This is a genomic window from Pseudoalteromonas luteoviolacea S2607 (genome assembly GCF_001625575.1).
GTDB lineage: Bacteria > Pseudomonadota > Gammaproteobacteria > Enterobacterales > Alteromonadaceae > Pseudoalteromonas > Pseudoalteromonas luteoviolacea_E.
The window spans coordinates 1-57,671 of record NZ_AUXV01000008.1 but is presented as its reverse complement, the minus strand read 5'-3'; the positions used below and the strand labels follow the sequence as shown (position 1 = coordinate 57,671).

Genomic DNA, 57,671 nt, shown 5'->3' with positions numbered 1-57,671 from the left:
CCCATATTTTTCCATAGGGTTCAGGACTTTTTCATCTTTAGCAGTAGGTTGTTCGCCCACAAGACCGAGCAACGAAGGGATTGATGGCCCATAAATATCCGCGTCTAACACACCAACTCTCGCTCCTTCTGATTTTAGCGCCAAGGCCAAATTTACCGCAGTAGTAGACTTTCCTACGCCGCCTTTACCAGATGCGACCAAAATAATATGCCTAATCTTTTTAAACTTATAGTGAGGAGCCAGCTGAGCATTGATAGAGACTGTGATCTCGTGATTTAAGCTGTCTTGCAAGTGTGCTTTCAAAATGGATTGTTGTGATTTAGCCGCAAATGGCAAATCAATACGAACTCGCCACTCGTTATTTTCTTTTTTAATTTGATCTATCCACTCTGACTGGATCCCCATCGGAAAAATCGCACTTCGATAATTATTTAAAAGCTCAATGATTTTCTTTTCAACAGGATCTTCTTTACTGAACAAACTCTTGATACCAAACATACAAATAAAACGCCATCAGGTGGTGAAAATAACGCTGGAATTATGTAACATTCAGTTCATTAAGACCAGTCAAAATCGCGTTAAGAGGGCATATTCCAGTTAAAGGTTAAATCTGTACTAAATTCAATCGTTAAAATTAGCACAGTACTTCAATTGGTATTAGTCAATGCGGCTAAAAATCCATGGGAAAACTATGACAAAGAGAAAAATTCTCATTACCAGTGCATTACCGTATGCAAATGGCCCAACTCATTTAGGGCACTTATTAGAATATATTCAAACCGATGTTTGGTCTCGTTTCCAAAAAATGCGTGGCCACGAAGCATATTATGTATGTGCAGATGATGCTCATGGTACTCCGATCATGCTTAATGCCCAGAAGCAGGGCATTACACCTGAAGAAATGGTGAAAAACGTCAGTATTGAAAGACAGCGAGATTTTGCTGACTTCAATATTGTGTTTGACAACTACCACAGTACACATAGTGAAGAGAATAAGGCGCTTAGTGAGCTTATCTATACTCGCCTAAACGATAAAGGTCACATCAAAAAACGTACTATATCGCAACTGTTCGACCCTGAAAAAAGTATCTTCTTACCCGATCGTTTTGTTACTGGCACTTGCCCAACCTGTAACGCAGATGACCAAAATGGTGATAGCTGTGATGCGTGTGGCGCAACATATAGCCCAACAGAGCTCAAAAATCCAAAGTCTGCGATGTCTGGTGCTACGCCTATCCTGAAAGACTCTGAACACTTCTTCTTTGACTTGCCTGCTTTCGAAGGCATGTTAAAAGAATGGTTGCATTCAGGTAGCCTACAGGCAGAAATGGCCAATAAACTTGAAGAGTGGTTTGCAGAAGGCCTACAGCAATGGGATATCAGCCGAGATGCACCTTATTTTGGTTTCGAGATCCCAGGCGCCCCAGGTAAGTACTTTTATGTCTGGCTTGATGCACCTATTGGTTATATGGCTAGCTTTAAAAACCTATGCGACAAGAGTGGCATAGACTTTGACAGCTTTTGGGGTAAAGATTCTGACGCAGAACTATATCACTTCATTGGTAAAGACATTATTTACTTCCACAGTTTATTCTGGCCTGCAATGCTTGAAGGTGCAGAGTTTAGAAAGCCGACCAATGTTTTCGCACACGGCTTTGTTACAGTAAATGGCGCTAAAATGTCTAAGTCAAAAGGTACGTTCATCAAAGCGAGAACCTACTTAGAACACCTAGACCCAGAGTACTTGCGCTATTATTACGCTGCTAAGCTAAATAGTGGCATTACCGATTTAGACCTAAACCTAGAAGATTTTGCGCAGCGTGTAAACTCTGACCTAGTAGGTAAAGTGGTTAATATTGCCAGCCGATGTGCAGGCTTTATCACTAAAAAGTTCTCTGGCAAGCTTAGTGACGTAATTATGGATGAAGCGCTTTTAGCAGAGTTCACGGCTGCTTCAGAAACAATTGCCACCCATTATGAAAACCGCGAATATAGCCGAGCTATTCGTGAAATTATGACGCTTGCAGATAAAGCAAACCAGTTTATTGATGCTGAAGCTCCATGGGTACTAATTAAAGATGAAGCAACACAAGAGCGCGCGCACCAAGTGTGCTCACTTGGCCTGAATATGTTCAAGGTTATCCTCACGTACTTAAAACCTGTCCTACCAGGTATGAGTGCGAATGTTGAACAGTTCTTGGCGACTGAATTACATTGGGACACAGTCGCTGAACCTTTGAAAGGTCATGAGATCAATAAGTTTAAAGCACTCATGCAACGTGTAGATTTAGATAAGGTAAACGCTATGGTGGAAGCATCCAAAGAAAGCTTAGAAGCAGCAAAGCCAGCTATAGATCCAAACAGCCCGCTGGCAAAAGAGCCTATTGCAGATGAAATTGAGTTCAACGATTTCGCTAAAGTAGACCTACGCGTAGCAAAGATTGCTAAAGCAGAGCACGTAGAAGGAGCTGAAAAGCTTTTAAAACTTACACTTGATCTAGGCGGAGAAACTCGTCAAGTGTTTGCAGGTATTAAGTCGGCATACGCGCCAGAGGACATCGAAGGTAAGTTAACCGTTATGGTTGCAAACCTTAAGCCACGTAAAATGCGTTTTGGTATGTCTGAAGGGATGGTACTGGCAGCAGGTCCTGGTGGAAAAGAGATCTATATTTTGAGCCCTGATGAAGGGTCTGAACCAGGAATGCGAGTAATGTAATTTACTTCCATCTGCAAAAAGCCACCTTCTCGGTGGCTTTTTTAATTGGAGAACCTGACTAGGCCTCTTTCACGTCAATCGGGCTTGTTACTTTTACGTAGGGAACCTTAATCCTTACCTCAAGACCTTTTTCAGGTTTTGACCAAGCTGATATTTCGCCTTTTAGCAGTTGAGTTACCAAATTATAAACAATATGCATACCCAGTCCACATCCCCCCTGACTGCGCTTTGTGGTGACAAATGGGTCGAATAAAGTAGTTAGACTGCTATCACTCATGCCGATTCCATTATCCTTGTACGTCAGCGACCAAGCGCCCTCAAGTAGCTGCACGTTAACTTGAACACAACCTTCGTCTTGATGCTCAAACCCATGGATCATCGAGTTGTTGTAAAGGTTGGTTAATATTTGATAGATGGCTCCAGGATAGGTATTTACATCGATTCGCTCTTCCCCATCAATTTTTAAGACAACGTTTTTACCTTTTGCCAGAGGCGCAAGTGAACTAAAAACATCCTCTACGTATTCTTTTACATTTATATCGCGCTGGACTTCACTTGAATGATCAACAGCGACTTGCTTAAAGTTGCTAATCAGTTCCCTTGCCCTGTCCAGGTTGCGATTCATCAATTGGTACCCTTCCCTTTGCTCTTTGATTGACTGCTCAAGCTCTGATTGCTTAAGTGTTTGATTTTCTAATTTCATCGAAATTTGTTTAAGGCTTTCTTCATTGTATGAAATCGCTGTGATTGAAATACCTAAAGGCGTATTGATTTCATGTGCGATACCCGCAACAACATTGCCTAGTGAGGCCATTTTTTCACTTTCGATCAGTTCTTGCTGCGTGCGTTTGAGCTCAATCATCGCTTGCTCAAGTTTTTGATTTTTGCGATACAGCTCATCCGTACGCACTGCCACTTTTATCTCGAGTTCTTCATTTAACGACTGCAAGGCATTTTGGTGGGCTTTTAATTCAGCAATGTCCTTGAGTGCGCCAGCTACACGCATCACCTTTCCGTGACTGTCACGGCTTACCACTTTTCCTCGCTCAAGTACCCAAGTCCAATCACCGTCAACCGTTTTTACTCGAATCGCGATTTCATAAGTATCTTCATCCCCTTCTAAGCAAGCTTCTAGCTTTTCCTCCCACGCAACGCAGTCTTTAGGATGAATAAAGTGAACAGCATCGCTCACTGCCATCCAAGATCTGCAGTCACCGTAGTCAATCCTAGGTTTAACGCTATGACGATAGATCTTTCCTGTTTCAATGTGCCAATCCCATAATTCATCTTGACTCGCCCATAGCGACAGTTCCAATCGCTCCTGCAATTCGTTCATTGTTTGGTTGTCACTAACGACTTGCTGGAAACGTTTCTGCCTTTGCCTTACCCATAAATAGAAAGCCAAAGTTAACGTTAGAATATACGCCGCTTTTGTATAATTATTCCACCACCAAGGCGCTTGTATTTCTATATCAAACAAATGGGTTGGCGAGACTTGATTGAATCGATTTATGGTATAAGTTTGAACTTGGTATTTACCGGGATTCAGTTTTAGTAGGTTAATTTGTCTGACGCCGTCGGCTAACTTCAACCATTTTTCACTCAGCCCAATAATGCGGTAGTAAAAGCGCAGTCCTTCCGAACCATAATCCAAACTAGAATAGTGAAGCGATAAAATATCTTGATTGTGATTGAGGTCAATCCTTGTCGTTAGCTCTGGTGCGAGCTTTAACTCATCATCAGTAGAGGGATGCAATTCATTTCCCAACAACTCAATGCTCGACACTAACAACGGCCTGCTAGTTGGGGCAATCCTAATTTGTTTCGGATAAAACTGGTTAAACCCTTTAGATCCCCCAATAAAAACTCGGCCATCAGGAGACAGCCAACTGGCATTGTAATTAAACTCGTTTCCTTGTACGCCATCCACAGGGAGAAAGTTATCGATTTTAAAATCATGAATATTAACTCTCGATAACCCTCCACTGGTGCCAAGCCACACATGATCCTGCTCATCATATATGAGCGCCCAAACAGCACCGTTTGTCAGTCCATCCGATTTTTTTATTACTTTTGTGACTGTAAAGTTGCTATTTACAATGGACACGCCTGATTCACTGCCAGCCCAAATACGACCATAGCTGTCCTCTTGGAGCATAAATACGATATCAGACACAAGCGACTCAGCAATCGTTAACTGCTCCAATACGCCTTCTTCGTACTTGAACAATCCATCCCCAATGCTGCCGAAAATAAGCCCATCACCAAAAGGTAAAATAGAGGACACATGGTTCGGAGCATTGTCTAATTTGATAAATGATTCAAGCTGTTTTGAGGTTTCATTAAAATACAACAACCCCATAGTCCGAGAACTGACCAAAATTTTGCCTTTATAAGATACGATATCATTGAAGCTTAGCTCAGGCCCTTTACCTACATCAGGAGCTAAATTCAATAACTCGCCACTTTCAAAGTCCAATCTGAATACACCTAGCCCTCTTGTTGCCAACCACATGTGATCATTTTCAATATGTAGTTTGGTAATGAACGCATTCGAAAGTAGTGAAAGCTGCTTGTATTCTCTGTAAGCGGCTTTAAACCCAGAGCCATCAAAAAAGTACAACCCTGATGATGTTGCGAGCCAAAGCCTGTCTTGTCTATCAAGCGCAAAGTTGCGAATGTCGGGCTCTTGCATGGGGCTATCTGGAAAGTTGTATTCACTCACATGTCCAAAATTTTCACTCAATCGACTGATAAAATGAAGGCCTCCCGTTTCCGTGCCAAACCATAAATCACTATTGCTGTCTTTTAATACCGACATAATACTATTATCTTGCAGCCCCAACCCCTGCCCTTCGTGCTTAAACCAATGCTTCTTTAGGTTTCCTTTGAGGTCATATAGATAGACTCCATAGTTGGTGCCTAAAAATAAACTATTAGATGAAATATGAATATTGTTGAGTTCGAGACCTCTGCGCTCACTCACTTTGCTGCGCCAAAGAATACGCTCATAGAGGGTATCATAACTGACGAGTTCGTTACTTTTGGACAGTAAGAATACTCTTTCGCCATTTAGGCGCATATGTTTATAATCACCGTTTAAGAGCTGGCTGCCTTGGCCTGACTGAGTATTAAAGGCCATCAAACCTTCTTCTGACAAGTAATAGATAAGATTCTTGTTCGTGACAACATGACTAATAAATCGTCCACTGAGCTCAAGGGAGCTGGGGGCAAGCGTCACTTTATCAATCAAATAAAACTTATTATTCTCTGTAGACACAGCAATGTGGCTACCACTGCAACTCAGGGTTTTGACTCGATCAGAAGTGATAACATCATAGTGCTCTTTTAAAAAGCTCTGGAATCGGCCTGTTACGGTGTGATAGGCGCTTAACCCCGTGCTTGTACCGATCCATACGGTTTCTCCACTGTGGCAAAGGCCTGTTATAAACGCTCCTGCTAGCTCATTCGGATCTTGTTGTTTGCTGGTAAACTGTTTGAATTCATGACCATCAAAGCGGTTTAGCCCGGCTTGCGTTCCAATCCAGATGTAGCCGAGTTGATCTTCAGCGAGTGCCATAATAGTGACTTGGCTTAGTCCAGACTCGTAGTCAAACCTACGCATTACTTGAGAAGTATCAGTAAAAAGAGGACCCGCAATAGAAGCGCCAGATAGCACTGTCAGCAAGAAAGCCAACAACACCAGCCTATATGTAACTCTATTAGCAAGTGATTTTATCATTATCAGTAAGTGCAACTTAAACAGCATAAAATGCCACTTAGTATCGAAACTTACCAATAACTATAGCAAAAGCTACGTTTGACGCTGTAAAGCGATGAGTTTTAATTCAAATCGAAGCTGCTGACTTCCCCAGTGCCATGAAGCAGCGCGTAATGCTTTAGCTTTCCCTCTTCCAATTCAACTAAGCTAATCGCAGAGTCCGACACGAGATATCGCCCCTTACCATAGTCTGATCTATGTTTGGATACCGCCAATTGCCAGCGTTTTGTAAATAAATTAAATGGGCTCCACGTCGCAAATAGCCATGTATCGAGCTTCTCTAATATGTTCAACAAACCTTTAGGAAATTCATTTTTAATACCTGATGCCGTCAATTGCCATATTCGATTGTGATGACGGCCAAAGCGAGCTTGGACAGAGAAACAAAAAGAATAATGCACATCCCCAGACAATATAATTGTCTCTTTGGGTGTGTCTTCACGTTTAAAGATATCTATGAGTTTTTTGGCTGCCCCCTCATGTGCCATCCAATTCTCAACATCGACGACAAGGGGTTGCCCACAACTATTAAAAACCGCTTGAATCGTCTCAATGACTTTCACACCAAAAACTGGGGCGGGACTGACAAGCAATACACTCTCATGGTTGATAAGAACATCTTGCAGTTCCATTAAACTTTCCCAGTCCATTAAACCGCTGGGCTCATTAAAGTCTTGTTCACTGCGCCATCGATGCGTCCTAGTATCCAGCACGACCACCTTTGGGTAAGTATCTAGACAATAGTGCCATTGACCAAAGCGGTTGATCGTTTTGTCGAATATAGAGAAGCACCACTTTTCATCTTTTAATGACTGCTTAAACTCGCCTAGCAGTGTTCCGGACTGAGCTAACGCATCATTTCCGAGCCCTTGAAACAACCAATACGCTATCAATCCATTGTTTACAATTCGCTTACTCTCATTAGAGTTAGCTATATTTTGCTCCCACTTTGGAGTGAGATTCCAATCATCAGTGATATCATGATCATCGAACATCATCAGAGTTGAGATATTCGCCATCAACCTCTCGACACTGGGCAAAGTATCAATAAAATCCCTGAGCGCACGCTCTTCAGCCTCAAATTGTAGTGCATGAGGTTTACTTAATTGCGCCTGTTCGAATTCAAATGGGCTGACAAGCGTCCATGCTGTTGCGCTAAAATTTAAAACATAAAATGCGACAAACTCTTCAAAACTTATTAGATGATTACCAGCTTTGACACTAGAAAAGTGCGGCTCATCTTTTCTAGTCCAGTATCCCAGCGAAAATTTACTGCGCTTTTCCCAAGATTCCTTTGGCAGAAACTTATCTCTTTTGTAGAGCTGTGCTTCTAGGGTATCAGGCAATGGCAAATTTAATGGCTGCTCTTCGTAAATTCCAAGTATGGGGATCAATTGATGTATTGCTTTTAACATAGGCCCCGCCACATCATCCGCATAAACTTGGTCGCCGGACATTAACAGTAAGCTCGCACGTTGTTCACTCGCCATAGCGCCTTGGCGTAAGTATTCATCTGCAGCTACCAAGCTATCTTTACTGGGGTGATGAGGGTTTCTACATGAGCCGTGTAATACACCTGATAGGTTTTTAGGCACAATCAAAGTGGGTGTAGTGCCATAACTCAAATGATCATGTTTTTGAGTAGAACCATCTACCGACACTTGATATGACAAAGCCTTGTCGAGTGGAAAGCCGCCTTGTTTTGGCGTTATGCTCAAAAAAATTAAGTACAAACGCTCACCAAGACCAATCGTAGTTTGCTTGCTGTCCGTGCTTATTCCATCAATAGACCCCGTCAACTGAGATGGCGTAGTCAGGATAAATTGCAAACAAATACTGTTGGGCTCTGCTCTGCGGACCATAGGCCCGCTTAATATATTTGGTAGACTAACCTGAGGTAATGCCATTGGTTCTGTTAGCTAAGCTAAATAGCTGATAAAAGTTGTTTGTTGTTGCTTGCGCAAGCTCTTTATAAGACAAGCCTTTCAGATCTGCTATAAAATACGCGACATCTTGAACATATGCAGGCTGATTTGTTTTACCCCTGTGGGGTACCGGCGCAAGATAAGGTGAATCGGTTTCGATCAGTAATCTGTCCAAAGGCAGTTTTTTTACCACCTCTTGAAGGTCTACTGCATTTTTAAATGTAACTATGCCAGAAATGGAAATATAAAAGCCCATATCTATGGCTTTTTTTGCCATCTCCCAATTTTCCGTAAAACAATGCAAAACACCGCCACATTGCTCAGCACCATGCGCTTTCATAATATCAAGCGTGTCTTTTCGCGCATCTCGAGTATGGATGATTAAAGGTTTTTTGAGTTCATTCGCTACATCTATGTGCCCAGCAAAACTGTCTTGTTGTACTTTATGCGTGTCCTTAGAGTAGTAATAATCAAGCCCTGTCTCACCGATAGCTACCACACGTTCATGTTGTCCAAGCTCTAGCAACTTTGCTCTATCGAGCGCGTCTTCTTGATTTAATGGATGAACACCGCACGATGCCGATACATCGCGAAACCCTTCGATGGCTTTGAGCATATCTGGAAATTGTTCAAGCGTGACACTTACGCATAAAAAGTGCTCCACTTGTTTGTCGCGAGCAGCTTGTAATATTTCTGGCAACTCGCTTTTTAGCTTTGCAAAATCTAAACGGTCTAAATGGCAGTGTGAATCTACAATCATTACTACTTCTTACATTGTATAGGTTGGTTTATCGTGGTTGAGCGCTGTGCCTAAAAGCTTAGCGATTTTATCATTTAATAATTCGAACTCGGGATCAAAACTAACACCAATTCCGGGAGGGTTTGAGTTCTGAGCACCTTGAGGGGTTATCCAAACCACCTTGCCAGTAACTTCCTCTTCTTCTAATGCATCGGGCAACATTACGCGCAGCGAAACGGCGACACCCATATCAAAACGTGTATTTGTTTTAATGAAAATACCACCATTTTTTAAAAACGGCATATAACTTCGGTACAGTTCATCTTGATCTTCAATATCAACTAATAGTTCTTGCACTATATTTAATCCTGTTTCATTGCACTTTGAAGCCCAAAAACTAAGTTTGATAGGCTTAAATTCCTGTTCAACCCCAATACACTGCGATGGTCAGACAAAAACTTTTCGATACTTGCTGCACAGTGCTGGTATTCTACATAGTTTAGTTGACCAGTCATCAACTGTTGTTTAGTGGCATTCATCAAAAAGCGACTAAAAACATTCAAAAGACTTGGATCTTTGTTTAACTCACCGTCAAGTGCGGCGATATCTGAGATCCTAACAATATCATGCGCTACTTTCCATAAACTATCTACGCTATCCAAAATGCCGAGAGTCAACCAGCGTTGTAAAAGCAGTGGCTGGTCACAAAAACCCTCTATCCATGGATACAATGACGTATTGATACCCTGCTGTTCTAACCACATTTGGATTTGATGATTATCATCAATATTTACTTTTACTTTATTACAGCGGCTTAAAATAGTCGCTTTAATTTTAGATAAGTCATCACATGTCATTAAAATATAGCGTTTCAGCGCAGGCTCTTCGAGTGTCTTAAGCAGTGCATTGGTCGCTGATTCAGTCATTTTCTCAATTTGCTCAATAACAACGACTTTGTTACCACCTTGCTGAGCGGAATGGAATATAAACTCATTTAACGCTCTGACCTCATCGACACCAATACTACTTTGCTCAGCAGATAGTATGAATAAATCTGGATGATTCTGAGCATTAAACAAATTGCAGCTTTTACAGTTGCCACACTGCGTAAGTGTATCTTGCGTATTCGCACATAAAAGTGCGTTGGCCAAGTTTGTTGCCAATGCGCCCTTTCCAACGCCTTCTAACCCATGAAATAACTGAGCATGATGAAAACGTTGCTGGGCAAAACTCACATTCAATTGACTTTGAAAGACCTGCAACCAAGGATACATAATACTAAACGGCCCTATCTAAAAAACGGAAAGTCATACTTTTTCTAATAAGTTATCTACGCTCTCGATACAGCGCTTTAATACTTCTTCTTTGGAGAAGCTTGCATCAATCACAGCAAAAATCTCTGGCTCTGCAGCAGCTTGTGCCAAATATCCATCTCTCGCCCGGCTAAGAAAATCAAGCTTTTCTACTTCTAACCGATCCATCCCTTCACCACGCTGCTGGACTCTTTCTAAACCTACTTGAGGATCTAGATCTAGGATGATGTTCAAATCAGGCTTAAAGCCACCCAATGCAAGATCGTTAATAGTTTTAATGGTCTCTAAGTCGATTCCTCGCGCATAATGTTGAAAGCTAAACGTAGCGGCGTCAAATCTATCTGAAATCACAACTTTACCAGCCGCCAGAGCAGGTTTAATTTTTTCTATAACATGCTGCGCTCGTGCCGCGCCAAAAAGCATTAACTCAGTAGTATCAGACATCTGGGGCGTTGAAGGATCTAAAATTACTTCTCTGATTTTTTCACCAATTTCTGTGCCCCCTGGTTCACGTGTCAAAACAACTTCGTACCCCTTTGATAACAAGTGGGCTTCAATGCCCTTAATTACGGTGGTTTTACCTGCTCCATTGCTACCATCACAAACCAACATGAACCCTTTGCTCATTTTACATTCAAGCCTTCTTCTAATGCATGATATGCCCGTATCTTAACGCCTTTTGTGTAATTTATCAGTACTGCAAGGCGCCTTTGGATATTAATCGTGCAATTCATTCATTATAGCGACGTTATCACTATGCCAGTTGAACAGAAAGCCACCAACTGTGATGCCAAATGCCTTTTTCCTCTATTTGCAATATCTTATGACAACGCAATCAGTTTGATTTAGGTCTTTATTTTGGCTATTTGTCATTGAATTGTGTACGGATAGACCTTAGTATTGTTCAAAATAATAATACGAAATATTTAGTTTTGAGTACTTTTAGTCGATTTTTCTTGCTTGAAGAAGAACAAAGACCCACGGTTAAAGTCCCAGCCTGGAGACTAAGTGCGTTAAGAATTATCTTAACCACTGGGTTAATATTATGCTTTGGCATTTTTCTTAACAGTTTACCTGCAGCCATCGACTATGATTTAAACTATGTGATTGCATTGACCGCAGGTTACACCATTAGCTTAGGTGGTTTACTTTTCCTAAGTAGACGCGCATTTTTTCTTACCGCACATTTGCTGTTACTGAGCATCGTTCTGGCTGGTATTTTTATTAACCTATATATACCAAATGTAGAGCTTTCTCACCTTGGCTCCATATTTATGTATATCACGCCGATTATTGCTCTCATATTAATTGGTAAAAAAACAGCCACCCTATACGCTGTCATTAATATCCTGCCTTTCTTAGTCATTATAAACAATGTCGATATTTCCCTCATCCCCAAAGGCCAACGGATGTTGGTGGACGCCCCACTGCATATTCAACTTCTGCTGTTTTTCTTTTTGAATTGTTGTATCCCTTTGGCGGTTTGGAGAACCAGTCTCGCAGCAAACCGCTTGAACCAACATATGCTCGAAAATAATACTTTGCTGAGATCGCAAAAACAGATTTATCAGCGGTTTTTCCAAAAGTCATACAATGCCATCATTCTTGTTGATCCTACTTTTAATATTGTTGAAGCAAACGACAAAGCAAAAAGGTTACTAGGCATTCAAACGGCTTCCTTACCACTCAACTTAAGCCGCATAACCGATGATGAGATAACCTACCTTACATCCGATAGCGACTTATTGATGGATGTTGCTAAGACCTTTTCGGTGAATGAGCGATGCATTGAAGTCGCTGCACAAGAACAGCATTCAGACAGGATTAAAGCTTGGTACTTGGAAGATGTGTCAGATCAACAGCAAATGCAACACGATTTACTCGCTTTAGATGTCGCACACCAACAAGCTAAGTACTTCGACAAAACCACTAATTTGCCAAATAAAACTTGGCTACTAGAACAGTTACAAGTGCATATAGACAGAGGTATTCCTTTCGCACTACTTATCGCTGACAATCTCAATAAGCACGTCCTAGATTATATGATTGATGGCGAGCAACACCGCACCCTCTATGCGCGAATTAATCAACTTGTCGAACAAGAGGCTGATCTACTGGATCAAATTGCTTATATCGGTGCTGGTCGCATAGCAATACTCGTTGAGACTCAAAGTTCACTGAGTGAGACGGCCAACAGGTGGCATAAAAATTTAGATTTCTGGCTTAAACTCGGCCAGCACCAGTTTCACTCTAAGTATGCAATTGGCATAGCCACCTACCCTGAGCATGGATACGTAGCGGAAAGGCTTCTGAAGAATGCACTTCAAGCTTGTGAGCTAAGAGCACCAGAGCAAATGGTCACCATATTTGATCAACTCACTCGCAGACAAACACTCGCACGGCATGAAATGGCATTGCTTTTAGAGAAATCCATAGAGCTGGGTGAACTTAAGCTTTATTTGCAAAGTAAGCATGATGTGAACAAGAACATCATTGGTTACGAGTCTTTGGCTAGATGGCGCAGTAACCTCTTAGGCTGGGTGCCTCCGTCACAATTCATTCCTATTGCCGAGGAATTTGGACTAGTGAGTAACGTTACTCGCAGTATGCTCACCATGGTATGCGAGTTTTTAACAAAGAACACCTACATTGATGTCCCTATCGCCATCAATATTAGCTCTCGAGATATCGCAGACCCTGAGTTTGTTAGTGACATTCAGAGAATTACTCAGTCATATGGTATTTCTCCCGAATCAATAGAGCTTGAACTCACGGAATATAGCTTTGCAGATGACCACAATCAGACGATGGAAAAGCTCGAGGCACTTGGGTTTGTTTTAAGTATTGATGACTTTGGAACCGGATATTCTAACATCGCCCGTGTATTAGAGTGCCCTATAAAAAGACTCAAGCTAGACAGAAGCTTACTGACAGATATCACTGATGCAAAGAAACAACAAGCGTTACTGCTGGGCTTAATTACGATTTGCGACAACATGCAAATCGCATTACTGGCAGAAGGTGTCGAAACTTATAGTGACTTCAAAATGTTAAATGAGTTAGGAATTAAAGAGTTTCAGGGTTATTGGTTCAGCAAACCCTGTCCCGCTGAAGAATTGGTCAAAGCAAACGCAAAACCCGAAATTGGCACAGCCACATTGTCATAATTTGGTCACAATAATAGTATTTAATAGCACCGTCCAAATTAATTAGTTTGGCATTTGAATTACCCCTGATTACTTGGCGCCTTATTTAGGCGCATTTTTTCGCATTAAAAAACCCAGCATGAAGCTGGGCTTTATTGTTAAAATGCATTTTCAGCAATTAACCTAGTAGTTCACCAAGTTTTTGGCTCACACTTTCAACTGCTTGCGTACCGTCTAATTTATGGTACTGCGTATTACCTTCTTGTGCTTCTTTTTGGTAGTAATCAACAAGCGGCCTAGTCTGGTCGTGGTAAATACTTAGACGCTTACGAACTGTTTCTTCAGTGTCATCCGCACGAATAATTAAGTCTTCACCCGTCTCGTCATCTTTACCTTCAACTTTAGGCGGGTTGTAAACAACGTGGTATACACGTCCAGAACCAGGGTGTACACGACGTCCACCCATACGCTCAACAATGATTTCGTCAGCAACATCAAACTCGATTACATGATCGATATTGATGGCATTTTCTTTCATCGCGTCTGCTTGAGGAATAGTACGTGGGAAACCATCTAAAAGGAAACCTTTCTCACAATCAGGCTTTGCAATGCGCTCTTTTACTAAACCAATGATAATTTCATCAGAAACTAACTGGCCTGCATCCATTACTTTCTTTGCCTCTAGACCTAGCGGCGTACCTTCACTGATCGCTGCGCGTAGCATGTCACCAGTTGAGATTTGTGGGATACCAAATTTTTCCATTAGAAATTGAGCTTGAGTGCCTTTACCAGCACCAGGCGCGCCTAAAAGGATAATGCGCATATTATGTTCCTCGATTCGGAGTTTACTGTATTTTATTTGTTTGGAATTTTTTCATATTGTGCATGGATTCTCAAGTGACTTATACCAATTGATGATAGGTTTTCGACCAAGTTGTACCTTTTCTAAGGTGACTGCAAAGTCTTTGCTCAAGAATCAAACTGAGTGCTCAGAGCCAAAAAAGCATCCACTACAAATTCGTATATTACAACAGTGTAAAAACAAAAAACCCCGCTAACGCGGGGCTTTATCACAAAATTCATTCAATTATAAGAATGCACCCAGTGCTTTAACTTGGTCTAACATTCTGTTTGAGAAACCCCACTCATTGTCATACCAAGCCATCACTTTAACCAGCTTTCCTTCAACCTTTGTCTGTGTTGCATCAAACACAGAAGATGCAGGGTTATGGTTAAAATCAATAGACACCAGCGGCAGCGTGTTGTATTCCAATACACCTGCCATCGCACCTTCGGCTGCTGCTTTTACAATTTCGTTCACTTCTTCAGCAGTAGTTTCACGCTTAGCAACAAAGGTTAAATCAACAAGAGAAACGTTTACAGTAGGCACGCGTACAGCCATACCATCAAGTTTACCAGCAAGCTCAGGTAGCACTAAACCAACAGCTTTTGCAGCACCTGTTTTAGTCGGGATCATTGACTGAGTCGCGCTACGTGCACGATACAGGTCTTTGTGATAAACATCACATAGGTTTTGGTCGTTAGTAAACGCATGAATGGTCGTCATACTACCCTGTTCAATACCCACCACGTCATTCAGCGCTTTAGCAACTGGTGCTAAACAGTTCGTTGTGCATGAAGCGTTAGAAATGATGTTGCTGTCAGCATTCAACACTTCGCTATTAACACCGTGAACCACGGTTGCATCTAAGTCAGTGCCTGGTGCTGAAACGATAACTTTCTTTGCACCTGCTTCAATATGCTTAGCTGCTGCGTCGCGTGAAGTAAAAATACCTGTACACTCTAGTACGATATCTACATTCAGCGCTTTCCAAGGAAGGTTTGCCGGATCACGCTCTTGCGTTAATGTAATCTCATCGTTGCCAATAACCAGTGTATTGCCAGCCAAAGTAAGCTTTTCATTAAAACGACCGTGAACAGAGTCAAACTGCGTTAAGTGAGCATTAGTTTCAGCTGGAGCCAAGTCGTTAATTGCAACAATTTTAATTTGTTCATTTTGACCTGATTCGTAAAGTGCGCGTAATACGTTGCGACCGATGCGGCCATAGCCATTAATTGCGATGTTAATCATGATTACATTCCCCTAATTATTTAACTTCACTTGCTTGTTTCGCAAGCGCTTCGATGGCTTGCCAATCTTTGTTTGCAATTAGCGCTTTATCCAGCATCCAAGTACCACCAACGCAAATTACATTTTTTAGCGCCAAATACTTAGGCGCACTTTCTAGTGAGATCCCACCAGTCGGACAAAATGTCACTTGTGGAAGAGGTCCGCCAATAGACTTCAACATTGGCGCACCACCTGCAGCTTCTGCAGGGAAAAACTTCAAAAACTTGAACCCATGAGCCGCGAGTTCCATCGCTTCGCTAGGCGTTGCGGCACCTGGCAGAAACGGAATATCTGTGCTTTTAGCAAGTTCTAAAAGCTCAGAGCTCACACCCGGACTTACCATAAAATCAGCACCAGCGTTAACCGACGCTTCAAAAGATGCTTTATCGACTACTGTGCCAGTACCCACATAAGCTTCTGGCAGTGCTTCTTTGATTTGTTTTACTGCTTCTGCTGCTACAGGCGTTCTAAGTGTCACTTCAAGTGCGCGAAGTCCGCCGTTATACAGAGCTTTTGCTAGTGGAATTGCATCTTCAAGCTCTTCGATAACAATGACAGGTACCACTGGTGCTGCCGATAAAATTTCCTGTATTCTCATAATTACCCCATTCCCAATGATGTTAATCGTCGATACCAAAGGCGCTTGCGCCCATATCTGCGCTGCTTACCATGTTTCTAAAACCTGTAAATAGCTCACGACCTGTGCCAAATGTAAATTCAGGCTGAGTCAGCTCTAACTCGCGCGTTGCTAGCTCTTCGTCAGAAACGTGCAGAACTAGGTCTCCGTTTGGCGCGTCAAGTGTTACTAAGTCACCTTCACGAATTTTAGCAATGACTCCACCCTCAACTGCCTCAGGCGCAAGATGAATCGCAGCTGGAACTTTACCTGATGCACCAGACATACGACCGTCGGTTACAATCGCTACCTTGTAGCCTTGATCTTGTAGCGTCGCCATAACCGGCGTCAGTTTATGAAGCTCAGGCATGCCTTTAGCTTTGGGCCCTTGCTCTTTGATTACGGCTATAAAATCTTGATTTAATTCGCCATTGGCAAAAGCATCCTGAAGCGCAGCTTGCGAACTAAATACTTTTGCAGGTGCAGACACAAATTGATGCTTTTCATCAACCGCCGATACTTTAATAACAGCTTTTCCTAGATTACCGGTTAATAGCTGCAGTCCACCCTGCTTGCTGAACGGATTCGAAACAGGCCTCAATACTTCCTCATCTAAAGAGTTTTCAGGACAAGGTACCCATTTCACTTTGCTCGGCCCTTCACTGTTTGTCATGATCACATTAGTATCAACATCCAGCACTGGTTCCATTGTGTAATCGTCTAGCCCTTCACCCACAATCGTTTTGACATCATTGTGTAGGAAGCCAGCATCACGCAGCTCACGCATTAAGAAGCCCATACCACCAGCTGCTTGGAAGTGATTTACATCAGCCGAACCATTTGGATAGATGCGTGTTAACAATGGAACAACCTCTGATAGTTCCGCCATGTCTTTCCAAGTAATTTGAACGCCCGCGGCCTTGGCCATCGCGACTAAATGAATTGCATGGTTTGTAGAACCACCGGTTGCTAGTAAGCCAACTAAGCCGTTAATTACCGTTTTTTCGCTGACCACTTCACCAATTGGGTTTGCTGTCTTAGTATTGATAAGTTGCTCAAGCATCATTTTAACGGCACTTGCCGTTAGTCCGTCTCGCAACTCAGTATATGGATTGATGAACGAGCTACCCGGAAGGTGTAATCCCATAATTTCCATCAACATTTGATTTGAATTCGCTGTACCATAAAAAGTACATGTACCTGCACTATGGTATGAGGCACTCTCAGCTTCTAAAAGCTCTTCGCGACTGACTAGACCTTGTGCAAAGCTTTGTCTAACACGCGCTTTCTCTTTGTTAGGAATACCAGACTCCATTGGACCAGCTGGTAAGAAGAAAATTGGTAAATGACCAAAAGACAGTGAGCCAATCAGTAATCCCGGTACAATTTTGTCGCACACGCCCAAGCAAAACACACCGTCAAAAACATCATGAGATAATGCAACAGCAGTCGACATCGCGATCACATCGCGAGAAAACAAAGATAGCTCCATACCGTCACGGCCCTGTGTAACGCCATCACACATTGCCGGCACGCCACCTGCAACCTGAGCTGTCGCATCGTACTGGGTAGCTATCTTTTTAATTAAGTCTGGGTATTCGATATACGGAACATGAGCAGAGAGCATGTCATTATATGAGTTAATGATCGCAAGGTTTGGTTGATCATCCGCCTTTAGCCTTGCTTTGTCACTGCTTGAACACGCAGCCATTACGTGTGCTAAGTTACCACAACCTAACCCAGCTCTAACGCGCGTTTGTTTTTTTGCTTCTTGAATACGCTTTAGGTAGGCACTTCGAGTCTGTTGGCTGCGTTTCACAACTCTTTCAGTAACTTCTTGAATTCGAGGATGCAACATAATCTGCCTCTCTGCATGTTTAGAGGAAAAAGGCTCAGCACACCTATATGTACTGAGCTGCTTTGATTTACCCGTTCAAAGGTACGCTATCAGGTTGTCTCTCACCTCAACCTGACACCGGTGTCACTGTATTAACTCACATTCCTGACACCGGTGTCAACAGTTGAATATGAAAATTAAATTAAATAACGCGTATATCTAAATTATGGACAAAAAAAGCCCAATCGCTAGGATTGGGCTTTGGGCAAGTAAATGTAAAAATAACGTAATTAACGCGACGCTGTAGACTCGCGTGTAATAAGTTTTGCTTCTAGTACTTTTTGATAAACTTCTGTTGAAGGATCAGATATTTGCATTATCAATTGCTCTACAGCCTGTCGTGTCATTTCTTCCACAGGTTGCGCAATTGTAGTCAACCCTGGCCATATATGACGGGCAATTGGCGCATTATCAAACCCGGCAATTGAAATATCTTCCGGCACTTTGAGCTGCCTTTGCGTGGCAAGTTTTAACACCGCCGCAGCCATGTAGTCATTAGACGCAAAAACGGCTGTTGGCATTGGATCCAAATCTAGGATCTCTTTAGCGCTGTCAGCACCAGAATGGTAACTGAAATTACCTTCTGCCACTAAATGAGAATTGAAATCGATACCATGTTTTGAGAGTGCATTTCGATAGCCACTGAATCGCTTTTCCGTCGCACTGTGATCAGGGTGCCCTTTAATAAAAGCAATTTCTTTGTGCCCTAGTGAAATCAAATGCTCAGTTAGCTCAAACGCCCCTTGCTCATCATTACTTCTGACAGAAATGGAAGAGTCATCTTGAATAGCAGAAGCAACCCGCGCGTAAGGAATGTCTTGCGTTTTCAAGTAATCAATGAGTTCTTGAGAGTCTGAAAACGGAGGCGTTAATACTAATCCATCGAGTCTAGAGGTTGTCAGTAATTGCCCAACATTCTCTATCAATTCAGTTCCCCTTAGCTCACAAGGGTGGATCAGCAAATTATAATTGAACTTATGACACGCCTCCAAAGCGCCGCTTTGTACACGTGTTATGTAGCTTTTACTCGGGTTGTCATATAGGCAGCCAATGATAAAGCTCTTATTACGGGCAAGTCCCCTTGCAATTGGATTAGGTTTGTAATCTAGCTCTTTGAATACTTTGAGCACCTTTTCACGCGTTGCGGGACTGACATTAGGTTCATTATTTAGCACGCGAGATACGGTCTTTTTAGACACTCCCGCATACTCAGCAACACTGTTTATGGTAACTTTCTTCATATTTATTCCAATTTACGAAAACTGGTCTCGGTCATGTAAACACGCCGCAGCACCAATCAGAGGAATATTGTCCTGCACGACCAACGTCACTGGAATTTGCCCAGCGTACTGAGACATTATCCCCTTTTCCGTAAACCTTTCAACAAATCGACTAGAAATAAGTCGTTCAGTCATGCGAGGCAAGATCCCTCCGCCAATAAATACGCCACCCAACGCCCCAAAGGTTAACGCGATATCTCCTGCAACACTGCCTATCCAGTCACAAAACTGATTAAGTGTTGCGTCGCATACATCACATTCATGCGCTTTTGCGCTGATTTGTGCTGCATTTAAATCTTCGGCAGGCACTCCTTTTACTTGTGCCATTGCCTTATAAAGTCTCGCCAGACCAGGTCCTGAGAATACCGTTTCAACTGAAACATGCTGTGTACTCTCTTTAAGTACTTGCAATAGTTGTCTATCTAGTTCAGTGACCGCTGCAAGGCTAATGTGCCCGGCTTCGCAACTCATTACCGCACTGCCATGAATATCTTTGACATGACATGCCGCGCCAAAACCTGTGCCAGGTCCCAACACAGCAATATTGGCATTCGGATCTGCTTGACCGGTTTTAATTTGAATATTGTCATCTTTACTTAGATGCGGCGCTGCATAAGCAAATGCGGCGAAATCATTGATTACGGATAATTCATTGAAATCGAAATGTTTTTTGATATCTTGCGTATTAAAATTCCAGCCTAAATTGGTCAAGTAAACGTGTTGACCCTTTATCGGTCCTGCAACAGCAAAACATGCTCTGGAAGGCTTTTTAATAGTTAAAGTTGCAAGAAATGCAGCAAGGGCAGATTCAAAGGACTGAAATTCCGCACTAGGGAAAGTGAATTGATGGTCTATAGCGAACTGGTTTGTGTCTAAATTAAATTCTGTCACGACAGCAAATCGCGCATTAGTCCCACCAATATCAGCAACGATGATTGGTTCGAACGCACGGTCATGACCATTTAAACTTTTAAGTGTTGTCTGGCTCATGTTGTTTTTTCTCTGTTGTAGTGGTGTTCCAACCACCTTTTCAGGGTTACCCCTGCTAATTATCCAAATTAATACTCAGCCGAAACTTTGCACGCTGGCTGAAAAAATGCTGCCCTGAAATTAGGGCAGCCAAATATGTTTTGACAACAAAATGATAAAACAGTGACATTATGACACCGGTGTCAAATATCATCAATAAAAATTTGCACCTTTTATGAAATTGGTTGCAAAAAAAATAGAATCACAGACAATGTCCAAGACATCATTAAAACTACATAGAAAATGAAAACAAAAGGAAAAGCAACGTCTTTTGACATCGCGCACTACGCAGGTGTTTCTCAATCGACTGTTTCTAGAGCACTTCGAAACAGTCCGCTTGTGAATGAAGAAACGCGCAAGAAAGTGTGGGAGATTGCCAAGAAACTAAATTATAAAGTCGACAAAAACGCCAGTAATTTGCGCACCCAACAAAGCGCGACTCTGGCAATTTTGCTATTTGAAGACCCTACTGGCGATGAATCCCAAATTAACCCTTTCTTTTTAAATATGTTGGGGAGTATAACTCGAGCTTGTGCGAAAGAAGGCTACGACCTTTTGGTTTCATTCCAATCTATCAGTCAAGATTGGCGCGCTGAGTATGAAGACAGCCACAGGGCCGATGGTATTATCTTGCTTGGTTATGGCGACTACATGGACTACCAGTCTAGGCTGCAAAACCTACTTGCTCAAGATACAAAGTTTGTCTGTTGGGGAGCGAAAGTCGAAGGACGGCCGGACTTAACAGTGAGCTGTGATAATTATGGCGGAGGGCAACTTGCTGCACAAAATTTTATTTCCGCCAATCGAACCAACTGTGTATTTATCGGCGATGCTTCAGAGCATAGCCCCGAATTCCTCACTCGTTTTAAAGGCTTTAAAGACAAATTAGAACAACACAATATTACCCTTGGCGAACGATGTGTTGCCAATGCAATATCAACTGAAGAATCCGGTTATCACGCGACCCACTCACTACTCGCCAATAACGTCTCGTTTGATGCGTTATTTGCGGCAAGTGATTTAATAGCTATAGGTGCAATAAAAGCACTGAAAGAGGCAGGACTGAGTGTACCTGAAGACGTTAATGTCATAGGGTTTGATAATATTGCCGCGGCAAACTACATCACCCCCTCTCTTACGACTGTTCAACAAAATACTACTCTCGCTGGTCAAATGCTTGTGCAAAACTTGTTGGCCCTAATAAAGGGTGAGCAAATTACCGACACTTTATTGCCTCCAAAATTAATTCGCCGTCAGTCAACTTCTTAACGAGTGGAAGTTGGTAATGTCACTTTACATTCTGAGAATAATTGCTCCCAACGCACGCGATGGTCTTTTACCCAGCGTTGGGCAACTTGTTTTGGGCTAAGGCGCTCTCTATTTACTTGAGCAGATAGCTGCTCTATTTCCTCATTCGTTAAATCGAAGCTTGAAATGCTTTTCGCTAAGCACGGAAAGAGCTTAACAAAGCGGCGACTCGATACTTTTTTAAGCCAGCCTGATTTAGGGTTTCCACAATCGTACTCTAACCTTGAGTTAACGCCCCAAGTAGGATCAGTCTCACACGCTAAAGAGTGTTCAGGAAACTCAACAAACTCACCGGGGTATACTGCCCCTACCCAATTGGGCGTCCAGTTAAAAATAAGAATTGGTCGCCTTTGTTCTACTGCGTGATTAAGTCGTACCCATAACGCGTTGTCATCGTCTACTTGCTCTACAATAAAATTGAGTTCCAGCGCCTTGATTCTGGCACGATCAGGCTTTTCCCACGGCCCGGCAATATAAACGCCCTTACCTCTTGAGCTTGGATTAGCAAATACGCCCTCGCACTGTTTTAGCGCTTTCCAATCCGGTAAACCTGGACACAAACTTTTCACGTATAGTGGGTACCACCAATCTTCTCTGGTGGTGACGGAGTAATTACCTAAATCTATGATTTCGCCGGCTTTATGCAATTGTGAATATTTATCTTCCATGGTGCCTTCCCACACTTCAAGCTGCAAGTCAACGCGATTGGTTTTAAGTAGGTACCATTGAACATCAACAGTTATATTTATTAATTCTACTTCATACCCCAGTCGGATAAATATTTGACTCGCTATATTCGCAAGAATTCGTTGACTCGACCAATCATTTACCACCACCCTGACAGGTTCCGATAAGGCCGAAAAGTGGCTTCCGGCCAACATGGTAAACGCAATAAGTCGCTTGTTCATATTTTTCTTAAGATCAATGATTGAATCATTAAATTATAGATACTAAAAAGAAACCTGTTGCTCTAACAATCTCTTTCAAAATGCTAAGGCTGTAAAAATGACTTTGTCCACACTCCGTCGTTTAATGTAAATAACTCACGTAAATGCAGCCTATCCTCTTTAAATGTTAAAAATTCAATGCTGTGAGCGACAACTCTGTAACCTCCCCAGTTAACAGGCCTTATCGAGGGATTAAGCGAATTATCTCGATTAATTGCTGCAACTTTATCGGCCAATTCATTTGGATTGGCCAATGACTGACTTTGCTCACACACATGCGTCGTGATCTGGGCATCGGTTGTGCGAGTTTTCCAATACCTGTCCGCTTCTTCATCTGGTAATGGCGCAGCTCGCCCTGTTACTCTAATTTGGTAACCGATATGGTCCCACCAAGCTGTCAATGCAACTTTGTTACAAACACTAATTTCTTTTCCTTTAGCAGAATCTAAATATGTACAAAACACGATGCCATCGTTTGACACTGACTTTAAATCAACAAACCTTGCAGCAGGAAACCCTTCACTATCAATCGTCGACACGCAAACTGCACTTTTTTGCTTTAAAGGCGAGTCCTTTATGGCTCGCTCCCACCAAATTAGAAACTGCTGTATTGGGTGCTCCATACACCTTACTCCTTGTATTAATGGTTTATCATGTACTCGATGAACTTTTTGAGCTATTTCGAAAGTGCATAAATATAGGCTTCATAGACTTTGCCACTTTCGGTAACAACCTGACAGATTACTCTTTCGTACCCTGCGCCTTCAAAATCGTCAAGCGTCTGCCAATGACGCTCTAGATTTGGTGACTTAAATACAAACCCTTCGACAACGCTACCTTCACTATCAAGTTTTATACCTGGGTAACCTTGAGCTGCGCCCCACCCCTCTTGGTACAAGTTCCCCCTAACAGAGGCCTTTTCAAAAGATCCACCAATACCTTCGAGAATATGCGAATTAACCCGGTTTGGCGCTAAAGTGCCGTATACAAATAACCTGATGCTGTTATCAGTCATTGATTCTTCTCCAAAATATTGATTCATACTAAACCTATTCTTAAACGCTTTATTACATGATTCCGCTCAACCGTAAAGCTATAGAGAACAAAATAACTACACTGCAAAATAACTGACGTTTGCTAAGCTGTAGGTTAGACATGCCAATATGGAACCATATGATTGGTTTATAAAAGTTTTTATTACTGTCCCTTAATAACAAAGCAATGGGGTTGAGCAATAAGTGCAAGTTCATGATTTAACATTAATGCTCTCGTTATTTATTGCATCTTTGACAGGCTCTATAGTCTTGATGTCAATGGCCAGAATGAGCCAGAAAGTAGAAGGCGCTAGATATTGGGCCGCTGCACTTGGCGTTTTGTCTCTGGCCTACCTGTCGCAAATATCTATGCAGAATGCGCCACGTACTCTCCTCGTAACAACATTTAATACCTGCCTAATACTCGGCCACTCTCTTTGGCTCATTGGCGCATGGCATTTTGTTTATGTCAAACCATCTCTAACCCGTATTGCTATCCTTATTGTGCCAGTGTTTATTCTTGCGCTGATATTTACAGTGATTTGGCCCGACAGAGAATGCCGATTAGCTGTCATCGGTGTATGGCTTATATGTGTTCGAGGCCACTATGGTTGGGTACTGTGGCAGCACGCAAAACATGATAAAAATGAATATTTAGCAACTCAAATTACCGTGGTTGTCGTTTTACTTGAGATAGCTTTGAGCGCGCTTTACACACTGTACGGTACATTTGGCTCTCTACCTAATATTGGTTCAACCTTCAGTTGGGTTGGTGGCTACACATGGTTAGTCGCTCTGATCGGAATCGTTGCTGGCACACCACTTTTGATGCTACTCAGTGCAGGTCGGTTTGTAAGAAAGCTCGAATATGCAGCCCATCACGATGAGTTGACCGATATCCTTAATCGCCATGGTTTAAGCAAGTGCTTAGAAAACATAATGCCATTATCTAAAAGAAAATGTGACTCACTCGCAGTGATCATGCTTGACGTTGATCATTTTAAACATGTAAACGATACGTATGGGCACACTATGGGCGACGCAATTTTGGCCGAATTGGGAGCCACACTAAAAACACAAGTACGCAGCTCTGATCTTGTCGTTCGCTGGGGCGGCGAAGAGTTTTGTATTTTATTGTTCGACATCACACCAACTCATACACTTCAGCTGTCAGAAAAAATCAGAGACACTTTTTCGAAAAATGTTCTTAATTTATCTCCTCAATTCATCACTAACCCGATCACTTTAAGCGCAGGCTTAGCGTTTAGTGATACGGTGTCGAGAAAACACATCGAATCGACGCAGGCGCTGGCTGATCGCGCACTTTATGTCGCGAAAAAGAATGGTCGTAATCGTAGCGAGTTATACAGCAATGAAGAAGTATAGCTTCAATCTACCCTATCAAAAATAACCTTTTGACCAAGCTTGTTACGAATTAAAGCACAGATTCGGTTATACGAGTTTCAGCGGAAATTAAGTGCATGAATTGTGCATCAATAAAATGCTAATTTTCGAAGCGAAATGAATTCAGGCTGCTTCCACCCTTGCTCAATTTTATCCCAAAAGCTACTTTTCAACATGGGTGGAAACACCTCATTTGTATTCAAAAATGCTTTATCCATGAATCCGGCCCCCACAATATATTCGGCAACGGCTTCTTCAGCCGAGCAATTCAGTTCACCGTCAATAAGTTCACAATGATACCAAAACTTAATTGAGCGTTCTTCAGGGGTATACATTTCTTCTACATACATAAGCTTAACGACAGAAACATTTAGTCCAGTTTCCTCTTTCACTTCACGTACAGTCGCTTCTTCTAATGATTCGGTTCCCTTGACACCTCCTCCGGGTGCGACCCAAAAGTCATAGCGCCCTTCTCTTTTATGATTCACCAACAATAATTTGTCATTATTAATTACGAGTGCTCCGACGCAGATTCTCTGTTTCATCAACATACGCTCCTTTGAGTTTCCACATAAACAGTGGTGGCTTTTAACAATTTTAGATTTTCAGTAATAATTACAAACACCTACTCAGAAATTAAATCCGTTTGTTTGATTTATCCAATATTGTCAACACACTTCGTTGACGCTAGCTGGTACGCACCGCTTTTGCGATTTTTTAACCTAAAGCAGAACAGCCTTAATAGGTATTGTGAGTGCAGGTATAAAGAAACTTGCATCGATTGAGGTGCAGTCCCCCAGCAGATACGACATTGCTTAGCTTGTAATGTGGACAAGCCATGAGACCTTCAACATATTAACCAATATAGTCTTTCAACTTGTTAAGTCGATTTCTACTAAAATGACCGCTTGATAAAACCTGATGGTGGTAAATAAAAATCGCACCGTTCGGAAACTTTTAACGGTTTTTGAAATCCACTTTTCGTATATGGCTAAGCAAAATCACACTAAATGCGATTAGAGGAATATTGGTTGTAACAGGATTAAAAGCCTCAATTAACAACTGCGGCTGCAATACAGCTACAGATGCTAATAGTCCTGTAAGCCCAATTATATTAAGAGCATTAGTAATATAGGTTTTGTAAAAGATAAAAAAGAAAACACCAAATACAATCTCTCCAATACCAGCTGCTTTTGTAATAAAAGTAGATATATCACTGGAAAAACCAAAGCTAGATATTATCAGCGCTTCAAGCGGCGCAATGTGTACAATCTTTGGGAATATACCGTGGTAAAGCCAAGTGAAACTAATGATACATCTCGCAACCTGAACTGAAGACACAACATTCTCTTTTATCTTATTAAACTACAATCAATTATACCCATTTTAAGAACATTATGAACAGGTATTAAACACGATACTTCAAGGTAGCTGGGTAAGAGAGTCTATCCGTTGCTCGAAGTATTGCGCACTAGGGATATCACCAATTGATGTATAGTATTTTGCTAAAAGTACATAGCAATCTCTGATTCTGTTTGTAAGTTCTAATTCCGAGAAATGTGCTATGGCATTTTTGGTCGCATCAATCGCAGACGGTTCGAGCTTATCAACACGCCAAAGTGCATTCTGGTACAAAATAAAAGAAAGCACCTCTATATTTTCGAGTTTTGCGCTGTGCTTTAGGGTTAATAGAAACTCAACATCTTTGTCTAAAATAGCAAAATCAACAGGACCAGTCGAGTATTTAGCAGCAAGCCATTGATAATAAATCGATTTTTCTAGGTTTTCACTGTGGTTGATTACTAATTCATTTGCATATGCCGCCGCTTTTAAACTGTCGCCTGCAACATATGCTTTTTTAGCTAATACGGCTTTGATAGACAAGTTAAAATTAATATTCTCGAAACGTTGCATCGTATTTACACGTCTAATGTACTCATCAGCTGCTATAAACTCTTTTTTGTCTAAGTAAACCGAAGCCAATTTCAGTAGAGACAACCCCATTAGTTCGATGTCGTTGCGAAGGTTCGCATACTTATATGCCGTTTCATAATTTAAAACAGCCTGCTCCAATCGCTGCTCTTGCCGTTTTCTATCTCCCCTAGCCATCCAAGTCATTGATAGGTCTTTGTATCTAGTGATACTGTAGTTTTTCTCTGGGGCACTGGAACAGCCCATTTGTAAAAGCCCAAAACATAAAATACATATACCCAATAAAAACTTAATCATGCATTTCAATTCCTGTGCTTTGAGGTGGCTTTTCGATACCATCTTTCAAAATTGGATGATTATTTAACGCCTGTAGGGTTTTATCCATTTTATCCAAAACCTGTTGCATGCTATGGATTGCAATCGCAAACTGCTCTCGCTCACTATGTACTTCTTTGAGCATCAGCTGCATCACGGTTAAGCTTTCGTTGAGGTTGTTTAATACAATGGGTAACTGCCTATCGGTTACTTCTCCTATGATTGCTGCGGGCTCATTATAGTTGTCTAGTGTCGACTCAGCTTGATTCATTAGTCGCTCTGTCGTTAACAGTGTTTGATTAAGTTGACCAATAACTTTAGGCATTTGTTCCAGCACCTGTTGGCTTTGGAGTAATGTTCTCTCAGCATCGGGGAGTAAATCACTTTCTTTGACTTTTTCACTGACCGTCATCAGGTTATCACTGATCTTGGCCACACGGTCTAACACTTTAAATATTGCCCCAGCCTCTGGGTTATCTTCTTTTTGAAAGTTTTGTAGAAGCTGGTTGATGCTTGAGAGAATAGATTCTATGTCATCCCCTTTTTGCTGAATGAAGCCCTCGGCACTGTATCTCTTACCAAGCTCGCTGTTTATATGTGGGATTAAACTATCTGGTGCCAAAGCCTGATAGTTTTGCACGACCACTAAGTCAGGTAGAATAAGTTCGAACGTAGTAACATCATCAAATATGGGGTGTTGCTCACCAGCGAGCACTGCATATTCGACCACCTTAGATTGGTATTCGCTAAATACCCACAAATCAACTTCAATTTGATTTGTCTTATGGTTTAATCTAAACCCGTCGATTCGACCGATTTTCAGCCCCTTGAAATATACGGCAGGCAGCGAACTCAAACCACTGGCATCGTTCAAAACAGTTTTATAGTATGTTTTGTCCGAGAAGGTATGGTTATTCACTAAAATCATCGCGGTAAATACAACAAGTAAGACAATACCCGCAATACCAAAAGCCAGCACAATGTTGTTGGTTTTTTTGGGGCTATGCTGCATAGACTAATGCTCCGAAAAACACACTTTACTGTTTAACTCCAACTGTGTGTCTGCTAGTTTGTCTATGACCTCTTTGCGGTTAGAACACAGTATCAGCGTAGTACCTTGCTGTTTTAAACAAAGCAATAAGTCCAAAACGTACTGGCTCCACTGGTCGTCGATTTCTGCCATCGGTGCGTCCCAAACCACAGCTTTGGGTTTGAGTAATAGTGCTCTTGCCAATCCCGCCAAGGAAGCTTGGCCAGATGATAGCTGTTCAGTGCGCTGCGACAAGTATTGCTCTAGAGCAAACTCACGCGCTATCGTCTTTACTCTTGCTTGTTTTTCCAGCTTACAAACATCTTTATGGTGACGATTCAAAGGTAGCATTAAGTTTTCTTCCAATGTTAGATTGGAAATCAGCCCAGATAACTGAAATACAACGCCAAGATTTCGTCTAAATTCCGAGTATTTCTGAGCATTCATGTTCTTGACCGCCACGCCATCAATTAGCATCTCACCTTCATCTGGTCGAATGATGTCACTGGCGATACTAAAAAACAGCGTTTTACCACATCCAGAGCGCCCTGAAATCACTAAACACTGACCACTACTAACCTCAGCATTCAAGTCCGAAAACACCTGCCGATTCTTTATCGTATGAGAGATCTCTTTAAACTCAATGTGCATAACTAATTGCCCACCAAAACGATGTACAGCAAAGTTAGCCCCACATGAATCAAACACAACGAAATTAACCCTCGTCCAACCGCTTTAATATTGCGCTGGGGTACTTCAGTAATTGCACGATTCACCGTTAATCCGTGGTAGCTCGAAATAAGGCTGATAAACAAACCCGACAGCGCCACTTTTACCAACATGATTACAATATCAAGCCAGTGTAACTCCCCGATTAAACGAGCAAAGAAAGTGCTCACGGGTATCGATTGAAAGGCATTACTCACTAAGTAACCACCAAAAATACCGCATGCTACGAAGTAGCTCATTAATAAAACTAGAGAGATGACCATCCCCAGCACCCGCGGTGCCACTAAATATGATATTGGTGATACGCCCATTGAGATCAATGCATCAATTTCTTTGCTTACCACCATGTTACCGAGCTCGGTTGTTATTGCGGTTCCCGATCTCGCTAAAACAATAAAGCAAACTATAAACGGCCCAAGATCACGCACTATGGTTGATATTAAAATGTCATATATCCAATTACCTTGACCTATTGCCGCTAAGAGTGGGTACCCCTGAACAATTATTAATGCGCCAATCAACATCGCAATCAACACAACAAGCCCCAGTGCTTCAACCCCCGTAAACCTGACCTGCCTCACCAATACATCAAAGCTTATGGAACGGTTACGATGAAAAAATATAAAGTCTGAAATGACATATGCTGAGAAAGGCAAAAATCCATATGCAATCATCACTGTACCTCATCTTCAGAGTGCAGTAGATTTAACATTAAAGATCTTCTTTGCTATTAATCGTACTTTAAGATTAGCAGAACAAATCAAAGTTTGACGTCCATGTAATTAAAAAATAACACACATGCGCTGTTCATTTTTACGACATAAATGCATTTTTGACTGTGTTCGTATTGCAACTAACTCATGGGTAATTTGAGTGCTTGGATTGATTATTTAATCTTTAACCCATATAGAATTAAGGAGGTTCAGTATTTGTATGAACGCAGTAATCTCGAATAGCACAAAGGTACTCATTTGAACTACTTAGCCCATTTGTTTTTAGCGCAGGATAATGCAGATTCATATTTTGGTAATTTACTTGGTGATTTTCAAAAAGGCCTTGATACGAGTTTGCTCAATTGCCACGTCAAGAGCGGGTTGGCAAACCACATTTTAGTGGACAAATTTACTGACCAGCATGACGCTGTGAGACACTCAAGATCACTATTCAGCCCAAAAAGAAAGCGCTTTTCTGGCGTAGCACTCGACGTTTTGTATGACCACCTACTAATTAAAAACTGGCATCTTTTTACACCTGTACAATTTGAGCTTTTTAAACAGCATAGCTATCAATTACTTCAACAAAACCTAAATAATATGCCTTTAGGGATGCAACATGTCGTAGGCAATATAATTAATCACGATTGGTTTGCTCATTACCAATCTCTACATGGAACGACTCAGGCGCTGGACAACATTTCAAAACGGATACGATTTAACAATCAATTTATGGGAATTGGCGAAGAGATTGAAGACAACTTCAACGAGTTAGAGCAATTATTTTTAAGCTTTTTTCCAGAGTTAATGGAGCACGTTAAATACACTGCCCTTGAAACTCTATCTAGTTCCCTTAATAATCGAATTACCTGAAGCCACACAAAAAACAATAACATCACTGCAAGGAGCCAATAGCAATGAACCTAAACCAAGTCACTCTGCCCGTAACGAACATGAAAGAAGCGGTTGATTTTTATCAATTACTTGGGTTCACATTAATTGTTGATACACCTCATTATGCTAGATTTGAATGCCCTGAAGGCGACAGCTCATTTTCTTTGTCACTCGAAACTGAAGCATTTAATAACGGCGCTACAATTTATTTCGAGCATGAAGACTTAGATGCTTGGGTTGCAGCATTAAAGAGCAAAGGTCTCACCTTTACTCAAATGCCAACTATGGAGCGATACCTATGGAAAGAAGCTGTACTATTTGATCCCTCAGGTAATCAAATAAAACTCTATTGGGCAGGCGAAAACAGATTGAACCCACCATGGCGGGTCAATTGATGTACGCGACTTTAATTGGGCTCAAAGCCCGGGATTTTGGTCACATCAACTTGATCAATTTGCTCGGGCTTTAAGTATTGCTGGGCGTAATCGAGATACACACCTGAGCTGACAAACACATCAAACAAGTCTGGATCGATGTGATCACCCAGTTTCATCTTACCCATGATGAAAAGGCACTCACTCAGCGGCTTTGCATCTTTGTATGGCCTATCGGCCGCCGTGAGTGCTTCAAAAATATCTGCAATTGCCATTATTCTGGCAGGTACCGACATTTGCTCTCTGGTCAGCCCTTTTGGATAACCGGTCCCATCCATTTTTTCATGGTGTCCACCCGCAAACTCTGGCACTCTGCGTAGGTGCTTAGGAAATGGTAAAGCTTCGAGCATCTCTAGCGTAATATCCATATGTTTATTAATCACTAATCTCTCTTCTTTGGTGAGTGTCCCTCTAGCAATGCTTAAGTTATACACCTCTTCATCACTCAGTAAAGGTTGTTTAATGGATGCTATTTCAACTTGGTAATTATCAGCCAAAGCTTGAACCCGCTGCTGGTCTTCGTCCTTCATAAACTCACCACCAATATTGGCTTTTTGCAAAAATGCGCTTTCTTGTTCCAATTCTGCAAGCTTTTGGTTCAATTCATTTCTCAAACACGTAACTTTTTCCTGCTGGTCTAGCACTTCTGCACGCGTAATCTCTTTTATATATTCTAGCTCTATATCTCGCTTCGCAATTTCAATTTTTGCGACCACAAAATCAATTTTATCGTATACAGAATGCAACTTGGTTGCTTTATCCATTACGTACTCAGGAATTGCTATCTTGCCGCAGTCATGCAACCAGCCAGCTAATGACAATTCGTGTCTGTCCGCTTGGTCCATCTTGAAGTCAGCCATCGGACCTTCGCTCGCATTGTGGACAGCTTCGGCAATCATCATAGTCAGCTCGGGGACCCGCCGACAGTGCCCACCTGTATACGGCGACTTTTCATCGATTGCTTTCGCAATTAAGCGTGTAAATGCCTGAAACAGAGTTTCCATATCATCAATTAACTGTCGATTGGTAATTGCTACCGCAGCTAATGATGTAATGGAGCAAATAAGCTCAACAAGACCTTTCGAAAACGGAACTACTTTGCCATTACTTCGTGGGTTTATCAGTTGTAAAACACCATTTAAGTCACTTTCATGATTTGCCATCGGTACAGTCAGGACCGATTGAGTATGATAGCCAGTCTTCTTATCCATCGCACGCGCGGCAGAGAGATCATATGCCGTACAATCATAGACGTCGTCTATACGGATCAGCTCCTTCTTCGCCGCCGCTAATGCGACCAAAGCACTCTCATTGGGCTGCCCATTTTGTAAGTATATTGGAATAGCAGGAAATGGAATATCCGTCCCGGAGGTTCCTCCCATATGCATACCAAGCGGTTCGTTTATGAGTGTAGCGAAGCTAAGCTGATTGCTCTCGGAAACTGAATATATCGTGCCCCCTTCAGCATTACTTAGCGCAATAGCCGACTCTAAAATATGCTCTAACAATCTGTCTGTATCATGTTCTGCAGACAACTCTGTTGCCAACTTGAGTAAGTGTTTAAGAGCGACATTGCTCTCAATAAGCACCTCTTCAGTGACAGTTTTAGGAATAGACAAATCCATGACCCATCATGCCTTTTCTATTTAGATTTGTGCGTGTAACTACCATCCCAGTTTTCACCAGGCGGATGTAACTGCATCTCACGCACTCTTTCACAAAGCAAGCTGTAGACCTTTCTTTGTGGTTGCAACTCTATAAGTTTAGTAAAAGCTGGCAAAGCTTCCTGCCAACATTGCGATAAATACAACTGCCAAGCTGAATTATGTGCTTCAAGCTCCTCCAGTTGCTCATTCGTAATATCATTTTTATATGCGATAGGCTCATAAATAGTGACAGCTTCATTTTTCCCCTTCACTTTTACTTTGTCTATCGGCCTAAAGATTATATTTGGGCAATGTTCAAAGGTCATTTCACTAATCAAAATACCAACACCATAAAATTTGGTGAGCCCCTCTAATCGTGAACCAAGGTTTACTGCATCCCCGAGTACCGTATATGCCCTACGATATTCTGAGCCCATATCGCCTACGTTCATATCCCCCGTATTTAGCCCAATCCCAATGGCAAATGGTGGGAACCCTTGATCTTTCATTTGCGCTTGTAACGCATCCACTTGTACCTGCATTTGCATCGCACATTTCACGGCAAGCTCTGGGTGATCATCTACTAACAAGGGCGCATTCCAAAACGCCATAACCATATCACCAACATATTTATCTATTGTGCCCTGGTATTCGAAAATAATTCGTGTGATGGGAGAAAAATACTGGTTGAGATAGGCTTTTAATCTGCCTGCATCCAATGATTCAGAAATACTTGTAAACTCTCTAATGTCTGCAAACAATACTGTCATTACGCGCTTTTCCCCCTCCATTGAAGCCTGATCAGGTTGTTCAAGCATCGAAGCGATATGGGCGGGTGGCACATATTGATCAAAGATTGATTTTATTTGTACACGCTCTTTGTGCTCTTTCACAAAGCCAAGACTGCCTAAAACTGTAGTTTGAGTAATCGTTAGCCCCAGTACGGCCACTTGCGGAAAATCGAGCCGCCATACTACCCACGCGTAAAAACTGAAAAATATAAAAGCGCCGGTAATAAAAAGTGCAACTAGAGTCATGCCAAATACACCCAAAATAGGCAAAACAATCGAGGTTACAATGCCGATCAGGAGTAATAACAAAACGACTGCGCCATCAATCCAATCAGGCCTTGACGGCAGTAACTCAGGAAAGACTAGCCCTTCTAAAACATTTGCGTGCACCTCAACGCCTGGATACTGCACACCTACTGGCGTTGTACGTAAATCGGCATGGCCAACGGCGGACGTGCCAACAAATACAATTGCTTGATCAAATAGCTTCGCGTCAATTTCTCCTTTTAATACATCAATCGCAGATACATATGGAAAGCTAAATGCTGGGCCTCTAAAAGGGATTGCCACTCTGCCATAATCATCTGTTGGAATTAATGTCGTCCCGAGCTTGATCCCCTGAACGCTGTGCCCATCTCCGAAAGGCTTTGCGACTATTTTTACCTCATCAGCAAGCGTATAAAGCCTTGCCGCCTCTAAGGCAAGCGCGGGATATGCCTCTTCGTTATGTTTAATCATTAACATCGAGTATCGGACAAATCCGTCACCATCCGGTGCACTGTTGATGAAACCTGTCCCAGGGCTGTTGAGCTGCAAAACTTTCACATTGGCAACATGCCCAGCAAAGTCTGGGATGGGCAACTCCTTGGGCTTAATTTCGCTTGCAAAAATGGGAACAGGTAAATTACCGACCAAAATGTCTTCTTGGTGTTCAAATAACATCCCCAATACTGTATCGGTTGCATCAAGTGTTTTTGAAAACGCGATATCAGCGTCAATGTCTGGCGCAAGTGTCTCTAACGTACTAATGACATCTTCCTTGCTACCGCCAAGGTGACTAACAACTTGCATGGCTGGGTTTAGTTCAGGCTCCGAAAACAGTACATCGTACGCGACCACTGCCACACCGGCTTTTGCTAACTGGCTTTGAAGCTGACCCATGACATGTCGGCTCCAGGGAAACCTTCCCACTTCGATAAGGCTTTGTTCATCAATATCAACGATGATAATCGGCAAAAAAGAGCGCTGTTGAAATACTAAGGACTCTTTTAATCGAACATCATAGGCAAGACCCTCAAAGCGCTTGATAACTTGTCCATAAGGTGACGCAGGTGACAAAGCAAGTAGGTGAAGTAACATGAATAGAAGAGTGATGACTGCGCCTGTGATCCATTGAAGGCGATAAAGCTTGAACCACTTCTTTAGCTTCATGTTATTTCTAGCCCCTCAAAGGCTAAAATTGTATGGAATGGATAATTACTATTTTGGATATTGTCGTTTATCTGATCCAAATCAGCGTCGGTGCGTGCTGGGTCATGGCTAATAATGACTAAATTTTTAACCTTTCCCAACTCAGCGAGTGCCAAAGCATCCTTAATTTGGGAGTGGCCCCAACCCATTTTTAATGGGTAGTCACTTGGCATGAACTGTCCGTCATGGATCAAGTAATCTGCTTCATTAACAAACTCAGCCCAGTCATCAAAGCTCGTCACAGGCTCATTGGGTGGATAGAGTTCATTGTCAATCGCATATACGATTGTAATTCCATCCACGATGAGTCGATAAGCACTCCCCCCTCCTGGGTGGTTCATCGCCTTTCGCTCTATATTGATATCTTGATAAAGCCAAGCATCATTTTTTTGAACCTGTAATTTAACACTTGCAGGTAAATCTTTTGACTGAACAGGAAAGTAGCTCCCTTGCATTTGCTTTAATATTGCGTCAGGAGCCAACTCTTCTGTGATCCCAGGCACAATCGTAATATCTCTGTTAGGCATATAAGCTGGTACAAAAAAAGGAAATCCTTGAATGTGATCCCAGTGGTTATGACTCAGTAAAATACATATCGGTCGCTTGTCACTGAGTAACTCGTCCCCGAGTATTCTGATGCCCGTTCCAGAGTCTAAAATAATATGAGCGCCAGAGTTACTCTGTAAGGAAACACACACGGTGTTTCCCCCATATTTTACCGTGTCAGGTCCCGGCGTCGGGATAGACCCCCGTACGCCGTAGAATTTTAACTTCATTGTGTACAAACCTCACTGTCGGCTAATCAGATATTTCAATCTTGCCAGCTTGCAAGACAACCACCTTAGGTTCATCTTGCTGTAATACTAAGACAAAGCTATCGCCGTTATTTAAACTAATAGCAGACTCTAACTGCCCTGTCATGCTTACGCTGAACTGCTGATGACCGACTGAGTTAAATGACAAGTCTAATGTCCCAGCATCATCTGTTAACTTCACGCGAGCGACATAGACTTCAAGGCCTGAGGTTGATTGTAAAAACATTACCAACTCACCTGTACTTTGAACCCACCCTTGCTTGACCGCCACAGCGGTAGTGCCTAGCTGTTCGAAGATAAAGACACCGTTGGTACCAAAGGTACTGTCTAGAGAACCGTCAGCATTAGCTCTTACCACAAAGTTCTTCGTCCCGCCGGTCCCAAAGACAACAAACCGTCCCTCGCCATCGACAAATGATCCTTTGAGTGTCAGAGTTTCACCGGTCACAAGTCCTATATCTAGCGCAGCAACCCCCGCTGTTCCAAAAGTAGGATCTAACACACCTGTTACTGTGGCTTTGGCTAAAATCACTCTAGGTTCTGTAAATTCTTGTTCATCAGTTCCTATTCCGACTAAAAAGGTCGAAACTGGGTGAATAAAATCAATCCCGCGCGCGGTGGTACCACAGGATACTCCGCTCGGAACGGGGTACTGGAAATGCCCAGACATGAGTCCAACACTGGTGTAAATAAATGCGTGACTTTGATCAATACACCCATCATTAATTTTCGCAAAAGCTAAGAAATCACCAGTGATTAAACTATATAATTTGGTTACAACAACAGTGCTGCCGGTGCCGCCATAATCACCAGCATTAATACTGATGGCACTGCCGCTTCCATCTGGTTTGAAATCAAAGTCTTGTGCCCCCGTACTACTCATGTTCACAATGAAAGCTTGGCTAGTATTTTGATTTCCTGCCAATAACAGATTACCAGCACCTGTTTCTACCATGGCGCTCGTCGTGCCCGAGGCACTCAATGCAAACTGAGATTTACCTATATTGCCAAAACTAGCGACGCCGTTACCGGTATCGTCCAATTTATAAATGTAGGGTACTTCACCATCTTGCCAACTTGTCGAGTGCCCAGCAATCAATGCTTGATTCGAGGCGGCCATTACACTTTGTCCTGCACTGAAGACTTCGTTTCCATCGCCTGTATCTAAGTCGAGTTGTCCATTAGAAGCAAAGTTACCGTTAAACTGTGCACTGGTTGTAATTTCTCCCAACCACAGTGAATAAAAGAAACTGTTACCAACAGAGCGATATTGATAACCATGCATTAAGAACCCGCCAGAAGTACGATGCATGTTAACCGGTGCCAATAAAAATTGTCGATATGCCGTAGGCCCACCGCTGTCAGGCAACCAAGCTGAATCTATTGTGCCACTGTGATCGGTTCTGATTATTTGAGCCGCATTAGATGAAGAACTAAATTGACCACGCCCTATGCCAACATAATAGTGATTATCATCAGCATAAATACCAAATCCATACGCATTCCAAGCTGAGAAATCTTGTCCTTCAATTCCTGAAGCGGGGAGTTGATTTAGCTCATAGAGAATATAACCACTTGAATTAAAAGTGGTGTCCATATTACCGTTGCTATCCAACCTCATGATAAATGCTGACTTGTCACTACCACCCGTCAAGTATGAATCACCAGTCAGTAATATTTTTCCATCACTAAGTTCAATGGCATCATGAACCTGATTGTCAAACGAAGCGCTGTAAATATCTATTTGCAAGAAACCCGATGATTGGAAATCCGTGTCCAGCAACAATGTGGATTTGTTAACCCGTGCAAATAAAAGGTCCTTATTCCCCGCTTCTGACATAACTTCGCCATAAACAAGCAGATGAGTACCTAGGTCAATAACGCCGTCTGCATATTGAGAAGAGCTAGGCGCTAAGTCCAGTGAACCAATTATGTCCCCCGATGCATCGACTCGAGTCAATGCTATGGTGGTGTTGTTACCAACTTTAACATCACTCAATACCGTCACTGTTTGAGAGTCATCCACCATAATAGCGACTGGAGTAATACGCGAGCCAGTTGTCAAAGGTAGCCTTGTATAACCAGAACCCGCACCATAAGTGGTATCGTGCGCACCACTGGGGGTTAGCCTAAACAGTAGCAATTCTTGTGCCTCTGTGGCACCAAAATCAGCATAGCCCGCGACATAGATGCGGTTTTCATTGTCAACAGCAACCGCTTTAGCGACTATGTTTTGAGGTTGGTCTGAGACTTCAATTCCAAAGTGGCTAGAGAATACGCCTTGACTCGCAAAACTCGTGTCTGGATACCCGTTCGCTAATCTCTTCGTAACGATAGCTCTATGGATGTTTCTACTAATACTTTCAACCCAAGTACCAACGCCCCCTACGACCAACACTTTACCATCAGAAAGCACAAGTGATTGACCGACCTCATGATATTCCAACGATGCTCTCAAACGTACGACCTTTTCCCCATCCGATCCAAAGGTAGTTAGTTTATTAGCAACAAAAATTGTTTGCGCAACTGTTACATTAATCGTAATGGAGTCTGTTGCACATAATGGGGGCGACACACTGTCACACACTTGAACCGTCAGGTTGTAAGTCACAGCTCCGTTAGACGCGATGAGTGACGAATTAGCCACGGTAATTCTGCCATCCTGAGCAATTGCAAATAGCCCACCATCGTCACCAATTAAACTCAAGCTGATATCATCGCCATCAGGATCTGAAGCGCTGACTTGAAGCACGAAATCACCATCGGACACATTGGTTTGAATATTTGCAGACCCCCCTGTGACACTTGGTGCGTAGTTTCGATCATTTACGACAATCGAGACCGTCGCGACATTAGAAGTTTGGCCATTGTTATTATTTACCTGATAGGTAAATGAATCATTACCAACAAAATTATTCATCGGTATGTAACTAATGGAACCTGTTGACGTATCGATAAAAGTGGAACCATGTGCAACCGGCGTAACAATTTCGATAGTCGATGGCACCAAGCTAAGGCCTTTTGCATCGTCATTAGCTAATACATCAATCATGACTGAAGTATTTTTATCAAGCGTAGCGCTATCAGGGTTCGCCACAGGCGTTGTATCTGGCTCAACGATTGTAATAGAAACAAGTGCGTTGTTTGAGAACGCCCCGGCATTGTCTTTTACTCTATATGAGAAATTATCAGTACCAACGGCTGTGCCAGTATGAGCATAAGAAAATGCCCCTGTAGACTCTACAGTCACCGTTCCTTTTGTCGGCGAACTGACGACCTCGAGCGTACTGAAATCAATCAATCCATCAGGATCTGAATCATTTTCCAATACTGCGATAAATACCGATTTGCCAATCTCTACTTCTGCACTGTCATTATTTGCGATTGGTGGCTGATTAGCCGCAGAAACTGTCACTGTAACTGTAGCTGTATTTGAGAAATCACCTCTATTATCTTGAACCCGATATTCGAAAGTATCGACTCCGACAAAACCAGAAGCTGGAATATACACAATAGTATGTTCTGCTGATTCAATGCTAGCACTGCCGTTTTCAGGAGCTGTAACAATTTCTAATGTTGCACCATTTAAACTCCCATCCGTGTCACTGTCATTTGCGAGTACATTAATATTAATCGACACATCTTGTGATGTTGAAGCAGCGTCATTTACCGCAACAGGCGATATATTCTCTGTAGTTACAAAGATATAAACGAATGCTTCATTGGATACAGCCCCTTCATTATCTTTTACCGTGTAAGTGAAATAATCTGTTCCATCGAACCCTGATTCGCTCTGATAGACAAATTTATTGTTACTGTTGAGAGACAAACTGCCGTGCATTGGCTGCATAACTGCCGTCAATGTAGAAAGATCTAATACACCATCAATATCTAAGTCGTTATTTGCTACATCAATTTCAATTAGTGCGCCCGCGGTTACTTCCACAGAGTCATCCATTGCCATAGGTGGATCATTAACCGGAATAATATTGATAACTGCGAATGCTGCTGCTGTTGCACCTTGTTGGTCAGTGATTTGGTAGACAAAAAAGTCCTGTCCAGAAAAGTTTTCTCCTGGAGTATACCTAAATCCACCTTCGCTGGTTAGTTCCAAAGTACCACTTTTGGTCGCTTCTGAAATGTCTATTTGCAAACCAATTGTGCTTGTGCTGCCACTGTCTAATTGGTCATCACTGTCGTTTTCCAGAATACCCGGTGCTGGTATTAGCAGCTGAATGTCTTCGCTTGTTTCATAATTATCATTCACTGCTACAGGAGGGGTATTACTTAACTCTTCCTCAATACTTAATGAAACATCAGCTGTCGCAAAGCCCCCATTACCATCTTCAATTCGGTATTGAAAGAAATCAGCGCCAACAAAGTCCGCAGCTGGTAGGTAAGTAAAAGTGCCATCTGTGTTAAGCGTCAACGTACCATTTTGCACATTAACTACTGGCGTCGGGTTCACTGAAACCGAATCACCATCAAAATCAATATCGTTAACTAGCAGCCCCCCGCCAGAAACTGTCAATTCGCTATTTTTTTCTAAAGCATAGCTGTTAGGAATGGCGATGGGATTTTGATTCGTTCTCTCTATGGTTATACTAACGGTAGCCTGTGCTGTCGCGCCTTGCGTGTTAACTACTTGATAAACGAAACTATCAGAGCCAAAAAAGCTCTCATTGGGCGTGTAAGTAAAATTACCATTTGTTTGTAGGTCAAGCGTACCATTTTGTGGCGCCACTATAGCAGGCACTACAACCTCTAAAGGCCCAAACCCTAAATCCTGATCGTTACTCAGTACATTTGCACTTATTGATTGAAACTGCTCCCCTATAAATGAATCGTTGTTCGCAATGGGTAAAATTAAGTCTGTTGCAGGTAGCATAATAGAGTCACTGAAAGCACTCTCACCGCTGCCATCAATTCCAGTTACCCTCAAGTAATAATGCTTTTGTGGATCTAAGCCTGTAAAGCTTTGGCTTGTTTCACTCAGCGCTATAACACGTCTGCCATCAGGCAAAGAAGTAACATTGGCCAGATCATCAATGGGGGATTGTGCGAGGTATACGTTGTATCGCAGCGCTTCTTCCAACGCTTGCCAGCTTACAGTGAGCGTGCCATCTTCACCTCTTTGAGCTGGTTCAACAACCACACTCCTCGGGATCCAATTAACCTGCTTTGTTGCCACAACTGTTGCATTGCCTTCAAGGTCTTCAACCCAGACTTGGATGTTGATTGAACCACTCTGTTGGCCAAAATTGAAAGGGTTAATACCAGTTTGAGTAAATTTAAATGGCGAAGAACAATTACTATCGCATAAAACGATCGCTTGCTCTGTGTTATTAAATCCGAGCAAGACGCGACCTATGCCATCTGGGTCTTCGATGTTATCGACAGAAACGGTTAGATTACCCCGTTCAGTAACTGTATCAAGCGGATGTATAAGATCTCCAGTTCCATTGATCATCACCTCGTCGACAATTTGGTTCTCGGATAATCGAGCAAAACGAAACCGAGGCTGATATGAAAAGTCGACTACATTTGGCGTGTTCGATACCAAGCTCGGTTGTTGCGGTTCCTGCTGTGTTGGAGAAGTGTTGTCGCCAGAGCTGCTCGTTTGCTGTAATGGTTTATTTTCACCACCGCCACCGCAAGCTGTTAGTAAGAGTCCAGTAATAATTGCAGCAGTAAGCGTTTGATAAATTGACTGAATACGCATTTTCCATCTCCTAAGGCTGACTCAAAATGAAAGCCCCTTGAGCAACTACACTCGGGTTCTCTACTTCTTGTAAGTTAAAAGAGCCTGTTAAACGGTCTAATCCATTTGTAAACTGACTTTGGATAGTGCCCGTAGCCAAATTTTGCCCGTGAGAAGCAAAATTTACCCCCAAAGTCATTCCCTCTTGGTTAATCAAGCCGTTAAATGCTGCAAACCACTCGCCGCCGGAGTCTTGAAATGTCAAAGCACCTTGTTCAACCGTGCCTCTGTCGAAGTTCACTGTCATTTGCATGTCAATCGCACTGACGGCCCCCAAACTAGAAGTTGCGTCTATTCTGTCCAACACAGAATACGCACTGCTACCTGAGCGCTCCGCAATCAATTCCGACAAAGGTTTCACACCTAAGCTATCCAGTTCCTGTTCATTGATAAATTCGTTTTGAGAAACATCTCGTACAATTTGCGAAACGTTACCGGCTAAAAAGGGCAACGTCGTTTGTGTGGTCGTGTTTACGTCTGTATTTGAGATTGCAACAGTTTCCTCATCCGTTTCTGTACTTTGAGCCGACTGGCTCACGGTAGAAGAAATTGAAGATAACTGTGAAGGAGGCTTGAGTAATGATGTGACAGCACCGCTTTGACTTACTTTTGCAAAAGAGAAATCTCCACCTTTACCGAGTAAAACCGGACCCTCACCACCTCCTGTCGCGTTGCTCATATCTAGCTCAATTGTGCCATCCCATACGGCGAGGAATAACTCATTATCTTTCCACTCAACTTCATAGTGCGTGCCACGGATACCGATACTGCCCACTGGCGTTTTCAATTTGTAATTACCCTTGTCTCCCTTTATCTCACCAGTAATCGTGCGCAATCCGCCAGAAATAAGTTCCATAACAACAGAGCCGCCATCCGCGCTGCCGATTTGATATTCATCGATTTTAAGCTGCGTTTGAGCCTTTAAAGCGATTAAAGCACCATCTTGCATACGTAACTGAGCTTGTCCCGCTGCGCCGGTATTAACAATATCTACATCATATATAGGGCTGCGCCTTTTTAAATTCCTTAATGCCTCAGTTGCGGTGTCAGTTGCAACCACCTCTCCTCTAGACATGATGGTTTTGCCAGCCTGCGCAGCAGATACTGAAAGTGGTAACAACAAACTGAGTACCATGGCACCTGTGCAAAGCTGCTTTTGATTAAACAGTATAAGGTTAGAATTCATAACGGACTCCTGTGAACCACTCAGTACGATCGTAGCTGTATAAAGTAATGGAACTGTGTTTGTCGTAATAGGATGCTGAGACGTCAATACTCCATGCCTGATCCCATTGATATCGCCAATTGAGGTTTAATATGACAAGCTCTTCATTTCTGGTTTCGAGAAAAAAAGGATGGACTGCACGATGCTCTATGTCCCTATACTGTGCTTTAAAAGACAATAAGCTATTTTGCGATGTGCGATGGGATACCGACCCCGAAATAAAATCATAGTCTCGACCGTAGTGCTCACCTTCATCATACCGAGCGGGCTGCCATGTATAGCCGGCATCAACACGCACCAACCATAAGTCAGAAGAATGACCAACGCCGCCTTGTATTGTAAATATACGACTATCTAAATTTCTGTCTTGTACGTTATTTTGTAAAAACGCAAAACCACTTATCGCGGTAAACCAATTTCCTGAAAAGTAATATTGGACACTGCCATATAGACCAACATCTTGCTGATAGGTATCGTCATCTAAAGTCAATACACCAAACTGGCCACCAACAGAAAAGGCGGCATTGTCTTTTTTATGCTCGTAGCCCACTCTAACAGTACCTTGATAGCGATCGTAATCATTCGCATCTTGGTGACGTTGATCCGAGTAATCGACATCTAACTTCCAAGCCTGATATTGGGTCTGTTGCCACTTTGCTTTAAAGCTGTATCGAAATCGCATAAAGTTATCGGCTGTTTTTTGACTGGTTTCATCGAGTAAGAAAGGAATTCCGCCAATGACCACCCTGTCATCCAGTGCACCACTGTTTACGTTTGAGTCATGCCCAAGCGCTAACGAAATTGCATGGTCATAAGACTCTTCTAGGTCGCTGGAACGCGTATCTATAGACTCTAAAGCACGTGTAACGTTTCCCCGCATGGCAGGCGTCAACTGAGCTGAAAGCAACCCTTGAAGAATCTGCTTGGCTTGCCCATAGTTCTTTTGCTTAGCATATGTTAACCCTAGTAAATAATGGCTTGGCACATGGTCCGGCCAACTAACCAGTACCCTTTCAAGTGCAAAAATAGCTTCATCATACTTAGCCGCTTCGAGCGCAGCCTGAGCATACAGGAAGTCAAAATTAGGTTCCCCAGCAAACTCATCGATACCTTGCTCGGCTTTTGCATAAGCCGACTGGTAGTTCTTATTTACTAAAGCTGTGTGAATTTCAGATATGGTTTTTTCAAAAGCTTCATTTGGTGTCGAGGAGTTTCCCTGAGCTGAACATAGAAAACTCGCACAACTTGCAATCAAAGCCACAAATAGACGTGCGCATCGAAGTACTAGTGACATAGCTAATCACCCACTCATTGGTTATCGTATGAAAATCACTATCTACCTCAAGCAAAACCGAATAATCGAATCGGAGAATTGCCAATCGACTAGAACACGTACAACATGCCTAGATAGGATGATCAAAGTATAATCAACAAGTTCAATAATTCACTTCTGATTTTAGGTACATTTCGTCCACCGGAGCATACTCACGCCAATGAACTTCGTAACATATTAATAATTATAAACTAACTATGATTATTAAGATTAGAAACACAATTGCGCACTCGCGATTGAATGCTAAATAGGGGTTCTGCTGGCCTACCCTTCTTGTCGACTGTCTGCCAGATTTGGATACAATTACACTCGATTTAATTGGCTCACAACGCCATCTACGATAACAGCAACAAAGCAGCGAATTGGTTAGGCGTAATTTGGCTGTATTTCATACTATGGAGGGCGTGCTTTATATTGCTAAGAGGGCCTTTCATACACAATTTTCTATGCCAATCTAAACTCAATAAAAGCCTGTGTTTTTGCCCCCTCCTCTGTCAATTGACCGTTACAATACAACCACTATCACACTCGCAACAGATAGGGCGACCCCGCCTTCAACGAGTGCAACTGACATGTTGTGCTCTTCTGAGACCGCTTTATCAATACAAACGCTTGGGAACATTACCTTGTCGATAAATAAACGCGCTAACGGTAGAATGACAAACCCTATGACTGCGTCTTCTATAAATAAGGTGATACTGGAATGCCAGCTTTCAAACTCTCCAATAAGCGCGTGTAACAATACCATCCCTAGCGCAATCAGAGTCGCTGAGAATGTTGCCGCAACAGCACTATTACCAGACTCCAATTCAGCCATCAAATTGTAGCTGGTCAATAAATCATAAATTCGCGCGAAAAGTACGAATGTGATCTGACCCAACCCATAAAACACTATGGCGGATGCCCAGCCCCCCTCACCATGTAGAGCTGCGCCAATTAACAATGCGCTTGCAATGTAACTTGCCGCTTGTACAACACCAGTCGAAGTATTTTGCTTTTCTATAAGTTGAGCCTTATTACAAAACGCATGCAAAATTAATTTGTCATTTATCACTCTAGAGATGAGTAACATTACCATACCAACTAGGCTGTATAGGGCTAGTGTAATTAGATCATTTACCAGACCACTGCTTGGCCCCATCAATACTGCACAGAAAATGATCGCAACGGACACTACATACCCAGCAACAGACGTGGCTAACGCAGCATTTTTCTTTATCAGTATTTCGTTGAAAGTATCGTAAGGCGTGGTGAAATTATACAGCCATTTTGCAATACACATGATGATCAGCAGTAGGCCAACAAAGCTGAGGCTTTGTATCGTTGTTATTAAAGAATCGTACATATTGATATTATAGTTTTTACGTAATTACGAGCTGTACAACACAGTAAATGCATATCAGCTTAATTATTCCCATCTGAGCAATAATTCTACATTGATTGATTGCATGAGTCTCGAATTAACGTAAAAACATGTAAAATGCACGGAAAAGCTAGGTGCGCAATGCTCTGCGCACAGTTTATATATATTAAGATAATTGAAAATCGTAAACCGAGCCAAGACACAGAATAGTCGTAAGCTCATCTAATGCTGCATAGCTTTCATTGAGCAATTGAGGATCTGCTAAATCTTGCTCACACAACTTATCGCGATAATGCTTTTCAATCCAGTTAGTAAGCTTTTTGTGCAGCTCATCTGTTAATAAGCAAGCTTGATTAGAAGCAGCAAGCTCCTGTTCGGATAGTGTGACTCTGAGCCTCAGGCATGCCGGCCCGCCACCATTTTGCATACTTTGCTTTACATCAAGATAAATAATTTCGTTAACCGGATTGCTGGCACTTTTTAGTGCGCCTAAGTATGTTTCCACACTATTTACCTGCTGACATTCACTTGGGGCGACCAGAGCCATTCCTCCACTCGGTAAGCTTACTAATTGACTGTTGAATATGTAACTCTTCACAGCGTCTTCTACACTTACATCTGCATTTGATACTTCAATTAAATGCAGCGGCCGGCTACCTGTGTATGATTGACGAATTGCATGTACAGCTTTTGCTTGCTCATGAAATGCCTGTTCATGGAACAAAAATACATTTTCATTTCCGATAGCAATTACATCATTGTGGAACACGCCTTGATCTATGACATTTGGGTTCTGCTGAATAAACAGACACCTATCTGAGCTCAATTGATGCCCTCGAGCAATCGCTTGACTCGCTTGCAATGTTTGCCTTGCTGGAAATTTCTTTGGTCTGATGGGGCTATTGATGTCTTCCCCATAGACAAATATTGCCAGCCCAGTATGTCCGTAAGCGTCTGTCAGTCTTGTATGGTTGGCGGCTCCTTCATCACCAAATAGACTGTGTTGAGGCAGAGGAGCGTGGTGCGAAAAATACTCATCATTATCAAAAACTGCCTGTAAAATACGCCCAGTAGTATCTGCTTCAATTGCTCGGTGTAGTTTGTTGTTCAAGTTAGCAGGTGTGAAATGAACTTTGTTGTCTTGTGTATCACTGCTCGGTGATACAGTAGCCGCGTTTGCCGTCCACATTGAAGAAGCTGAATAACACGCTTTTAATAATTGCGGTTCAACCTTTGCCGCTTTCGCAATGACCTGTTCATCACTCCCAGCAAACCCAAGCGCTCTCAAGGTCTTTATATCTGGCCGAGCATTGGGGGCTAAAACACCTTGATGCAAACCTAGTTGAGATAAGGCTTTCATTTTATCAAGGCCTTGCAGTGCCGCTTGTTTAGGATTTGAAAACCTACTTGCATTTGCTTTAGAAGCTACATTTCCGTATGACAGACCAGCATAATTATGTGTTGGTCCTACAAGTCCATCGAAATTCACTTCGTAATAATTCATTCTTGCCCCCTTTTGGTGCAGCCTGCACCATATCAATACTTATTATGTTTATGCTTAAAGCCTGACAGCCCCATCTACTCGACTGTTTGCGCTACATAGATAGTGCAGGCGAAAATTAGACACGAGCCTGTTTGCTAACTTATCAAGTATGGTGCCAGCTATTACTATAGTCAGAAATTATGGAAGCATTTGGTATGCAAGTGAGTAATAGCTTTTAAAATGAACTGATTGCCTGTTGACACTATAAGGATAAGGCACTATTCAGATTTTGACGTGCCTTTAACTAGCGACAAAGTACCAATTGCAAAACATGTTCCCATAATCAAGCAAATAGATGAGCTTATAAGCCAAAACGTGAGCGTGTTTTCAGGAAAACTAGACATGATCAATGGAAAGCCAATACCTCGAAGCATTAGTGCACAAGCAATCAACCCAAGTACAAGCTTTTGAAACGGTAGACGTGGTATAACACCATAACCAGATAAACCGTAGACCCCCCAAACAGATAAAATAAGTACAATCATTGAAGTGACAATGGTTGGCTCCAACAGTCCATCCTCAGCCATTTTGGCCATATGCTCTCCAGCCCCAAAAAAGCGATACCACTGGGCACCAAACACAATACACCCTAAGTGCAATAACGCCGCAATAAAGCAACATATGGCACCAAACAATAAGTATTTGCTTTTCATTATTCCTCCTACATGAATCAGCATAATCATAGAAAACTCCAGATTATAATACTTATATTGCGAGTATTTTTATATGTGGGGAAGCAAATATAATTGTTGATGCTGCAATTAACTTAATTATATATTTTCTGAGATAACATTCTTAATCTGCAAGAGGTAAATTCCCCCAATCTAATTGCATACATAACGTATCATCAGTGTTAGTAATGTCGCCAATACTGCGTATAATAGACACACTTAGTAGTATTTTGGGCACGAAAAATGAGACCAGATTGGGATGAGTACTTTATCGATTTAGTGGACAGTGTTGGACAAAGAGCCACCTGTGACCGAGGCAAATCGGGTTGTATCATAGTTAAAGATAAAAGAATAATATCAACAGGTTATGTTGGTTCCCCCTCAGGGTTACCACACTGTGATGATGTTGGCCATTTAATGAAGCAAGTGATAGATGTAGATGGCACAACTAGACAACACTGTGTTCGAACCATACATGCAGAACAAAATGCAATTTGCCAAGCTGCGCGCTATGGTGTGGCATTGGAAGGAAGTACTTTATACTGCACCATGGAACCTTGCCGTGTATGTGCAATGCTTATTATTAGCTGCGGAATTGCAAAAGTAGTCGCCAAAAAGCGATATCATGCGGCACAAGAAACAAGAGATATGTTCGAGATGGCCAATGTTGAGCTCGTTGTACTTGAACAAGAAGTTGCCACATACGACGATCAATAATTAAACTTAGCTATAGAGTAGCGCTGTCATTAGCCTACTCTTCGCACCCCTAAGCCATAATAACCTTTTCAAATACATCTTTGTGAAAATTCTCCCCAGTTATACCATGTCGTTTAACTCTGTCTTGGTGAATACGTTTGTTCGCCTCATTTAGCTGATTTATAAAATCTTTGATTTGAATATTATAATATTTAAAGACATCTAATCTGCGCGCAATATCTACCTCACTACTATTCATTTCGTCTAGCGTGTTAAATTGATGTTGAAATACAGCTTGAGACGGTGTTTCAAGAGATTGGTTAAATCTAAAAATCGCGGCATTATCTATGGCCTTTACGCGTGTCTGGTTACCAAACCTCTCCCAACCCACTGCGCAAACGGAAATTGTAAACTCTTTGCCAAACTCATTCGCCAGTGTCTTGTGAAGGTCTTCAGCGCCTGTTTCAAAAACGCTAATATCAAAAGCGTCCACGCAAACGCTTCCATATCGAGACTTATAACGTAACTGCAACGTATTTAATAGATAAAATACTTCACCTGTACTTTGCCAAATTGGCCTCATAACAGAACTAGCTTTAGGCTTTGTAACATGCGTGCCTAACAACTTTAACATCAGCTTTTTCATCAGCACCTCCTAGATTGAATAATAAACACTATAAATGATAACAATTCTTATTGCTATTATCATTTAATGATCATAAGCTAAAAAACATGAGTTACTTGATGTGCTTAATCCAAGCACCTAACAACAACAATCGATGACAAATTTGGAGGTTGAAAATGCGCCTTATCATCGGCATACGTAACTTTGTCTTGCGACTATTCTACAGAGCGGCTCGTCCGTTAATATTCTTAATGGACCCAGAGGATGCACACTACATGTTTAAACGCGTTGGTGTTTTCCTAGGCTCTAATTTCCTAACTCGATGGATTACTTCGCTGTTTTTTAATTATGGACATCGCAGCTTAAACATTGAGGTGGATGGAATTAAGTATAGAAATCCACTTGGACTGTCCGCTGGCTTTGACAAAGATGGCGAACTGACCAAAATATACCCTTCGATTGGCTTTGGATTGGCAGAGTTAGGCTCTTTTACAGGAGAAGTCTGCCCAGGCAACCCAGGTAAACGGCTTTTCAGAATGGTTAAGTCTAAGTCAATCCTTGTCTGGTATGGGCTTAACAACCAAGGTGCTGAAAAAATTTCATCAAGGCTAAAAGGAGCTAATTTTGGCAAGCTAAAAGTCGGTATTAATGCAGCAAAATCGAACATTACCCCTGAGTTCGATTTACAAGATTCTATCGATGACTACACCAAAACAATGAAGCTATTTAAAGATATTGGTGATTACTACACGATTAATATCAGCTGCCCAAATACTCAAGATGGAGAACCGTTCGTTGATAAGAGTAACTTAGATGCACTTCTTACTGCCGTCAATGAACATAAAGTTGAAGGCAGACCTATTTACGTGAAGCTCGCAGCTGATATGACACTTGACGAAATCAACATTATTGTGGATGCCTGTGTTGAACACAAAATGGATGGCGTAGTACTTACAAACTTGGCTAAACCCAAATTTAACCAAGAATATGTTAAGTCCGAGCTGCCTTTCCACAAAGGCGCTATGAGTGGGCTTCCACTGCAACGTATTTCAACAAATGTTATAAGGCATGTGTACAGAAGAACCAGAGGTAAACTGACTATCATTGGCGTTGGAGGTGTATTCACTGCAAAAGACGCATATGAAAAGATCACATCAGGCGCAAGCATCTTACATATGATTTCAACACTCATATTCGATGGGCCTCAGAGCATTAGCGAAATCAATCGCGGTCTAGTTAAGTTACTGAAGGAAGATGGATTTAATTCAATAGAAGAAGCCGTAGGCTCAAGAAACCCACTGCCCAAGCTCAAGCCGGTCAAGGAGGAACAGTCAGACAAGGAAGTTGTCTCAGCGGCTTAATTTCAACCAAAAGTTGATGCTACGAGTGGTGATATCGCCTACCTTTCTCCAAAGAAATGATATCACCACTTTTTCAACTATTCAGGAATCGGCGATGCTAAATTTGAGCTGTCAGCCAAGAATTGTGCTTTTGGGTGATCCTCTAATTTTGACTCAATCACATGAGTTTGTGATTTTGCAACGTCAATAATGATAATGACATCTCCGGCATCTAAGTGCTCATCAACCAGTATTTGAAAATATTCATCGAAAGATTTCCCAGCAAGCCTGACGACCACCATGACAATAAATCCAACAACGATACTAGCACCTATTGCCTGTAACAAAAATTTATCCACCGCTTCGGTGAAAAAAAACAGGACAGAAAAAAGTAGTAGCGCAGCTCCCCCAGCTAGTAATATTGCCCTTTTTCTTGCAGATAAAATTTGCGTTTTTTCTATTTGTGTTGATCCATGTAAGTGGTGAGTTTTAATGCCGTTTTCATCTCTAGATAACACGTAAAAATGGTGATCATCGATACCAAGTTCGTGAACTTCATCAGAAATTTTTTCAGCATCGTCCAAACTATCTGTAGAATAAAATAGTCTCTTCATATCAGCCCTCTGTAATTATGTTTTTGACAACACTAATTTCAGTCTAGACACAGATTGCTCAAAAAACATCTAAAAATGAAATTCAAACGTATTGATCCTCGTCAATAGAATCTTGAATTTTTGACACTTTACCTATAACATTCCCCTGCGAGAGGGGTGTAAATGGAAACAGTTCTCAATTGCATTAATCTCGTAAATTTATTCAGGCAGGTAATGGGGTAATTACCCGCGATATCAAGTAGGTTGAATATGCTGAAAAAGTCCTTGTCACTCGTAATGGTTTTTACGATGGCGTTTCTTCTAACAGGTTGTGAGCTTGCTCTTTTTGACCCTGCGGGGCCAATTGGTGAACAGGCGAAAAACCTGATTATAATCTCTGTGGCTTTATTACTAATTGTAATAATCCCTGTATTATTTATGTCTATTTACTTCCCGTACAAGTATCGTACTAGCAATAAAAAAGCTGAGTACAAGCCGTCGTGGGAACACTCAACAAAAATCGAACTTGTTGTTTGGATTGTGCCTTGTTTGATCATTGCTGCTTTAGCGTACTTCACATATGTCACGTCACACACTCTAGACCCGCGTAAACCTTTGGGTAAAGATGAAGACACATTGACTATTCAAGTTGTAGCAATGGATTGGAAATGGCTATTTATCTATCCAGAGCAGCAGATCGCAACCGTCAATGAAATTTCAATCCCAGTGAATACACCGGTTGAGTTTTTAATCACGTCAGACACTGTGATGAACTCATTCTTTATTCCAAGATTGGGAAGTCAGATTTACGCGATGGCTGGCATGGAAAATAGACTTAACCTAATGGCGTCTGAAGAAGGTACCTTCAGAGGCATGTCTGCAAACTACAGTGGTTTTGGTTTCTCAGGTATGAAGTTCAAGACACACTCTGTAGATCAAGCAGGCTTCGATGCTTGGGTTAACAAAGTTAAAGCATCAGAGCATGTGCTAGACGAACCTACTTACAAAGCGCTTAGCGAGAAATCAAAAGACAACCCAGTAGTATACTACTCGGATGTTGACCCTCTGCACTTTAAGAAAACCATAGAGAAATACACTGGGGTTCAAAATGGCAAGTAAAGCTACCATAATCACAGATCCGGATCCGCTCACGGGTAAACTGACCTGGGATTCTATTCCTGTTCATGACCCTGTAATTCTGCCAGTAATGATCTGTGCAATACTTGGCGGTTTATTCCTATTCGCACTTATCACAAAAATGGGTAAGTGGAGATACCTTTGGGAAGAATGGTTCACATCTGTAGACCATAAAAAAATTGGTATCATGTATGTCATCGCAGCGATTGTGATGTTAGTCCGTGGTTTTGCGGATGCAATAATGATGCGTACTCACCAAGCGTTAGCAACCGCTGACAGTGTGGGCGCGGGTTATCTCCCTCCTGAACACTATGACCAGATCTTTACTGCTCACGGTGTAATCATGATTTTCTTCGTAGCCATGCCTTTGGTTGTTGGCTTGATGAACATTGTTGTACCTCTGCAAATTGGTGCACGTGACGTTGCCTTCCCGTTCCTGAACTCTTTGAGCTTCTGGTTGTTCGTAGTTGGTGCGTTACTAGTTAACATCTCACTATTCGTTGGTGAATTCGCAGCGACTGGTTGGCTAGCATATCCACCGCTTTCAGGTATTGAATACAGTCCCTGGGTCGGGGTCGATTATTGGCTCTGGGCATTACAGATCTCAGGTATTGGTACACTACTAACTGGTGTTAACTTCTTCGTTACTATCATCAGAATGCGTGCGCCTGGCATGAAACTTATGCAAATGCCTGTATTCACATGGACTTCACTGTGTGCGAACGTTCTTATCATTCTTTCGTTCCCAATTCTAACAGTTACAATCACGCTTCTAACGCTTGACAGATACTTAGGTACAAACTTCTTCACAAATGATCTAGGCGGTAACCAAATGATGTATGTAAACCTCATTTGGGCGTGGGGTCACCCAGAAGTTTACATTCTAATTCTACCTGCATTTGGTATTTTCTCTGAAATTGCAGCTACGTTCTCTCGCAAGCGCCTATTCGGTTATACATCACTTGTATGGGCAACAGCGGTTATCATGGTTCTAGCAATGGTTGTATGGCTACACCACTTCTTCACCATGGGTGCAGGCTCAAGTGTGAACGCGTTCTTTGGTATTGCCACCATGATCATAGCCGTCCCAACGGGTGTTAAGATATTCAACTGGCTATTCACTATGTACAAAGGCCGAGTTGAGTTCACAGCATCTATGTGGTGGACATGTAGCTTCCTATTCACGTTCACGATCGGTGGTATGACTGGTGTAATGCTAGCAGTTCCAGCGGCTGACTTCGTACTACACAACAGCTTGTTCCTAATTGCTCACTTCCATAACGTAATTATTGGTGGTGCAGTATTCGGTTACTTCGCAGGCCTTACTTACTGGTGGCCAAAAGCAACTGGTTGGATGCTTGACGAGAAACTTAACAAGCTTTCTTGTGCACTATGGACAATCGGTTTCTTCGTTGCGTTCATGCCGCTATACATCCTTGGTTTCAACGGTATGACACGTCGCCTTAACTACTACGACAACCCAGAGTGGACTCCATTGCTAATTATCGCAATGATTGGTGCATTTATCGTTGCAGCTGGTATCGCAGTTCAGTTCTATATGGGCTTCATTAGCTTCAAGAACCGTAAGCAAAATATGGACGTTACAGGTGATCCTTGGAATGGCCGTACGCTTGAGTGGGCTACTTCGTCGCCTCCTCCGTTCTACAACTTCGCTAAGTTACCTAAGATCCATGACCGTGATGAGCATCATTACAAGAAAGAACATGGCCTTGCTTATCAGAAGCCTGAGAAATACTCAAAGATCCACATGCCATCTAACACATGGGCTGGCTTTGTGATCAGTGCGTTCTCACTATCTTTAGGTTTCGGCTTCGTATGGCACATCTGGTGGATGGTTATCGCTAGCTTCATTGGTATCGTGGCTTCTTGGATTGCGTACTCTTTTGATCGCAATAAAGATTACTACGTACAAGTAGACCAAGTTGAAGAAATCGAGTCAAAGCACTTGGCAGCTGTTGCAGAACACGCAGCTAAAAATGGCAAGTAGAGGAAAGTTTTAAACTATGTCAAACGATCACGTAATCGCAAACGACGCTCACGATCATCACGATGATCATGAGCATCATGATACCGGTGGTGATACTATATTCGGATTCTGGATATATATCATGAGTGACTGTATTTTGTTCGCAACTCTGTTTGCAACATATGCAGTACTAAGTGGCGGCTTCGCTGGCGGCCCAACACCAAAAGAGTTATTTGACCTTAATCTAGTTGCAGTTGGTACTGCATTCCTACTATTCAGTAGTTTCACGTTTGGTATGGCAATGCTTCAAGCCAACCAGCGCAAGATGAAAGGCATGATCACTTGGTTGGTCATTACACTACTACTAGGTGCGGGCTTCCTTGGCCTAGAAATGTACGAGTTCTGGCACTTTAGTACGTTGGGCGCTACGCCTCAGACAAGTGGTTACTGGTCAGCATTCTATGCGCTAGTAGCAACACACGGTCTACACGTATTTGGTGGTATTATTTGGATGCTTGTTTTATTCGTTCACTTCAAACGTGACGGATTTAGTGAAGATAACTTAGTAAGACTATCTTGCCTAAGCTTATTCTGGCACTTCCTAGACATCATCTGGATCTGTGTATTTAGCGTTGTGTACTTAGTAGGAGTGATGTAATGGGCCATTCTAACGAACATGGTAGCGGCGGCGCAGCTCACGGTAGCGTTAAAGAGTACACGATAGGTTTACTTCTATCACTAGTACTGACTGCTATTCCGTTTTTAGTTGTAATGTATGATATGGCTTCTCCGGCGATTACGCTTGGGATCATTCTCGTTACAGCTATTGCGCAGCTATTTGTACAGCTTGTATTTTTCTTACACATGAACTCTTCTTCTGAGCAAATATGGAACACTACTTCAGCCGCGTTTATTGTGTTGACAGTGGCCATAGTTGTGATTGGCTCCATTTGGATTATGGAGCACCTGAATCACAACATGCTCATGGGACATTAAAATGTTAAGAAGTTACCTGTTAATTACAAAACCAGGCATTATCTTTGGTAACTTAATCACTGCGGTTGCGGGCTATGTGCTCGCAGCCAAAGGTGATATTGATTTAGTTACATTTACAGCAATGATAGTGGGTACAGTTTGTATCATCGCCTCTGGTTGTGTTTTTAATAATGTGATTGACCGTGACATCGACCAGTTGATGTCACGTACAAAGTACCGTAAGTCGCTCTTAGAGTCGATTTCGGTTACTAAAGCTTTGGTCTATGCAACCCTTTTGGGTTGTATAGGCTTTGCCTCATTGGCACTGTATGCATCCATGATGAGCTTTTATTTTGGCGTATTAGGCTTTGTAGTTTATGTAGGCTTATACACGCTTTATTATAAAAGAAAGTCTATCTACGGTACTTTTGTAGGCAGTATTTCAGGCGCATGTCCTCCTGTAATGGGGTACTGTGCTGTAAATGGTCAATTTGATATTGGCGCTGTTGTAATTTTAGCAATCTTTTGTATTTGGCAAATTCCACATTCTTATGCGATTGCGATTTACCGATTCAAAGATTACAAAGATGCAAATATCCCAGTATTACCAATCGTTAGTGGTGTTGAAGTAGCTAGAAAACACATGATTGGCTTTATCTTAGCCTTTACTGTTCTTGCGCTGTCGTTGTTCACTTTGAACTATGTCGGTACCCTATTTGCTTCTCTTACGCTGGTAATTGGTTTGGTCTGGTTACTGAGCACAATTTTTGACTTTCATCGCATGGATAATCATACATGGGCAAAACGCGTATTCATTTTATCGCTTGTTGCCATCACATCTATGAGTGTGCTGATGTCGGTAGATTTTGCTCATATTGATCCAACCGCATATGTAACAGCAAGGTAGAGTTATGAAGCAGTTTAAGTCCGCTCATTTACATTGGATTTTTTCTTTAGTTGGTATTATCGCCTTAGTTTGGTTTTATTTAGCCACAACGACTAAAGACTTCAACGAAACGAGAAAATCCTTCGATGAATTGGGTGGAGATTTTACTCTGCAAAGCTATGCCGGGCCTGTTTCGCTCTCTGATTACAAAGGCAAAATCGTTGTCATGTACTTCGGTTACTTGTCTTGTGCAGAGGTATGTCCAAACTCTCTCGCCGTAATGACTAATGCATTTATGCGATTAGAGAAGCAAGGACATGATCAGGTGCAGGGCTTACTAGTATCAGTAGACCCTGCGCGTGATACAGTAGAAGACATGAAGGAATATACCGACTACTTCCACGAGCGTATCACTGGCTTAACTGGCAGTATTGAGCAGACTAAAGTAGTTAGCGCACAATATGGCGTATATTATGATGACAATAATCTTGAGGAGTCTTTCATGGAATACTCCGTCGCACATGCTTCAAGATTTTACATCATAGATAAACAAGGTAATCTAATTACCGCAATGAGTCATACTACCACTCCTAATGAGCTAGCAGCTCAAATCAAGGAGCTAATGTTATGACCCTAAAGCTGGCTATTGCCACTTCCCTAGTATTGAGTACTCAAGCTTTTGCTCAAAACTCAATTGACACCATTATCGAAAAATATAATATCGCGCACTGTCAATCGGAACTCAGTGCATTAGCAAAAGATATTATTGGCGAGAAAAAACACCGATTACTTGTTTCTAACCAAACAAGCAAAGGAGATTTTGAAAGCTTGCTCGTATCTGGTGTTCTAGAATACAAAGATAGACAAAGTCACATCGTTTTTTCAATGTCTCACAGTGGTGGACACTGTGATGTTGCATATAAAGAGAGCTTTGCTGTTAAAAACCCATGTATCGTAGTACGTGAGGAAGTATTTAAAAAATGGCTGTTCAAAGGTAAGTTAAATGACCAAACTCACGTTTTCTCACACAAAAGAGATGACAAGTTCATTGGTTATATGACAAGCACCAAAGATGGTTCATATTGCTTAGTGAGCCGCCAAAAAACAGCATCTTAACCTGTTTGGTATAAGTGCAGTAATACTTTTATGTACTGCACTTTCTTTCATAGCTAATTATGAACAAAACAATATACCTATTTATCAACTTTGTTACATTCCCCCTCCTCTTCAATCATAGATAATCGTTATTCAGTTTAACTTCTGTTTAAATCAAGGTTCCCCATAAATAAACCTTCTTTACTACTTTTCAGGAAGGCTATTATCTTTATCGAAGCCATTACTTTTATAGCAGTTAATCGAACTCTCCCTGATTTCAAGTACATATTTGCTTAAAAGCCTCCATAAAAAAAATTAATAAATTTACTTAAAAGAGCCACAAATGTTGATTTAATGTTTAATTTGTTAGAGCATGATACAGGTCAAAAGTAACGATAACTAGGAA

Annotated in this window: 48 protein-coding genes (1 of these 48 running past the window's edge); 15 read left to right on the top strand and 33 right to left on the bottom strand. The window is 42.0% G+C overall.

From position 1 onward, the window contains the following. Positions 1–498, bottom strand: the start of a protein-coding gene (gene apbC / locus N480_RS07180) for an iron-sulfur cluster carrier protein ApbC (RefSeq protein WP_063371839.1). It extends 576 nt beyond the left edge of the window; the window shows 498 of its 1,074 coding nt (coding positions 1–498); its start codon is at positions 496–498; the stop codon falls past the left edge of the window. Positions 499–691: 193 nt separating this feature from the next. Here apbC and metG point away from each other — a divergent pair, with 193 nt between their 5' ends. Then, the gene (metG, locus tag N480_RS07175; RefSeq protein ID WP_063371838.1) at positions 692–2,716 is read left to right on the top strand and encodes a methionine--tRNA ligase; all 2,025 of its coding nucleotides are present in this window, start codon (positions 692–694) and stop codon (positions 2,714–2,716) included. A 58-nt stretch (positions 2,717–2,774) separates the two neighbouring features. Here metG and N480_RS07170 read toward each other — a convergent pair whose 3' ends face one another. The 6 genes from N480_RS07170 to tmk form a co-directional block, all read right to left on the bottom strand. After that, entirely contained in the window at positions 2,775–6,485 is a 3,711-nt protein-coding gene (locus N480_RS07170; RefSeq protein WP_231102235.1) for a two-component regulator propeller domain-containing protein, read from the bottom strand. A gap of 74 nt (positions 6,486–6,559) precedes the next feature. Next, a complete protein-coding gene (locus N480_RS07165; protein ID WP_063371837.1) occupies positions 6,560–8,404 on the bottom strand; it encodes a hypothetical protein in 1,845 nt (614 codons plus the stop codon). Further along, positions 8,385–9,182 (bottom strand): TatD family hydrolase, encoded by a 798-nt coding sequence (locus tag N480_RS07160; protein ID WP_063371836.1) that lies wholly within the window; start codon positions 9,180–9,182, stop codon positions 8,385–8,387. The genes N480_RS07165 and N480_RS07160 overlap by 20 nt, the downstream gene beginning before the upstream one ends. A 9-nt stretch (positions 9,183–9,191) precedes the next feature. Continuing rightward, a complete protein-coding gene (locus tag N480_RS07155; protein ID WP_063371835.1) occupies positions 9,192–9,518 on the bottom strand; it encodes a PilZ domain-containing protein in 327 nt (108 codons plus the stop codon). 5 nt (positions 9,519–9,523) lie between these two features. Next, complete coding sequence (holB, locus tag N480_RS07150; RefSeq protein WP_063371834.1) at positions 9,524–10,435, bottom strand: DNA polymerase III subunit delta'; 912 nt, start codon at positions 10,433–10,435, stop codon at positions 9,524–9,526. Between the two features lie 33 nt (positions 10,436–10,468). Next, a complete protein-coding gene (gene tmk / locus N480_RS07145; protein ID WP_063371833.1) occupies positions 10,469–11,101 on the bottom strand; it encodes a dTMP kinase in 633 nt (210 codons plus the stop codon). A gap of 305 nt (positions 11,102–11,406) precedes the next feature. Here tmk and N480_RS07140 point away from each other — a divergent pair, with 305 nt between their 5' ends. After that, positions 11,407–13,641, top strand: coding sequence for an EAL domain-containing protein (locus N480_RS07140; protein ID WP_155732778.1), 2,235 nt, complete (start codon positions 11,407–11,409; stop codon positions 13,639–13,641). A gap of 157 nt (positions 13,642–13,798) precedes the next feature. Here N480_RS07140 and adk read toward each other — a convergent pair whose 3' ends face one another. The 6 genes from adk to glk all read right to left on the bottom strand — a co-directional run bounded on the left by adk (position 13,799) and on the right by glk (position 20,534). Then, on the bottom strand, positions 13,799–14,443 hold the full coding sequence (gene adk, locus N480_RS07135; RefSeq protein ID WP_063371831.1) for an adenylate kinase: 645 nt from the start codon (positions 14,441–14,443) through the stop codon (positions 13,799–13,801). Positions 14,444–14,707: 264 nt separating this feature from the next. Continuing rightward, the gene (gene gap, locus N480_RS07130) at positions 14,708–15,712 is read right to left on the bottom strand and encodes a type I glyceraldehyde-3-phosphate dehydrogenase (RefSeq protein ID WP_063371830.1); all 1,005 of its coding nucleotides are present in this window, start codon (positions 15,710–15,712) and stop codon (positions 14,708–14,710) included. A gap of 16 nt (positions 15,713–15,728) precedes the next feature. Continuing rightward, positions 15,729–16,349, bottom strand: a complete 621-nt coding sequence (locus tag N480_RS07125; RefSeq protein WP_063371829.1) for a bifunctional 4-hydroxy-2-oxoglutarate aldolase/2-dehydro-3-deoxy-phosphogluconate aldolase — start codon at positions 16,347–16,349, stop codon at positions 15,729–15,731. Positions 16,350–16,371: 22 nt separating this feature from the next. Then, the gene (gene edd, locus N480_RS07120; RefSeq protein WP_063371828.1) at positions 16,372–18,225 is read right to left on the bottom strand and encodes a phosphogluconate dehydratase; all 1,854 of its coding nucleotides are present in this window, start codon (positions 18,223–18,225) and stop codon (positions 16,372–16,374) included. A 269-nt stretch (positions 18,226–18,494) separates the two neighbouring features. Further along, positions 18,495–19,505 (bottom strand): LacI family DNA-binding transcriptional regulator, encoded by a 1,011-nt coding sequence (locus N480_RS07115; RefSeq protein WP_063371827.1) that lies wholly within the window; start codon positions 19,503–19,505, stop codon positions 18,495–18,497. A 12-nt stretch (positions 19,506–19,517) separates the two neighbouring features. Then, a complete protein-coding gene (gene glk / locus N480_RS07110; protein ID WP_063371826.1) occupies positions 19,518–20,534 on the bottom strand; it encodes a glucokinase in 1,017 nt (338 codons plus the stop codon). A 282-nt stretch (positions 20,535–20,816) separates the two neighbouring features. Between glk and N480_RS07105 the strand changes: the two genes are divergently transcribed. After that, the gene (locus N480_RS07105) at positions 20,817–21,842 is read left to right on the top strand and encodes a LacI family DNA-binding transcriptional regulator (RefSeq protein ID WP_063371825.1); all 1,026 of its coding nucleotides are present in this window, start codon (positions 20,817–20,819) and stop codon (positions 21,840–21,842) included. On the opposite strand, the gene N480_RS07100 is transcribed toward N480_RS07105, so the two are convergent. The 3 genes from N480_RS07100 to N480_RS07090 form a co-directional block, all read right to left on the bottom strand. Continuing rightward, on the bottom strand, positions 21,839–22,789 hold the full coding sequence (locus N480_RS07100) for an ABC transporter substrate-binding protein (protein WP_063371824.1): 951 nt from the start codon (positions 22,787–22,789) through the stop codon (positions 21,839–21,841). The genes N480_RS07105 and N480_RS07100 overlap by 4 nt on opposite strands. An 83-nt stretch (positions 22,790–22,872) precedes the next feature. Beyond that, entirely contained in the window at positions 22,873–23,469 is a 597-nt protein-coding gene (locus N480_RS07095) for a pyridoxine/pyridoxamine 5'-phosphate oxidase (RefSeq protein ID WP_269200974.1), read from the bottom strand. Between the two features lie 35 nt (positions 23,470–23,504). Next, entirely contained in the window at positions 23,505–23,843 is a 339-nt protein-coding gene (locus N480_RS07090; RefSeq protein WP_063371943.1) for a gamma-glutamylcyclotransferase family protein, read from the bottom strand. Positions 23,844–24,150: 307 nt separating this feature from the next. Between N480_RS07090 and N480_RS07085 the strand changes: the two genes are divergently transcribed. Further along, positions 24,151–25,248, top strand: coding sequence for a GGDEF domain-containing protein (locus N480_RS07085; protein ID WP_196761463.1), 1,098 nt, complete (start codon positions 24,151–24,153; stop codon positions 25,246–25,248). Between the two features lie 107 nt (positions 25,249–25,355). On the opposite strand, the gene N480_RS07080 is transcribed toward N480_RS07085, so the two are convergent. The 6 genes from N480_RS07080 to N480_RS07055 all read right to left on the bottom strand — a co-directional run bounded on the left by N480_RS07080 (position 25,356) and on the right by N480_RS07055 (position 29,946). Next, positions 25,356–25,811 carry an NUDIX domain-containing protein gene (locus N480_RS07080; protein ID WP_063371821.1) on the bottom strand — a complete coding sequence of 152 codons (456 nt, stop codon included), beginning with the start codon at positions 25,809–25,811 and terminating at the stop codon, positions 25,356–25,358. A gap of 412 nt (positions 25,812–26,223) precedes the next feature. Continuing rightward, entirely contained in the window at positions 26,224–26,607 is a 384-nt protein-coding gene (locus tag N480_RS07075) for a DoxX-like family protein (RefSeq protein WP_063371820.1), read from the bottom strand. An 81-nt stretch (positions 26,608–26,688) separates the two neighbouring features. Then, on the bottom strand, positions 26,689–27,495 hold the full coding sequence (locus N480_RS07070) for a hypothetical protein (RefSeq protein WP_063371819.1): 807 nt from the start codon (positions 27,493–27,495) through the stop codon (positions 26,689–26,691). Continuing rightward, positions 27,488–28,525, bottom strand: a complete 1,038-nt coding sequence (locus N480_RS07065) for an MlaD family protein (protein ID WP_063371818.1) — start codon at positions 28,523–28,525, stop codon at positions 27,488–27,490. The genes N480_RS07070 and N480_RS07065 overlap by 8 nt, the downstream gene beginning before the upstream one ends. A 3-nt stretch (positions 28,526–28,528) precedes the next feature. Further along, entirely contained in the window at positions 28,529–29,194 is a 666-nt protein-coding gene (locus tag N480_RS07060) for an ATP-binding cassette domain-containing protein (protein WP_063371817.1), read from the bottom strand. A gap of 2 nt (positions 29,195–29,196) precedes the next feature. Then, the gene (locus tag N480_RS07055) at positions 29,197–29,946 is read right to left on the bottom strand and encodes an ABC transporter permease (RefSeq protein WP_063357685.1); all 750 of its coding nucleotides are present in this window, start codon (positions 29,944–29,946) and stop codon (positions 29,197–29,199) included. Positions 29,947–30,243: 297 nt separating this feature from the next. Between N480_RS07055 and N480_RS07050 the strand changes: the two genes are divergently transcribed. Both N480_RS07050 and N480_RS07045 read left to right on the top strand, forming a co-directional pair. After that, entirely contained in the window at positions 30,244–30,858 is a 615-nt protein-coding gene (locus N480_RS07050) for an ACP phosphodiesterase (protein WP_063371816.1), read from the top strand. Between the two features lie 44 nt (positions 30,859–30,902). Further along, on the top strand, positions 30,903–31,274 hold the full coding sequence (locus tag N480_RS07045) for a VOC family protein (RefSeq protein ID WP_063371815.1): 372 nt from the start codon (positions 30,903–30,905) through the stop codon (positions 31,272–31,274). A gap of 11 nt (positions 31,275–31,285) precedes the next feature. Here N480_RS07045 and N480_RS07040 read toward each other — a convergent pair whose 3' ends face one another. The 9 genes from N480_RS07040 to N480_RS07000 all read right to left on the bottom strand — a co-directional run bounded on the left by N480_RS07040 (position 31,286) and on the right by N480_RS07000 (position 47,913). Further along, positions 31,286–32,938: an HD domain-containing phosphohydrolase gene (locus N480_RS07040; RefSeq protein WP_063371814.1), complete on the bottom strand. Its 1,653-nt coding sequence runs from the start codon at positions 32,936–32,938 to the stop codon at positions 31,286–31,288. A gap of 17 nt (positions 32,939–32,955) precedes the next feature. Next, a complete protein-coding gene (locus N480_RS07035) occupies positions 32,956–35,181 on the bottom strand; it encodes a CHASE2 domain-containing protein (RefSeq protein WP_081231787.1) in 2,226 nt (741 codons plus the stop codon). Continuing rightward, entirely contained in the window at positions 35,178–35,996 is an 819-nt protein-coding gene (locus N480_RS07030; protein WP_063371813.1) for an MBL fold metallo-hydrolase, read from the bottom strand. Before N480_RS07030 ends, N480_RS07035 begins: the two co-directional genes overlap by 4 nt. Before the next feature lie 22 nt (positions 35,997–36,018). After that, positions 36,019–41,757, bottom strand: coding sequence for an Ig-like domain-containing protein (locus N480_RS07025; protein ID WP_063371812.1), 5,739 nt, complete (start codon positions 41,755–41,757; stop codon positions 36,019–36,021). A 10-nt stretch (positions 41,758–41,767) separates the two neighbouring features. Further along, on the bottom strand, positions 41,768–42,982 hold the full coding sequence (locus N480_RS07020; protein WP_081231786.1) for a FecR family protein: 1,215 nt from the start codon (positions 42,980–42,982) through the stop codon (positions 41,768–41,770). Next, complete coding sequence (locus tag N480_RS07015) at positions 42,972–44,315, bottom strand: tetratricopeptide repeat protein (RefSeq protein ID WP_063371811.1); 1,344 nt, start codon at positions 44,313–44,315, stop codon at positions 42,972–42,974. Before N480_RS07015 ends, N480_RS07020 begins: the two co-directional genes overlap by 11 nt. Positions 44,316–44,859: 544 nt before the next feature. Further along, positions 44,860–45,699 (bottom strand): DUF350 domain-containing protein, encoded by an 840-nt coding sequence (locus N480_RS07010; RefSeq protein WP_063371810.1) that lies wholly within the window; start codon positions 45,697–45,699, stop codon positions 44,860–44,862. A gap of 184 nt (positions 45,700–45,883) precedes the next feature. Next, positions 45,884–47,221: an N-succinylarginine dihydrolase gene (astB, locus tag N480_RS07005; RefSeq protein WP_063371809.1), complete on the bottom strand. Its 1,338-nt coding sequence runs from the start codon at positions 47,219–47,221 to the stop codon at positions 45,884–45,886. 257 nt (positions 47,222–47,478) lie between these two features. Further along, complete coding sequence (locus N480_RS07000) at positions 47,479–47,913, bottom strand: hypothetical protein (RefSeq protein WP_063371808.1); 435 nt, start codon at positions 47,911–47,913, stop codon at positions 47,479–47,481. 261 nt (positions 47,914–48,174) lie between these two features. On the opposite strand from N480_RS07000, the gene N480_RS06995 reads away from it, so the two are divergent. Beyond that, positions 48,175–48,648 (top strand): deoxycytidylate deaminase, encoded by a 474-nt coding sequence (locus tag N480_RS06995; protein WP_063371807.1) that lies wholly within the window; start codon positions 48,175–48,177, stop codon positions 48,646–48,648. A gap of 49 nt (positions 48,649–48,697) precedes the next feature. Here the strand turns inward: N480_RS06995 and N480_RS06990 are convergent, their stop codons facing one another. Further along, the gene (locus N480_RS06990; RefSeq protein ID WP_063371806.1) at positions 48,698–49,273 is read right to left on the bottom strand and encodes a hypothetical protein; all 576 of its coding nucleotides are present in this window, start codon (positions 49,271–49,273) and stop codon (positions 48,698–48,700) included. Positions 49,274–49,428: 155 nt separating this feature from the next. Between N480_RS06990 and N480_RS06985 the strand changes: the two genes are divergently transcribed. Continuing rightward, the gene (locus N480_RS06985; protein ID WP_063371805.1) at positions 49,429–50,613 is read left to right on the top strand and encodes a quinone-dependent dihydroorotate dehydrogenase; all 1,185 of its coding nucleotides are present in this window, start codon (positions 49,429–49,431) and stop codon (positions 50,611–50,613) included. 77 nt (positions 50,614–50,690) lie between these two features. Here N480_RS06985 and N480_RS06980 read toward each other — a convergent pair whose 3' ends face one another. Further along, on the bottom strand, positions 50,691–51,206 hold the full coding sequence (locus N480_RS06980) for a hypothetical protein (protein WP_063371804.1): 516 nt from the start codon (positions 51,204–51,206) through the stop codon (positions 50,691–50,693). 249 nt (positions 51,207–51,455) lie between these two features. On the opposite strand from N480_RS06980, the gene cyoA reads away from it, so the two are divergent. Genes cyoA through N480_RS06945 form a run of 7 tightly spaced genes read left to right on the top strand, consistent with a single transcriptional unit; the run spans position 51,456 to position 57,286 of the window. After that, entirely contained in the window at positions 51,456–52,304 is an 849-nt protein-coding gene (gene cyoA, locus N480_RS06975; RefSeq protein ID WP_063371803.1) for a ubiquinol oxidase subunit II, read from the top strand. Beyond that, a complete protein-coding gene (cyoB, locus tag N480_RS06970; protein WP_063371802.1) occupies positions 52,294–54,330 on the top strand; it encodes a cytochrome o ubiquinol oxidase subunit I in 2,037 nt (678 codons plus the stop codon). Before cyoA ends, cyoB begins: the two co-directional genes overlap by 11 nt. 16 nt (positions 54,331–54,346) lie before the next feature. Continuing rightward, positions 54,347–54,967 carry a cytochrome o ubiquinol oxidase subunit III gene (gene cyoC, locus N480_RS06965; protein ID WP_063357668.1) on the top strand — a complete coding sequence of 207 codons (621 nt, stop codon included), beginning with the start codon at positions 54,347–54,349 and terminating at the stop codon, positions 54,965–54,967. Next, positions 54,967–55,305, top strand: a complete 339-nt coding sequence (gene cyoD, locus N480_RS06960; RefSeq protein ID WP_063357667.1) for a cytochrome o ubiquinol oxidase subunit IV — start codon at positions 54,967–54,969, stop codon at positions 55,303–55,305. Before cyoC ends, cyoD begins: the two co-directional genes overlap by 1 nt. Before the next feature lies 1 nt (position 55,306). Continuing rightward, on the top strand, positions 55,307–56,191 hold the full coding sequence (gene cyoE, locus N480_RS06955; RefSeq protein ID WP_063371801.1) for a heme o synthase: 885 nt from the start codon (positions 55,307–55,309) through the stop codon (positions 56,189–56,191). Between the two features lie 4 nt (positions 56,192–56,195). Beyond that, a complete protein-coding gene (locus tag N480_RS06950; RefSeq protein WP_063371800.1) occupies positions 56,196–56,801 on the top strand; it encodes an SCO family protein in 606 nt (201 codons plus the stop codon). Further along, positions 56,798–57,286, top strand: coding sequence for a hypothetical protein (locus N480_RS06945; RefSeq protein WP_063371799.1), 489 nt, complete (start codon positions 56,798–56,800; stop codon positions 57,284–57,286). The genes N480_RS06950 and N480_RS06945 overlap by 4 nt, the downstream gene beginning before the upstream one ends. Positions 57,287–57,671: the final 385 nt, after the last annotated feature.

Coding starts and splice junctions, on each gene's coding strand:
- metG (WP_063371838.1), top strand. CDS start 692: ATGACAAAGAGAAAAATTCTCATTACCAGTGCATTACCGTATGCAAAT.
- N480_RS07170 (WP_231102235.1), bottom strand. CDS start 6,485: ATGCTGTTTAAGTTGCACTTACTGATAATGATAAAATCACTTGCTAAT.
- N480_RS07165 (WP_063371837.1), bottom strand. CDS start 8,404: ATGGCATTACCTCAGGTTAGTCTACCAAATATATTAAGCGGGCCTATG.
- N480_RS07160 (WP_063371836.1), bottom strand. CDS start 9,182: ATGATTGTAGATTCACACTGCCATTTAGACCGTTTAGATTTTGCAAAG.
- holB (WP_063371834.1), bottom strand. CDS start 10,435: ATGTATCCTTGGTTGCAGGTCTTTCAAAGTCAATTGAATGTGAGTTTT.
- tmk (WP_063371833.1), bottom strand. CDS start 11,101: ATGAGCAAAGGGTTCATGTTGGTTTGTGATGGTAGCAATGGAGCAGGT.
- adk (WP_063371831.1), bottom strand. CDS start 14,443: ATGCGCATTATCCTTTTAGGCGCGCCTGGTGCTGGTAAAGGCACTCAA.
- gap (WP_063371830.1), bottom strand. CDS start 15,712: ATGATTAACATCGCAATTAATGGCTATGGCCGCATCGGTCGCAACGTA.
- N480_RS07125 (WP_063371829.1), bottom strand. CDS start 16,349: ATGAGAATACAGGAAATTTTATCGGCAGCACCAGTGGTACCTGTCATT.
- edd (WP_063371828.1), bottom strand. CDS start 18,225: ATGTTGCATCCTCGAATTCAAGAAGTTACTGAAAGAGTTGTGAAACGC.
- N480_RS07115 (WP_063371827.1), bottom strand. CDS start 19,505: ATGAAGAAAGTTACCATAAACAGTGTTGCTGAGTATGCGGGAGTGTCT.
- glk (WP_063371826.1), bottom strand. CDS start 20,534: ATGAGCCAGACAACACTTAAAAGTTTAAATGGTCATGACCGTGCGTTC.
- N480_RS07105 (WP_063371825.1), top strand. CDS start 20,817: ATGAAAACAAAAGGAAAAGCAACGTCTTTTGACATCGCGCACTACGCA.
- N480_RS07100 (WP_063371824.1), bottom strand. CDS start 22,789: ATGAACAAGCGACTTATTGCGTTTACCATGTTGGCCGGAAGCCACTTT.
- N480_RS07090 (WP_063371943.1), bottom strand. CDS start 23,843: ATGACTGATAACAGCATCAGGTTATTTGTATACGGCACTTTAGCGCCA.
- N480_RS07085 (WP_196761463.1), top strand. CDS start 24,151: ATGAGCCAGAAAGTAGAAGGCGCTAGATATTGGGCCGCTGCACTTGGC.
- N480_RS07080 (WP_063371821.1), bottom strand. CDS start 25,811: ATGAAACAGAGAATCTGCGTCGGAGCACTCGTAATTAATAATGACAAA.
- N480_RS07070 (WP_063371819.1), bottom strand. CDS start 27,495: ATGATTAAGTTTTTATTGGGTATATGTATTTTATGTTTTGGGCTTTTA.
- N480_RS07065 (WP_063371818.1), bottom strand. CDS start 28,525: ATGCAGCATAGCCCCAAAAAAACCAACAACATTGTGCTGGCTTTTGGT.
- N480_RS07060 (WP_063371817.1), bottom strand. CDS start 29,194: ATGCACATTGAGTTTAAAGAGATCTCTCATACGATAAAGAATCGGCAG.
- N480_RS07055 (WP_063357685.1), bottom strand. CDS start 29,946: ATGATTGCATATGGATTTTTGCCTTTCTCAGCATATGTCATTTCAGAC.
- N480_RS07045 (WP_063371815.1), top strand. CDS start 30,903: ATGAACCTAAACCAAGTCACTCTGCCCGTAACGAACATGAAAGAAGCG.
- N480_RS07040 (WP_063371814.1), bottom strand. CDS start 32,938: ATGGATTTGTCTATTCCTAAAACTGTCACTGAAGAGGTGCTTATTGAG.
- N480_RS07035 (WP_081231787.1), bottom strand. CDS start 35,181: ATGAAGCTAAAGAAGTGGTTCAAGCTTTATCGCCTTCAATGGATCACA.
- N480_RS07030 (WP_063371813.1), bottom strand. CDS start 35,996: ATGAAGTTAAAATTCTACGGCGTACGGGGGTCTATCCCGACGCCGGGA.
- N480_RS07025 (WP_063371812.1), bottom strand. CDS start 41,757: ATGCGTATTCAGTCAATTTATCAAACGCTTACTGCTGCAATTATTACT.
- N480_RS07020 (WP_081231786.1), bottom strand. CDS start 42,982: ATGAATTCTAACCTTATACTGTTTAATCAAAAGCAGCTTTGCACAGGT.
- N480_RS07015 (WP_063371811.1), bottom strand. CDS start 44,315: ATGTCACTAGTACTTCGATGCGCACGTCTATTTGTGGCTTTGATTGCA.
- N480_RS07010 (WP_063371810.1), bottom strand. CDS start 45,699: ATGTACGATTCTTTAATAACAACGATACAAAGCCTCAGCTTTGTTGGC.
- astB (WP_063371809.1), bottom strand. CDS start 47,221: ATGAATTATTACGAAGTGAATTTCGATGGACTTGTAGGACCAACACAT.
- N480_RS07000 (WP_063371808.1), bottom strand. CDS start 47,913: ATGAAAAGCAAATACTTATTGTTTGGTGCCATATGTTGCTTTATTGCG.
- N480_RS06995 (WP_063371807.1), top strand. CDS start 48,175: ATGAGACCAGATTGGGATGAGTACTTTATCGATTTAGTGGACAGTGTT.
- N480_RS06990 (WP_063371806.1), bottom strand. CDS start 49,273: ATGAAAAAGCTGATGTTAAAGTTGTTAGGCACGCATGTTACAAAGCCT.
- N480_RS06985 (WP_063371805.1), top strand. CDS start 49,429: ATGCGCCTTATCATCGGCATACGTAACTTTGTCTTGCGACTATTCTAC.
- N480_RS06980 (WP_063371804.1), bottom strand. CDS start 51,206: ATGAAGAGACTATTTTATTCTACAGATAGTTTGGACGATGCTGAAAAA.
- cyoA (WP_063371803.1), top strand. CDS start 51,456: ATGCTGAAAAAGTCCTTGTCACTCGTAATGGTTTTTACGATGGCGTTT.
- cyoB (WP_063371802.1), top strand. CDS start 52,294: ATGGCAAGTAAAGCTACCATAATCACAGATCCGGATCCGCTCACGGGT.
- cyoC (WP_063357668.1), top strand. CDS start 54,347: ATGTCAAACGATCACGTAATCGCAAACGACGCTCACGATCATCACGAT.
- cyoD (WP_063357667.1), top strand. CDS start 54,967: ATGGGCCATTCTAACGAACATGGTAGCGGCGGCGCAGCTCACGGTAGC.
- cyoE (WP_063371801.1), top strand. CDS start 55,307: ATGTTAAGAAGTTACCTGTTAATTACAAAACCAGGCATTATCTTTGGT.
- N480_RS06950 (WP_063371800.1), top strand. CDS start 56,196: ATGAAGCAGTTTAAGTCCGCTCATTTACATTGGATTTTTTCTTTAGTT.
- N480_RS06945 (WP_063371799.1), top strand. CDS start 56,798: ATGACCCTAAAGCTGGCTATTGCCACTTCCCTAGTATTGAGTACTCAA.